The following is a 57671-nucleotide window of genomic DNA, read 5'->3' on the forward strand; positions in this document are numbered from 1 at the left end:
CGGGTATGCCGATGCAGCGCGCGAAGCAGACCTGAAAAGGCGTGGTTACCGCCCCGCGATCCAACATCAAGGGCATGCGCGCAAGCCCTTGAGCGAAGCAGCAAAGCGCCGGAACCGTCGCATTGCCAAGGATCGGGTGTTCGGCGAGCACCCGTTTGCGCGCTTGGCCCAACAAGGCGGCAAGTTCGTACGCTGCATCGGCTTGGCGCGGGCAAAGGTGGTGATCGGGCTGAAGGTCGCCAGCCATAACGTGATGCGGCTGGCACGGCTACAGGAGCGGGCCATGGTGCCAGCGTGATCGGCTGAGGTAGCCCAGCGGCCACCTCAGCCTCCCAACCACCACGATCAGGCGCTGCTCTGGTGCCGTTGCGACAGATGCTACCCCTGGCTCCAGGTCCTGGCAGGTTGTTCGAGGTGCCCTTCAGTCCCGACGAGGGAGGGTGTCAGTCGGCTTCCGGCTTCCCTTTTCGCGACTGCATGACCAGCTGACTCTCACAAGGGCCACCGCTGGCCGATGCAACTTGGACAACTCATCCCCGCAGAACTCCCAAGCACACCGCACGCACGCGCAGGACGCAAACGCGCGCTGCCGTCCTGACTGAACCAATCCCACCGCGCTCCCGCGCCCGGCCTGCCAAGCGCTTGCCGACCGCACAACTTCGATATATCGTTTTCGCATCAAATTCGACATATCGAAATGCGACGACCCCACGCCCCCGGCACGCCCCCCGCGCACCGCCTGTTCGAGGAGGACCGGGCCGGCCGCGGCCGTGGCGCACGCGGTCCCCGTCCGCTCGGCCATGGCGACCTGCGGCTGTTGCTGCTGGCGATGATCGAGACCCAGCCGCGCCACGGCTACGAGTTGATCCGCGCGGTCGCCGAGCTGTTCCATGGCCTGTACACGCCCAGCGCCGGCACGGTCTACCCGACCCTGGCGCAACTGGAAGCGCAGGGCCTGGTGCAGGCCGATGCCGACGCCACCCGCAAGCGCTATGCGATCACCGAAGCCGGCCAGGCCTTCGTGCGCAACGAGCGCGCGCAGGTGGACGCGGCGCTGCAGCGCACCCAGCACAGCGCGCGTGCGCTGGTGCGCGCCAACGTGCCCGCGCCCGTACGCGAGGCGATGCGCCGCATCAAGCACGGCCTGCTGGCGCGGCACGGGCGCTGGAGCCCGGACGAGATCGAGCGCGTCGCCGCGCTGTTGCATGCCGCCGCCGACGGCATGGATGGCAACGCACCCTGATTCCCCTTCCAGCCAGCACGCGGACATTAGCGCTTTCGGCGTCCGCGTCGCCTGCCAACCCTCTCCCCCACTTCCGAGGATTCCCATGGCGACCCACGAACACCGCCTGCTGCGCCACCCGCTGCGCCTGCGCCATCTGCAGGTGCTGCGCACGCAACCACTGACCCCGCACATGCGCCGCATCGTCGTCGGCGGCCCCGAACTGGACGGCTTCGTCAGCGCCGGGCCGGACGACCACGTCAAGCTGTTCTTCCCCAATCCCGAAGGCGCGTTCGTGCTGCCGACGATGACCGAGCACGGCCCGGTGTATCCGGCCGACGCGCTGCCCTCGCCTGCACGCGACTACACCCCGCGCCACTACGACGCCGACGCGCAGGAACTGACCCTGGACTTCGTGTTGCACGGCGACGGCCCGGCCTGCCGCTGGGCGGCGCAGGCCGACCCGGGCGATGCGCTGGTCGTCGGCGGGCCGCGCGGCTCGTTCGTCGCCGCCGACGATTTCGATGCGTACGTGCTGATCGGTGACGAGACCGCGCTGCCGGCGATCGGCCGCTGGCTGGAAACCCTGCCGGCCGACGCGGAAGTCGACGCGCTGATCGAGATCCCCGGCTACGCCGACCGGCAGGCGCTGGAGTGCGACGCCGAGCTGCGCATCACCTGGCTGGAGCGCAACGGCGTGGACGCGCGCAGCAGCCAGTTGCTGGAAGGCGCCCTGCGCGACTTCGACCCGCCCGACGGCGATGCGTTCTACTGGATCGCCTGCGAATCGGCCCGCGCGCGAATGATGCGCAAGTTCGTCGAAGGCCACCTGGGCGTGCCCAAGGAGTGGATCCGCGCGACGGGGTATTGGAAGGCGGGCGGGGACGCGGCCGAAGACTGAAAGCCGCGTCGAAAAAGCAAAAAGCACGCGCAGGACGGCAGGCACCGAACACACCGCAACCCGGCGCAACAGCCCCTCTCCCACCGGGAGAGGGGTTGGGGTGAGGGTAAGGACGCGCCTGGCGCTTCGGGCGCATGCGGGGCTTCGCCAAGAACCATCGCGGTAAGGCCATCGCGGCTGAAGCCGCCCCTACGGTGCGTCTTTCGCGCGCAGTTTCATTGCACTGCACACAGCGAGATCCCGAAAACACAAACGCCCGCCGAATGGCGGGCGTTTGCATTGCGGCAGACGGCAGCGCGCGAAGCGCCGCCGCCGCGACCACAGGCGGCCTTACTTGGCCGCTGCCTGCAGCGCTTCGGTGGTGATGCGGATCTTCACCTCGTCGCTGACGTTCGGCACGTAGGCGCCCAGGCCGAAGTCGCTGCGCTTGACCGTGGTGGTGGCGTCGAAGCCCAGCGCCGGCACCTTCTTCATCGGGTGCGGACCGGCACCGTTGAGGGTCACCGCCAGCACCACCGGCTTGGTCGTGCCCTTGATGGTCAGGTCGCCGGCGACGGTCAGCTTGTTGCCGCCGGCCGAGGTCACCTTGGTGCTCTTGAAGGTGGCAGTGGGGAACTTGGCGGCGTCGAAGAAGTCGGCGCTCTTCAGGTGCTCGTCGAACTTGGCGGTGAAGCTGTTGAGGCCGGACAGCGGCAGGGTCACGTTGACGCTGGACTTGCTCACGTCCTGGGCGTTGTAGACCAGGGTGCCGTCGACGTCGCCGAAGTGCGCGGACGGGTTGGAGAAGCCGAAGTGGCTCCACTGCACCAGCACGTCGGTGTGGGCCGGGTCGAGCGTGTAGGTGCCGGAGACGCCCTTGGCGGCGGCAGCGGCGGCGGCCGGGGCGGCGAAGGCGCTGGTGGCCGGCTGGGCGACGACGACGGCCAGGGCCATGGCGAGCGGGAGCAGCAGTTTGCGGGTCTTGGTCATGGTGGAACTCCTTGGAGGGGTGATGGGACGAAACTGCGGCAGGCGCGGGCCTGCGGTGGGACACGAAAGCGGAACGCGCGCGCTCACTCGATGCGCGCGGCCTCGTCGAAACTCAGCCGCGGCAGGCGCGGGAACAGGCCGCTGGGATCGCCGTAGCCGAGGTTGACCAGGAAGTTGGATTTGATCGCAGTGCCCGCGAAGAACGCGGCATCGACCTTGGCGTTGTCGAAGCCGGACATGGGACCGGCATCCAGGCCCAGCGCACGCGCGGCCAGGATCAGGTAGGCGCCCTGCAGCGAGCCGTTGCGGAACGCGCCTTCGCTGCGGCCTTCGCGCGGGCCGTCGAACCAGCTCTTGGCATCGGTGTGCGGGAACAGATACGGCAGCTTCTCGTGGAAGTCCTCGTCGTGGGCCACGATCACCGTGACCGGCGCGGCCAGGGTCTTGGCCAGGTTGCCCTCGGACAGCGCCGGCTTGAGCTTTTCCTTGGCCTGCGGCGAGGTGACGAAGACGAAGCGTGCCGGGCTGCCGTTGGCCGCGGTCGGGCCCCACTTCACCAGGTCGTACAGGGCACGCAGGGTGTCTTCGGCGACCGGCTTGTCCAGGAACGCGTTCTGGGTGCGCGCGGTGCGGAACAACTGGTCGAGGGCGGCGTCGTGCAAGGCGTCGGACATGGAGGAAGTTCCTTGATCGAGGGAAGCGCCAGGAGGCCGGTGGGGCCGTCCCGATGCGAGGCGGCCAGTGTAGAGTGGCACGATTGTCGCAACACCCGGCCGCGATGCAACGGATTACTACCAAACGTGAAACGATCGGACGCGACCTGGGCGATTAGCGATGGCCGCGCCGGCAACGCCCGCCAGGCCGAGGCGCTGGCTAGCGCGTTGGCGCTTCCGGCCGCGGCACCGATCCAGGCGCAGGTGTTGCAGCCGCACATGCCGTGGCGCTGGTTGGCGCCACGCTGGCTGCCCGGCGCGCAGCATGCGTACGGCGCGACATTCGCCGCAGCAGTGCAGCAGCCGCCGCCGCTCGCCGTGGGCTGCGGCCGCCAGGCGGCACTGGCGACGCGGCTGCTGCGCACGCGCGGCAGCCAGGTGGTGCAGATCCTGGATCCGCGGCTGGACCCGCGACACTGGGACGTAGTGGTGGTGCCGGAACACGATCGCCTGCGCGGCCCCAATGTGCTGACCCTGCTCGGCAGCCTGCATCCGATCGACGATGCCTGGCTGGCGGCCGGGCGCACGGCGTTTCCTGCGTTGGGCGCATTGCCCTCGCCGCGCATCGGTCTGTTGGTGGGCGGCCCCTCCGGGCTGGCGCCGTGGAGCGCAGCACAGGCACAGGCCGCCTTCGCCGACATCGCCGCACAGTTGCGCGCGCACGGCGGCAGCCTCCTCGCCAGCGCATCGCGGCGCACGCCGCCTGCGGTGGCCGCGGCCTTGCGCCGCACGTTTGCCGACGTGCCGGGCATGGTGTGGGGCGGCGCGGACGACGGCGCCAATCCCTATGCCGGCCTGCTCGGCTGGGCCGAGCGTCTCGTGTGCACGCCGGACTCGGTGAACCTGCTATCCGAAGCCTGCGCCACGCGCGTGCCGGTGCAGGTACTGATGCCGGAGACGGCGCGTGGCCGCGCCCTGGATTTCCATCGTGCTTTGCAGGCGCGTGGACGCCTACTTCCGGCGCAAGATCCCGGCGACGCGTACGCCGCCGGCATCGCACCGCTGCGCGAAACCGCGCGGGTGGCCGCGCTGATCCGCGACCGCCTGGCGCTGGCCTGATCGGCCGCCGTGCCGGCGTCGCTGCCACGACACCGACACGGCAACCGGGCCCAACGCGTCACATCACGCTATGTCAGGGGTTGCTCGGCGAACGCGGCACGCCGGCCGGCGCCGCATCCAGCGCGCCGATCAGCAGCCGCACCACCGGCGTGCCCACGCCGACCGTGTAGTTGTACTTGCCCTTGATCGGCTGGTTGTTGTCGACCACGCCGTTGTAGCCGGGGATGCCGCGATGCAGCGCCTCCGGCCCATTGGCGGCCAGGCGGTACAGGTAATCGTTGAGATTGCCCTGGCGGCCCTGCTTCTCCACCAGCAGCGCGACCGCGCTGGCGAATTCCGGCGCGGCGACGCTGGTGCCGATCATCGCCGAGATGCCGCCCTTGAAGTAGGTGGCCACCGAGCTGTCGCCCTCACGGCACGGCTGCGTCGCAATCCCCGGGCAGCCGCCGACCAGCATGCCGATGTCCGGCAGCGCGCGCATGGACGTGCGCGTCCCGCCGAGTGCACGCAACTGGTAGGCCGGACGCTGGAACAGGGCGCTGACGCCGCCACCGGCGCCCCAGTAGCCGCCGGCCAGGTTCGCGCCGACGCCGTAGTAGTCGGCGGTCTCCAGCGGATCGCCGTAGGCGCTTTCGCTCTTGTAGCCGGATTCCAGGCTGCCCTTCTTGTACGCAGTGAGCAGGTTGCCGCCGCCGACCGCGGTCACGTGCGGGCTGGCCGCCGGGTGTTCGACGCCGGCGACGAAGCGGCCGTCCTTGTGGTCGACCGCGTACTGCGTGTCGGCGCAGTCCAGGCCGGCGTTGTCGCCACTGGAGGCGACGAAGGTGATGCCCTGCGCGTTGCCCTGCTTGAACACCGCATCGTAGGGACGCAGCAGCGAGGTGAAATCCTTGCCGCCGTTGTAGGCCGCGGTGTAGTACAGCTCGCAGCCGCCGAACGAGGAGCTGACGACATCGGCCTGGTTGTCCTGCACGATCTGCCGGTAGCCGGCCAGCACCGAGGCGTCGCTCAGATCCGGGATCACGTACAGCAGCACGTGCGCGCCCGGCGCGCCGCCCAGCGCCATCTCCACGTCGAGCGCGGCCTCGCTCGCCGCGGCGTCGTTGCCGTCCTGCAGGCCCGGCGTGGCGCCGGCCACGTAGTGGCGCGCGTACAGGGTCGGGTCGGCGTGGTTGGCGGCGTAGCGGCTGAAGTTTTCGTGGTCGAACATCGCCTTGATGTCCGAATCCAGCACGTCGCTGCTGATCAGGATGGCGATGGTGCTGCCGGTGCCGTCGAGCCGGCGCTGCTGCCCGGCCGCGCCGGTGGTGGCCTGGTAGGACGGATAGCCGTAGGCCTGCTTGAGGTCGTTGTACCAATAGGTGGTGCCGCCGGCGCCGTAGCGGTTGGCGGGATTCTTGGTGGCTGCGCGCTGCCAGTTGACGTGCATCGGCGGCACACCGCGGGTCAGGCCGGTCACCGTCGCACCGCTGTCGCGCAGCGCAGCGGGCAGTTGCAGGGGCGCGGCGGCGGCGAGGTGGGCCTGACTGCCCTGCTGTACCTCGGCGGTCAGCGGCGCCGCGAACAAGCGCTCGACGTTGTTCGCGCTCGCACTGACATGCAGGGTGTTGCCCTGCTCGGTGACGTTCATGTGCGCGGCCTGCAGCGCGGCACGCACCTGCGCGACCTGCGCCGGTGCCGGCGCGAAGCGGCGCTGGAATTCGGCCGGCGTCAGCCAATGGTGATACTGCGGGGAGACCGGATCCTGGATGTCGGCCAGCAACGCGTCCAGGCCGGCCTGGTCGCGCAACGGCAAGTGCACGTCGAAGTTGACCGGCGCGGCGCGCAGCGTTGCGGTCATCGCCGCGATGGAGGCGTCGGGCACGGCATTGGCGGTGCCGAGCGCGCACAGCAGGGAAGCGGACAACACGGCAGCCAGCAAGGGCCGACGGCGGATGCGATCAAGCATGGGCGTCTCTCCGGGGGTAGAGCGGGTGGACGAGGCCGTGGCGGCCTCGCGGTGGGAAATCGATGGCCCCTCTTCCCTCGGGAGAGAGGTTGGAGTGAGGGTGGGAAGCACGAAGTGCGCGCGTGGTTCGTTGCGACGAGGCTGCGCCCGTACCCTCATCCGCCCCTGCGGGGCACCTTCTCCGGGGGGAGAAGGGAGACGCTGAGCCCCTCTCCCACCGGGAGAGGGGTTGGGGTGAGGGTACGGTGCGCGCAGCGCGTGCGTGGTTCGTTGCTGCGAGGCTTCGCCCGTACCCTCATCCGCCCCTTCGGGGCACCTTCTCCCGATGGGAGAAGGGAGACGCTGCGCCCCTCTCCCACCGGGAGAGGGGTTGGGGTGAGGGTGCGGCGCGCGCAGCGCACGCGTGGTTTGTTGCTGCGAGGCTGCGCCCGTACCCTCATCCGCCCCTGCGGGGCACCTTCTCCCGGGGGGAGAAGGGAGACGCTGAGCCCCTCTCCCACCGGGAGAGGGGTTGGGGTGAGGGTACGGCGCGCGAAGCGCACGCGTGGTTTGTTGCTGCGAGCCTGCGTCCGGACCCTCATCCGCCCCTGCGGGGCACCTTCTCCCGATGGGAGAAGGGAGACACTGAGCCCCTCTCCCATCGGGAGAGGGGTTGGGGTGAGGGTACGGCGCGCGCAGACCTGTCGAGGCGAGGGCCCAACAGCGCACGCGAACGACGCTCCGAGCGACGCGAGGGCACTGTGCTTCCTGCTCATGTCTGCACGCATCGGCACGTCGTCGGGCTTGGGCGAGGCGTGATCATTGAGGAGGAGCGCACTACAAAACTTTGACGGACGACGCCGTTTTCGACTTTGGAAACAGCATGTTTCGCCGGGTCTCCGACACACACGCCTACATGTGTTCACCACTCGTCATGCATGGCAATCGGCGACACTCTGTATCGCATTGATGTCTACACGCGCGCGCCACGCCGCTTCTTCCGCGATGTCGCACGATGGCGCGCCTGCGGTCATCGCGCGCCCGGCGGCTGCGACACGAACGCCATGCCGCAGGACCGCTGCATGACAACCGCAACGCCGATGACGCCAACCTGCAACGTCGCTGTCGCATCGTGTGCGCACTTCCTTTACGAATTCCCCTCGCGCATGCCTCTCCATTCCCTGCTGAGCACGGCGATCCTCGCCGCCCTGTTGTCGCCCTTCGCCGCCACTGCCGCAGAACCCACCGCCGATGGCGCCGCGGCCGACGTGCAGCAACTCGATGCGGTGTCGGTGATCGGCCAGGGCGAAACCCGCCAGGTGCAGCGCATCACCGCGCAGGACGTGGCGGTGCTGCCGCCGGGCACCAGCATCCAGAAGCTGCTCAACCGCATTCCCGGCGTCAACGTGCAGTCCAACGACGCCTTCGGCGCCAACGAGGAATCGCAGACCATCAGCCTGCGTGGCTTCAACGGCGTGCGCCTGGGCTACACCCTCGACGGCCTGCCGCTGGGCGACAACGCCTACGGCAACTACAACGGCCTGAACATCAGCCGCGCGCTGATCGCCGAGAATTTCGGCGGCGTGGAACTGGCCTCGGGCATCGGCAGCCTGGGCACGGCCTCCACCAGCAACCTCGGCGGCACGGTGCAGTACTACTCCGACGATCCGTCCACCGAGGTCGGCGTGCGCCTGGCGCAGACCATCGGCTCGGACAGCAACCGCCGCACCTACCTGCGCCTGGATACCGGCGAGCACAACGGCTTCTCCGCCTACCTGTCCGGCATCTACGCCGACGCCGACATGTGGGCCCCCCCGGGTTCGCCGACCCACACCGCGCAGTTCAATGGCAAGGGCGTGTACCAGTTCGAAGGCGGCAAGATCACCGCGTTCGTCGACACCTCGCGCACCTCGCAGGCCGACTACGCCTACCTGTCCAAGAGCGGTCTGCACCGCGGCCTGGGCTGGGACTGGAACCTGTATGCGCCGGACTGGCAGCGCGCACTGGCCGCGGCCTATTGCGCGCCGGCCACGCGCAACCCCAGCCGTTGCGGCTACAGCGGCGGCGTGGACAACATCGACGACGCCTATTACCAGAGCCGCGCGCTGCGCAACGACGACCTGTACTACCTGGCCGGCGACTTCCAGCCGTCCGATGCGGTGAGCGTGCACACCCAGGTCTACCACCACGAGAACGAAGGCCAGGGCCACTGGTGGTCGCCGGGCCAGCCGTCCTACCCGGGCACGCCGCAGGCGCTGCCGATCTCGATCCGCAGCACCAACTACACCATCAACCGCACCGGCGGCATCGCCTCGCTGGGCTGGGACATCGGCCCGCACCACCTGGAAGCGGGCGTGTGGTACGAGCGCAACAAGCACCACGTGGAGCGCAACTTCTACTGGATCGACGGCCCGATCGACGACGACATTTTCCTGAGCAACCCGAACCGCCGGCTGTTCTCGCAGGACTACGTCATCACCACCAAGCAGGCCTACGTGCAGGGCACCTTCAAGCTGCTCGACGAGCGCCTGACCCTCGACATCGGCGCCAAGAGCCCGCACACCACCATGACCGCGCGCGAGACCCCGGGGATCGCAGTGGAAGCGCCGGTGGCCAACGGCGAGCTGAAGGCCAGCAAGGCGCTGCTGCCGCAGGCCGGCCTGAGCTACCGCCTGGCCGAGGGCCAGGAAGTGTTCGCCTCCTACGCCGAGAACATCGCCGCGTTCCAGGGCGGCGGGGCCGGCGGCCCGCTGCTGGTGACCCAGGCCTCGTTCGACGCCAGCGTCGGCGCGCTGCAGCCGGAGAAGTCCAAGACCTTCGAAGCCGGCTACCGCCTGGTGCGCGACCAGTTCGAGGCCTCGCTGGTCGGCTACGACGTCACCTTCGACAACCGCCTGCTCTCGCTCAACCCGTGCCCGAGCATCCAGCAGGGCACCAGCCCGGCGTGCACCACGCGCTTCTTCAACGTCGGCTCGGTGAGCAGCCGCGGCGGCGAGCTGACCTTCATCTGGAAGCCGACCGCGCACCTGCAGTGGTACAACTCGGCCTCGATCAACCGCTCCACCTACGACGACAACTACGTGCAGAACGGCGCGGTCATCCCCACCGCCGGCAAGTCCACCGTGGACACGCCCAAGCGCATGTTCGCCAGCGAACTCAGCTGGACCTGGAACGGTTGGAACGCCAACCTGCGCGGCAAGTACACCGGCCAGCGCTACTACACCTACACCAACGACCAGGGCTTCGGCGGCTACACCTCCTTCGATGCAGGCGCCGGCTACGATTTCGGGGCGGTGTCGTTCCTGCGGGACCTGAAGCTGTCGTTGAACGTCACCAACCTCACCGACAAGCGCTACGCCTCCAACCTCACCGCCTTCAGCAACAGCGATCCGAACGGCCGCTCGCTGGCCTTCCACGCCAGCGCGCCGCGGCAGGCGTTCCTGACCCTGGACGCGCGCTTCTGAGCGCGTCCATCCTGTCCGCCTGCCCCCGAACCGGAACGCATGCGATGATCCGATCCACCTCCTGGTTGTTGGGATGCGCGATGGCCGTGTTGGCGACCACCGCGGCGGCCGCACCGGCCGCCGCCCCAGGCGAGCACAAGCCGCTGGTGATCGGCCACCGCGGCGCCAGCGCGCTGCGCCCCGAACACACCCTGGCGTCCTACGCCAAGGCCATCGCCGACGGCGCCGACTTCATCGAGCCGGACCTGGTCTCGACCAAGGACGGCGTGCTGGTGGCGCGCCACGAGAACGAGATCGGCGGCACCACCGACGTGGCCGCGCACCCGGAGTTCGCCGCGCGCAAGACCGTCAAGCAGATCGACGGACAGCGCGTGGAAGGCTGGTTCACCGAAGACTTCACCCTGGCCGAGCTGAAGACCCTGCGCGCACGCGAGCGCTTGCCGCAACTGCGCGGCACCGCCTTCGACGGGCAGTTCCAGGTGCCGACCATGGACGAGATCATCGACTTCACCGCGGCCGAGTCGGCCACGCGCGGGCGGCCGATCGGGCTGATTCCCGAGATCAAGCACGGCACCTACTTCCGCGGGCTCGGCCTGGCGATGGAAGACAAGCTGGTCGCCACCCTCGATGCGCATGCCTACACGCGCAAGGCGCCGGTGGTGATCCAGTCGTTCGAGATCGGCAACCTGGAATCGCTGCACGGCAAGTTGGGCAGCACCCATCCGAACGTGCGCCTGGTGCAGTTGCTGGGCGATCCCAAGGAACGCCCGGGCGACCAGTTGCGCAATGGCCCGACCTACGCGCAGATGGGCAGCGCACAGGGCCTGCGCGCGATCGCCAAGTACGCGCAGCTGGTCAGCCCCAACCTGCGCGCGATCGTGCCGGTGAGTGCCGACGGCGCCCTGGCTCCGCCCACCTCGTTCGTTGCCGATGCGCATGCGGCGGGCCTGCAGGTGATTCCGTACACGTTCCGGCCGGAGAACTATTTCCTGCCCAAGCAGTTGCAGGACGCGCGCGGCCCGGCGGCGGTGAATGCCGCCGGCAGCATGAAGGAAATGCGCGCGCTGATCGACGCCGGCATCGATGGCTTCTTCACCGACGACCCGGCGGTGGGCCGCGCGGCGGTGGATGGGATGGCGCTGCCGCGGTGAAGCCGAGAATGGGGAATGGGGAATGGGGAATGGGGAATCGCAACAGCGGTTCCCAGCGCGGAGTTCCATTTGCAGGAACGGCTTCAGCCGCGGTAGAGCCGGGAATAGGGAATAGGGAATAGGGAATCGCAACAGCGTTCCCCAGCGCGGAGTTCCATTTGCAGGAGCAGCTTCAGCCGCGACGCGTGGAGATCGGGGCGCACTGTGCGCAGCGGATGCGCCATCGGGTCGGGACTGAAGTCCCTCCCACAGTGCAGCCTCCCGGCAGTGCCGGTGCGGCGAAGTTGGAATTGGAGCATCGCAACAGCGGTTCTCATCGTGGGGTTTGCCACGATAGGAGCGGCTTCAGCCGCGACCACGCGAGATCGGGATACGCCCTGTCGCGGCTGAAGCCACTCCTACGCCGCACGGGGGCGTTGAGATCGTCCACATGCCCGGCATTGGTCATCGCGCGTCCAGGCCGCGATAATGCGCGCCCGCCGCCCCTGCCCCGATCGCCGTGCCGTCCGTTGCCGCTCCCTCGCCCACTTTCGCCGCGCTGACCCCGCGCGCGCTGCTGCTGTCCGTGCTGGCGATGGGCGCGGTGGTGTTGCTGTCGAACGTGCTGGTGCAGTTCCCGATCAACGACTGGTTGACCTGGGGCGCCTTCAGCTATCCGCTGGCGTTCCTGGTCAGCAACCTGATCAACCGCCGCTTCGGCCCGCGCGCGGCGCGGCGGGTGGCCTGGTGCGGTTTCGCGCTGGCGGTGCTGCTGTCGATCTGGATCGCCACCCCGCGCATCGCCGCGGCCTCGTGCCTGGCCTTCATCGCCGCGCAGTTGCTGGACATCACCGTGTTCGACCGGCTGCGCCGCGGCCGCTGGTGGCGCGCGCCGATCGTCGCCACCACCTGCAGCGCGACGCTGGACACCACGATCTTCTGGTCGATCGCCTTCGCCGGCTCGGCGCTGCCGTGGCTGAGCTGGGCCGCCGGCGACCTGGCAGTGAAGCTGGGCATCGGCGTGTGCCTGCTGGCGCCGTTCCGCGCGCTGCTGTGGCGGATGGCGCCGACGCGCTGACGGCTGCGCCGCGCTTTGCGCAAGCGCGGCTTCACAAGCGGCCACGGCAGACGTTGAACAGGCCATCGGCGGCGCACGTCCCGTGCGCCGCGCCTGCGACGAGACCACGCCCATGCCGCACGACGTCACCCCCGCCCTCGCGCTGAGTGCGCTCAACGCCACCCTGGCGCAACTGCAGCCGGCCGGCACAGCGCTGGCCACGCTGACCAGTCCCGCCGTTTCCAACCCAGCGTGGTCGTGCAATACCTTCGCCCCGCTGATGCTGGAAATGGTGCTGCTGCGCCGCGACCGGCCCTTGCGCAACACGCCGTACCTGGCGGACGCGGCGTTGCCGACCTTCGGCGACGGCGACTTCGTCAACATCGTGCTGCTGGGCGATCCGTCGCAGTTGATCCACAACGTCAACATCCTGGTGGACGGCGAGCGGGTCTACCTGTTCCAGGCCTACCTCGAGCAGGTCGTGGACGTGGTGCGAGTGTTCGAGTCAGTGACCTTCCATGCGCTGTGGCACGACCTGTGCGCCGGTCGCGCCGGCCTGTGGAAGCGCGCCTACCAGGCGCTGTTCGGCGTGGATCCCGACCAGGTGGTGGACACTGATCCCGACGCGGTCTGGTTCCAGTCTCAATACGTCAGCGTGTAGCAATCGCGCCACCGCGGCGCGGAACGGCATGCCGACGCCGATCGCCGCGATCAAGGCGGCGTGTTTGCGGATGTAGCGCGGCAGCGTGCACAGGCTCCCCGGGGATTGCAGACAGCGCAGGCGACGCGTTTTCTGCCGCGATTCGGCAAACGCACGCTGCCAGAAACGCGTGTCGCCGCCGCCATCGCACGTGCACACCTGCGCCTGGCGTCAGGATGGCAGGCGCGCTAGCGCGTCGCGTCGCCGTCCGCACGGCCCTCGACGAACACCAGCTCCAGCGCGACCGCGGCCTGTCGGATCGCCGCACGCGCCGCGGCGATCTCGGCCGTGGGCGCGGTCAGGCGCGGTCGCCGGTCCAGCGTGCAGGCCAGGCCGGCCTCGACCAGCGTGGCATGCGCGGCATGCAGGCTGGCAGCGATGGAAGGCGACAGCCAGCCGCTGTGCGCCAGCGCATCGAGCAGCGCCGGGGTGTCGCGCGGCGCCAGCAGCGCAGGCTGCTGCGCGGCGCCGAGCAGCACGCCGGCCTGCACCAGGAATTCCAGGTCGACCAGGCCGCCGGCGCCCTGCTTGAGGTCGAAGCGCGCGGCATCGCTGCGGTCGAGTTCGGCACGCATGCGCGCACGCATCTTGCGCACTTCCTCGCGCAGCGCTGCAGGCTCGCGCGGGCGCGCCAGGGTCTGCGCGCGCACCTGCTCGAACTGCTGCAGCAGCGGCGCATCGCCGGCCACGCCGCGCGCGCGCACCAGCGCCTGGTGTTCCCAAGTCCAGGCGCGCTCGCGCTGATACTCGCGGTAGCTGGCCAGCGACGACACCAGCGCGCCCTTTCCGCCGTCCGGGCGCAGGCGCACGTCGATGTCGTACAGGCGGCCGCCACCGGTGACCGCGCCGAGCAACGCGATCACCTTCTGCGCCAGCCGCGCGAACCAGCGCCCGCTCTCCAGCGGCCGCGGCCCGGCCGAGGCCTCCACGCCCGGCGGGTGGTCGTACAGGAACACCAGGTCCAGGTCCGAGCCGATGCCCAGTTCCACACCGCCGAGGCTGCCGTAACCGACGATGGCGAAACTGCCGCCAGGCACCTCGCCGTGCGCGGCGACCAGATCGGCACGCGCCAGGCGCAGCACCGTCACGACCACCGCCTCGGCCAGCTGCGCGAGCTGGCGGGCGCTGTCGAGCGCGGGCTGGCGCCGGTCCAGCGTGGCCAGGGCGATGCGGAAACTCAGCGCCTGGCGCGCTTCGTTGAGGCCGCGCAAGGCAGCTTCCGGATCGTCGTCAGCGGTGGCGACCGCGGCATCGCACAGCCGCTGCATCGCCGCCTGGTCCGGCATCGCGCCGTCCACGCGGCTGTCGAGCAGTTCGTCCAGCAGCAGCGGATGCGCGGCCAGCCGTTCGGACAGGAAGGCGCTGCGCGCCAGCACGTCGACCAGCCGCGCCAGCGCGCTGGGTTGTTCGTCGAGCAGGGCCAGGTAGCTGGCCCGGCGCAGGATCGCCTGCAGCAGGCCGAGCACGCGGTGCAGGGCGGCATCGGCCTGCGCCGAGCGCGCCGCGGCATGCAGCAGCGCCGGCAGCACCCGGTCCAGGCGCGCACGCGCGGCATCGGAGAGCGTGCGCACGCCCAGCGACTGCACGAAACCGCGCAAGGCCTGGTCGGCGCCGTCAGGGTCTGAGAAACCAGCCTCGCGCAGCACCTGCACCTGGCCAGCGTCGGGCAGGCTGCGCCAGTAGTCGGCCAGCGCATCGGGCGCCAGCGCGCGCTCGCGCGGCGCCAGCAGTTCGGCGAACTCGGCGGCGACGCGATCGCGCTGCACCTGCAGCGCCGCGTGCAGCGCGGCCCAGTCGGCATGGCCGAGGCCGAAGGCGATGCGCGCGCGGTCCAGCGGATCCTCGGGCAGCGCGTGGGTCTGCGCATCGCGCAGCATCTGCAGGCGGTTCTCCACCTGGCGCAGGACGCGATACGCCTGTGCGAGCGCTGCGCCGTCCTCGGCGGCGACCTGGCCGGCGGCGACCAGCGCGTGCAGCGCCGGCAACAGGCGGCGTTCGCGCAGTGCGGGTTCGCGGCCGCCGCGGATCAACTGCAGCGACTGCACCAGGAACTCGATCTCGCGGATGCCGCCGGCGCCGCGCTTGATGTCGTCCAGCCGGTCGTGGCGCGCCACTTCGGCGGTGATCGCCGCCTTCATCTCGCGCAGGCCGTCCAGCGCGGTGTAGTCGAGATAGCGCCGGTACACGAACGGGCGCAGCGCCTGCAGCCATTCCTCGCCGGCGGCGATGTCGCCGGCCACCGCGCGCGCCTTCAGCCAGGCGTAGCGCTCCCAGTCGCGGCCTTCGCGCTGGAAATACTGGTCCATGCCGGCGAACGACAGCGCCACCCGGCCCGCCGTGCCGAACGGACGCAGGCGCAGATCCACGCGGTGCGCGAAGCCGTCGGCGGTGGTCTCGTCGAGCAGCCGCGCCAGGCGCTGGCCGAGCCGCGCGAAGTATTCCTCGGCGGCCAGCGCCCGCGCGCCGTCGGACTCGCCGCCCTGCGGATAGGCGTAGACCAGATCCACGTCGGAGGAGAAATTCAGTTCGCCGCCGCCGAGCTTGCCCAGGCCGAATACCACCAGCCGCTGCACGCTGCCGTCGGCGGCACGCACCACCCCGTGGCGCGCGGCGAACTCGCCCTCCAGCGCCTGCAGCGCCAGCGCCAGGCAGTCCTCGGCCAAGCGCGTGCTGCCGGCCAGGGTCGCATCGACCTCGTCCAGGCCCAGCACGTCGCGCCACACCAGCCGCGCCGAGGCGGCCGCGCGGTAGCGGCGCAACTGCGCCGGCCATGCGGCGGGCTGCGCCGGATCCAGCTGCGGCAGCGGCAACGGCGGCGGATCCGGCTGCGTCAGGTGCGCGAGCAAGGACGGCTGCCGGCACAGAGTGTCGAGCAGGAAATCGCTGGCCAGCAGCGCGCGCGCCAGCGCGTCCTCGAAACCGGGATGAGACGGCCACGGCTGCGCGGCGACGGCGTGGCGCAGGCGCGCCAGGCTGCGTTCGAGCGTGGGTTGCAGGACGTCGGGAACGGCGAAGGGAGCAGAAGCCATCGGCCGATGATGGCATCCCGCGGCGACCGCGGACAGGACCGCAGCGTGGATGCAATCAAACGCGCGCCGTCGGACACGGCGAGCGCAAGGAAAGCGTCGTGATTGCAGCATCGGCCCCAGCCAGGGCGGAGCTGTCTGCGCTGCATACGAGGAACTTCATTCCGACGTGTCCGACGCTTGCTGGGTCTCCCACCACCGCGCGTCGCGGCTGAAGCCGCTCCCACAGGTGAAGCACCCACATTCTCGGCAACCCCACGGTGCAGCAATGCACTGTGGGAGGGACTTCAGTCCCGACCCGACGGCGCATCCGACGCCGCAAGGCCGTTCCACCGTCGCACGTTACGACTGAGACCATTCCCGCACGGCTCCAGAAATCCGCGCAGAACGCAGCTTTTCGGCACTTTTCGCAACGTTTCGCAGACCTTGTCGCCAGCCCCGTCACGACGATGGTGTATCATGGCCGTCTCGACGGAGCCCCTGTGCGCCCTGCGCCGCCCGCTCCGTTCTTCGATCCTGCAGCGCCGTGGTGTTGACGCGGCCGTCCGGGATCGCCCCCGCAGACCAGTGCGGCGCCGTTGCGCCCTGTCGTTCCGTCTTGCTTGCCTGACGCGTGCGGGCCGGGGGTCATCACCTCACCGTTCCAGGACAGGAGAAGACATGTCGGAGTTCCACGCCCATTTCGGATGGTTCAAGCGCCGCCGCCAGTTGCAGGTGGAAGAAGTCACCGTCGTCGACAAACCCATGCTCAAGCGGGCGGTCGGCGCGGCGGCGCTGGGCAACGCGATGGAATGGTTCGACTTCGGCGTGTACGGCTACCTGGCCGTGACCCTGGGCCACGTGTTCTTTCCCAGCACCAACCCCACCGCGCAGCTGATCGCCACGTTCGCGACCTTCACCGTGGCGTTCCTGGTGCGCCCGCTGGGCGGGCTGGTGTTCGGCCCGCTGGGCGACCGCTACGGCCGGCAGAAGGTGCTGGCCGCGACCATGATCCTGATGGCGCTGGGCACGTTCTCGATCGGCCTGATCCCCTCCTACGCGCGCATCGGCATCTGGGCGCCGATCCTGTTGCTGGTGGCGCGGCTGGTGCAGGGATTTTCCACCGGCGGCGAATACGGCGGCGCGGCGACCTTCATCGCCGAGTACTCCACCGACCGCAACCGCGGCTTCATGAGCAGCTGGCTGGAGTTCGGCACGTTGGGCGGCTACATCGCCGGCGCCGCCACGGTGACCGCGCTGCACTTCACGCTGAGCGATGCGCAGCTGCACGACTGGGGCTGGCGCGTGCCGTTCCTGATCGCCGGCCCGCTGGGCCTGCTCGGCCTGTACATGCGCATGAAACTGGAGGAAACCCCGGCGTTCCAGGCCTATGCCGAAGAGGCGGAAAAGCGCGAGCACGACGCGCCCGGCCTGGGCGCACTGTTCCGCATCCACTGGCCACAGTTGCTCAAGTGCGTGGGCCTGGTGCTGGTGTTCAACGTCACCGACTACATGCTGCTGACCTACATGCCCAGCTATCTCAGCGTCACCATGGGCTATGCCGAGAGCAAGGGCCTGCTGCTGATCATCATCGTGATGCTGGTGATGATGCCGCTCAACGTGCTCGGCGGATTGTTCAGCGATCGCCTGGGCCGCAAGCCGATGGTGATCGGCGCCTGCATCGCGCTGCTGGTGCTGGCGGTGCCGTGCCTGCGGCTGGTCGGCACCGGCAACGACTGGCTGATCTTCCTCGGCCTGATGCTGCTGGGCGTGGCGCTGGTGTGCTTCACCAGCTCGATGCCGTCGACCTTGCCGGCGCTGTTCTACACCCCGGTGCGCTACAGCGCGCTGTCGATCGCCTTCAACGTGTCGGTGTCGCTGTTCGGCGGCACCACGCCGCTGGTCACCGCGTGGCTGGTCGAGCGCACCGGCGATCCGCTGGTGCCGGCGTACTACCTGATGGGCGCGGCGGTGGTGGGCATCGCAACGATGGTCTTCGTGCGCGAAACCGCCGGCCTGCCGCTGCGCGGTTCGCCGCCGGCGGTGGCCAGCGAAGCCGAAGCGCATGCGCTGCTGCGCAGCGACGAGCCGCTGACCGTGGATCCGACCCGGCCGGAACTGCCGGCGTCGCCGGAACCGCCGTCGCAGGCCATGCCGACCTGACGCACACGCAACCGGCGCCGCGCACCCCGCATCGACGACGGTTCGCGGCAGTCGAGGCGCAGCGGCGCCGCCGGCGGCGCATGTGCACGCGCCGCCGCGGACAATCCACGGCCCAGCGCCCGGGCTTCGGGCGCAGCGCAGGACGCGGCGCTTCCGTCATGGGCAACCGGCCGAGCGCCTTCGCCTCGGTCGCGCGTCCATCAGGCGACCTCTTTCGACACGGCAGACCGATGTTCGGCGCCACGCCTTCCGAACACGATCACGCTGCAGAGCGCGAGGATCCAGGCACTGATGCCGCCATACAACATCACCCATTGCATGCCGTGGATCATGGCTGCCGCCGCGACGTCGGGCGGAACCGTCGGCGTGGAGAGGCCCTGCCCCGCCGCGTGTGCGGTTCCGCCGGAAAGCCGCTCAGCCAGCCCCCGCAGCAACGTGACGTCGACCGTCGGCAGCGTCCGGCGGAGAAAGGACAACACGCCCTCCACCAGGATGAATCCCATGACCGCGATATTGATCGCAAGGCTGATCAGGCGCGCACTGGTGTCCATGCCGGAGGCCATGCCGGTACGCGCGACGCAGACCGACGCGGTGATGGTATTGGTCACCGGGGTGTTGACGATCCCCAACCCGGTACCGGCCAGCAGGCACCCGGGGAGCATCGTCAACCAACTGGCCCGCACCGTGCCGCTGCCCCACGCCATCAGCAACAAGCCGGCTCCAATCGCAAACAGGCCGGCAGGAATCACGGTATGCGCGCGGTAGCGCAGCGCCAGCCGCTCGCCCAACGGCGGCAGCACCAGGGTCGGCAAGGTGTAAGCCAGCAGCGAAAGTCCGGTGGCCACGTTGCCGTAGCCCAGCCCATGCTGGAACAGCAGCGGCAGATAGATCATGAGCGGCCAGAAGCTGAAGTTCATGCCCATCGAGCCCAACAGGGCGCCGGAAAAGTCGCGGATGCGGAACACCGAGAAGTCGAACATGGGCGCGTCGGCGCGGCGCTCCGCCACAACGAACGCGACGCAGCTGCCGATGGCGATGATCAGACTCGCCAGCGACGAAACGCTGCCAAAGCCGGTTACCGGCCCTTGCGTGATGAACCACGCCAAGGCGAGCACCGCGACCGACAGCGAGACGATCCCGGCGACGTCCAAACGGCGCCGCTGCGGATCGCGCGACTCCTCGACACCGACAAGCGCCAGTCCCAGGGCGATCGCGGAAATGGGAACATGCACAAGGAAAACCCATTCCCAACTCCACAACGCGACGATGCCGGCACCGATGATCGGGCCGAAACCCAGGCCGATGCCGAAGACGATCCCCCAGATCCCAAACGCCTTGGCACGGGCCGTCGCGTCTCCGAATTGCTGCGAGAGCACGGCGAACTGGCACACCAGCATGGCGCCCCCGGCCATCCCCTGAAGGAAGCGACCAGCGATCAGCAGCGCCGTGCTCCCTGCCAGGCCGCATACCAAGGAGGTCACGCCGAACAGGAACACGCAGATCAGGAAGATCCGCTTGCGCCCGTAGCGGTCGGCCAGCGTGCCCGTCGCCATCAGCACGGTGGTGCAGGCGATGGTGTAGGCATTCATGATCCACTGCAGATCGCGGAAGCTGCCGTGCAGCGCCGCTTCGAGGAGGGGAAGGATCACCGGCACGCTGGAGATCTCCAGACCGAACATCAGCGAAGCCAGGCAGGCGGCCGCCAGCGTGAGGGTGTTCCTGCGCGCGGAAGGAAGGTGCGTCATGGGCTTTTCCTAGAGGGACATCCGCCCGCGGCGCCGAGCGGACCGACCGGTGCACGGCGGGTCGATTCGGGCTTGGGAGCGGCTGACTTCCAGTCTGGGAGCACACAATGGATGATGGAAATGATTTAATTTTCTTGAATTAATTAAAAAATGGACTGAATCGCATGGACTACGATCCGGATCTGTTACGCACCTTCGTTGCGGTGAACGAGACTGGCGGCTTCACGCGCGCAGGCGAACGGCTGCACCTCACCCAGTCGGCCATCAGCCATCACATTCGCAAACTGGAAGCGCAGGCCGGCACGGCACTGCTGAATCGCACAACCCGCCGGGTGAGCCTGACCGAAGACGGCGAAGACTTTCTTCGCCATGCGACGCAGGTGCTGCAGGCGCATGACGCGCTCGCACGGCGTTTCCGGCGTTCTCCGGTGTCCGGCACGGTGCGTTTCGGTGCCCCCGAAAGCTACGTCGGCGATCGCCTTCCGCCAATGCTGGCGCGGTTCGCACGGATGTTTCCGGCGGTGCGGCTGGACGTGACGGTGGATACCTATGCCGCGCTGCACGAGCAGATCGTTGCGGGCTCCCTCGACCTGGCGGTGACACTCGCACTGGAGGACGACCCGACAACGCCCCTGCTGCGCCGGACCCGCTTCGTGTGGGCGGCCGCGCCAGCGTTCGCGCCGGCCGCGAATGTGCCAGTCCCGCTCGCTTTTGCGCCCAAGCCCTGCCTGCACCGGCAGGTGGGAACCGCTGCACTGGAGCGCGCCGATCTCCCCTGGCGAGTGGCATTCACCTCGCCAAGTCAGCAGGGACTGCGTGCCGCCGTGAAGGCTGGCCTGGCCATCACCGCCCTGCCCCAGGAAGATCTGGAAGCGGGAATGGTCGCCGTGGACGAGCGCTTTGGATTGCCGCCGTTGCCTCACGCCAGCTTCCGGCTGCTGTGGAGCGAGGCCAACCGAACGCCGGCATCGGAGGCGCTAGCGCAACAACTATCGCAATCACCCGAGGCACTTTCCGGCAGCGACGCGATGCCCGCCGACTGAAATAAAAAAGCCCACTTGCAGCGAACTGCCAGCGGGCTTTGCTCCCTCCCCCACGTCGGGATGCAGGGCGATCTTGGGCGCTTTTTTTGGACATTGCACGCTGCACTGCAAAACGATACCGGGCAGTACATTCTGCGTGGGCGGGAATGGGGAGACGGGAATGGGGAATAGATAAAGCGGGGGATACGCGCGTTGCATGCTTTCGCATGCCGGCGTGGCGCGGCGCACAGCGCATCCACCCGCAGCCAGCGAAGCACGCCCAACGCGATCTCTGTGGCGCTAAGGCGATGCGGCCGGCGCCGGCGCCTCCGGCAGCCACGCCGGTTGCTTGTCGTACCACTCGCGCGCGCCGAGCAGATGCCATTGCCGTTGTTCGCCGCGCAAGGCCACGCCCACGCCGAGCACGCCCCAGCGCGCGTACAGATCGCCCTGGGTGCCGGCATCGCCCACGCGCAGGCGCGCGCGCAAGGCCACCCGTTCGTTCTCCGCCGCGACCCGATCCAGCCACAATGCGTCCTTGCGCCAGCGCAGCTGTCCGCTGGCCTGCAGTTGTCCGGCATCGGCCAGCTTCAGCAACCACGCCGGCGCATCGCTGTGCTGCGCGAACACCGCCAGCACCGGGCCGGCGTCGCGCATCTGCATCTGTACCTGCGCATCGGCCTGCACCGGCGCCGCCGCGGCGATGCGGCCCTGCGGAATGCGCAGCGTCGCCCACCAGTCGCCCTGCCTGGGCTGGGTGCCGTAGCGCACGCCCTGCAGGCGCAGGGTGCTGCCGCTCAGATCGAAGCGCTTGTCCTGCAGCTCAGCGCGGCGCAGCCGCGCGTCCAGGTCGAGATCGCCGGCCAGTTCCAGGCCCGCGGTCTGCAGCCGCGCCCGGCGACCGAGCACGCGCAAGGTGCCCTGGCCGACCTGGCCGGACGCATCCAGCTGCAGATCGCCGCTGAGCCGGCCATCGCCGCCGAGCACACGCACCTGCGCCGCCGGCAGGTAGCGGTTGTAGGCGCGCAGGTCCGGCACGCGCGCATCGGCGAAGCGCAGCCGCGCCTGCAACGAGTCGCGCAAGGTGGCCAGCGCGCCGTCGCCCTGCAAGTCCAGTTGCAGGTTCTCGCCTTCGACAAAGCTGGCCTTGGGCGCGTCCAGCGGCGCCAGCGCGAAGCGGCGCATGCGCACGTCCAGTTGCGTGCGCGGCTGTTCGGCGCTGCCGACGATGCGGCCGACCGCCTGCGCCTTGCCGCTCAGGCGCACGCGCATGATCTCCGCCACCGCCTGCACGTCGGGTACGTCGAGACGGCTGCCGGGCTGCAGCGCGCCCTGCCGCAACTGCAGATCGGCGGCGACGTCGCCGCCGCCGTCGAGCTGGAACCACGGCTTGCGCACCAGCAGGTCGCTGATCCAGTTCAACGATTCGAAATGCCAGCGTCCCTGCACGCGGCCGGAGGTGCGCGGCAGCAACGCCGCCAGGTCGTCGAACGGCACCTGGCGCCCGGCGATGCGCAGGTCGGCATCGAGCATGCTGCGCGGATCGACCTGGCCGGGCAGGCGCGCGCGGGCCCGGATGTCCTCGCCCTCCACGTCCAGCAGCAGCGTCAGCACACCGCGATCGGTGGCGCCCACGCCGGCATGCAGCGGCACCCGCCAGTTGAGCGTGCTGCCGGGCTGCAGCGCGCCGCGCAGCAGGTGCAGATCGGCCTGCACGTGGCCCAGGCCGGGTTCGGTACTGAGTTTGGTGGTGTCGCCGGCGGTGTCGATGCGCAGGGCCACGCTGCGGCCATGCATGCGCAGCGCCAGGTCGGTGATGCCCAACTTGCGCAGCCCCGGCGCCTGCGCGCGGTAGTGGCGCGGGAACGAGAAGCGCGCGTCCAGCGTGGCCTGGTCGGCGATCTGGCGCTTGCCGTAGCGCACGCTGGCGTCCTCGAACACGATCTGCGAGCGGAACAGTTCCGACGGGCCACCACGCAACTGCTTGAGGAAACCGACTGTGCCGTGGCCCTTGCCCTCGACCGCAAAATCGCCGAAGCGGGCGCGGCGCAGCGTGCCGCTGTGGATCGCGTCGAAGCGCAGCGTCCAGCCCTGGTCGCTGGGCGGTGGTGGCGGGATCATCTCCTCGACGCGGTCCATCTCGCCGATCACGTTCACCGCTTCCATCCACGGCAGGCGCACTTCGCGATGCAGCAGCGGCAGCAGCGCGATGCGCGCGCTGACGCGGTCGGCACGCACCTGCCAGACATTGCGCTGCACGTGGCCGCGCATGCGCACGTTCCAGGCGGTGATGAAGCCGGGCAGCACGGTGACGGCCGGCCCGGTGTGCATGCGGAACTTCTCCGGCTTGCGGTTGGTGGCCAAGTTGAACAGCGGCGTGTTGAGGAACACGTTGCCGGCCAGCAGATACAGCAGGTAGGCGACCAGCAGGCCGCGCAGGAGCAGGCGCCAGCCGCGCGGCAGACGCCGGTAGCGAGCATGGACGGCGGTCAGTGGGCGGGCGGAGAGCGGCACCGCCGCACTATCGCCGCGGTGCGGCGTGGAACGCGTGAAAGCGACGGTGGCGCATACCCGGCGTTGCGTGGCGGTGCACGCAGGGCCGCCAGGCCGCTCCATTGCACCGGCTGCATGCGCGCTGCGTCCTGCCATCGCAAACCAGACCCCACAAGGAGAGCGGAGAAACCAGCGCCCCTCTCCCACCGGGAGAGGGGTTGGGGTGAGGATCCGGCGCGCGAAGCGCCGCACACATCGCACACACCGTGGCGTACATCCTCATCGCTGCGTCCGTTGCGCCGCATGCGCCGCCACGCGACAGGCGCAAAAAGTGGGGACACACCCCAACGCGGGCCTCGGCCCGATCCGCGATAATTGCCCTCCCCTTCCCACGCCATGGTCGCCGCATGTCCGCCGAACGTATCCTCCATCCCCGCCTGCGCGAACGCATCGTCAGCGCCGAGGCCGCAGCGGCGTTGATCCAGCCCGGCGAGACGGTGGCGATGAGCGGCTTCACCGGCTCCGGCTATCCCAAGGCGGTGCCGATGGCGCTGGCGCAGCGTATCGAGGCGGCGCACCTGCAGGGGCAATCGTTCAAGATCCAGCTGATGACCGGCGCCTCCACCGCGCCGGAGCTGGACGGCGCGCTGGCCAAGGCCGACGGCATCGCCCTGCGCATGCCGTTCCAGTCCGACCCGGACGCGCGCCAGCGCATCAACGCCGGCACGCTGGACTACATCGACATCCACCTCAGCCACGTCGCCCAGCACGTCTGGTTCGGCTTCTACGGGCAAATCGACACCGCGGTGGTGGAAGTGGCCGGCATCCGCGAGGACGGCAGCCTGATCCCGTCGACCTCGGTCGGCAACAACAAGACCTGGCTGGACCTGGCGAAGAAGGTGATCGTCGAGGTCAACGACTGGCAGCCGGCCGGCATCGACGGCATGCACGACGTGTACTACGGCACGGCGCTGCCGCCGCAGCGCAAGCCGATCCCGCTGCTGCACGCCGACGACCGCATCGGCGAACCATCGCTGCGCTGCGACCCGGACAAGATCGTGGCGGTGGTGCGCACCCACGGCCCCGACCGCAACAGCCCGTTCACGCCCGCAGATGCCACCAGCCAACGCATCGCCGAGCACCTGATCGCGTTCTTCCAGCACGAGGTCGGCAAGGGCCGGCTGCCGCCGAACCTGCTGCCGCTGCAGTCCGGCGTGGGCAACATTCCCAACGCGGTGCTGGCCGGGCTGGCCAGCAGCGGCTTCCGCGACCTCAGCGCCTTCACCGAAGTGATCCAGGACGGCATGCTCGACCTGTTGCGCAGCGGCGTGCTCAAAGTCGCTTCGTGCACCGGCTTCGCGCTGAGCCCGGAGGCCAACGAGGAGTTCAAGCGCAACATCGACTTCTACCGCGAGCGCATCATCCTGCGCACGCAGGAGATCTCCAACCATCCGGAACTGGTGCGGCGGCTGGGCTGCATCGGCATGAACGGCATGATCGAAGCCGACCTGTACGGCAACGTCAATTCCACCCACGTGATGGGCAGCCGCATCATGAACGGCATCGGCGGCTCCGGCGACTTCGCGCGCAACGGCTTCCTGTCGATCTTCCTCAGCCCCAGCACGGCGAAGCACGGCAGCATCTCCTCGATCGTGCCGATGGTCAGCCACGTCGACCACACCGAGCACGACGTCTCCATCATCGTCACCGAGCACGGCCTGGCCGACCTGCGCGGCCTGCCGCCGCGGCAGCGCGCGCAACAGTTGCTCGCGCACTGCGTGGACCCGAGCTACCGCGCGCAACTGCAGGACTATTTCGATCGCGCCCTGCACGCCAGCTACGGCAAGCACACCCCGCACCTGCTGCCCGAGGCGCTGTCCTGGCACCAGCGCTGGCTGGATACAGGGACGATGCACGCGGGCGGCTGAGTCACCGATCGGCAGCGGGGCATGCAGCCCTTCCCACATTGCAGCCCTGCCATCCCGACATCTGCGCGAATGTCCGGCGCCCTTGTAGCAGCGGCTTCAGCCACGACGCGTTTTCCCGAGGTCGCGCTTGAAAGCGCTCCTACGACGGCTGCCGATGATTCTGTTGGAAGGTCGCCGAGTACTGCGGGACCGCGCGTCGGGACTGAAGTCCCTCCCACAGTGCGGTCCCGTGCCATCCCGACATCTGCGCGGGTGGTCGGCGCCCTGGTAGCAGCGGCTTCCACCCGCAACGCGTTTTCCCGAGGTCGCGCTTGAAGGCGCTCCTACGACGGCTGCCGATGATTCTGGAGTGCCGCTGAGCACTGCGGGACAGCACGTCGGGACTGAAGTCCCTCCCACAGTGCGGTCCTCTCGCATCCAGAATCTGCGCGAATGTGCGGCACCGTCGCGGGAGCGGCTGAAGCCACTCCTACGACACCGCTGCGGATTCGGCGGTCGCTTGCAGGTTGTCGGCGCCAGATGCGGTCTCGGGCGCGGTCAGGAACGCCAGCTTGCGGCCGCGCGGCAACTGCTTGAGCACGTACTCGGCGCGCGAGGCGGCGGCGCGGTCGGGATAGGCACGGCTTGCCAGCAGCCGCACCGGCGGGTTGGCGCGGGTGTACTTGGCACCGGCGCCGCGCAGGTGCGCCTGGAAGCGTGCCTGCAGGTCCGGGGTGATGCCGGCGTAGTAGCTGCCGTTGCGGCATTCGAGCAGGTACAGGAACCAGGGCGAGTCGGCGGCCATGCAGGCATTATCGACACGGTGGCCGGTTTCGCCAGCAGCGGCGTCCGCACATGCGCGCATGCGACTCGGGCAGCACCTATCGGTCAGACCCCGATGTCGGCCAACGCTGCGCTGGCGGCATCGGCCAGTTGTCGATCTTCGGCGGTCAACTTGATCCCACGCGCATGGCGCTGGAACAGCGTCGCGCCGAGCAGGGCCTGGTGCGTCCGGCAGGCGATCGCCGCTATGCCCCCGGCCCATCAATGCGCGGCTTGTACATCCCATCGCGCCACTTCCACGCCGTCGCGCTGAACCGGCGACAACAGGTCTTAACGCCTCGCCAACACCTTGCCAGCCGCTGCCACACACCGGCATACCGTGGTCACCGGATGGGCGGATAACGTCATCACCGGCACGCAGCCGTCGATACCGAAGCTCTCTCCCTTCGCATTCGGCGGCGCGTCCGGCCCCTCTTCCGGGCCTCCCCCGCCCCCCAACGCACGCAGCCGGTCAGGCTGCGTGCGTTTCTCCCACCACCGAGCTCAGGCCGCCTGCGCCACGCGCGCCTGGCGCCGTGCGCGTACCGCCTGCGCCAGCCGCTCAAGCACCTGCACCGAGGTATCCCAGTCGATGCAGCCGTCGGTGATGCTCTGGCCGTAGACCAGCGGCTGGCCCGCGACCAGGTCCTGGCGGCCGCCGCGCAGGTGGCTCTCGACCATGGCGCCGACGATGCGGGTCTGCCCAGCCTCGAGCTGGCGGGCGATGTCCTCGATTACCTTGGGCTGGTTGTCCGGGTTCTTGCCGCTGTTGGCGTGGCTGGCGTCGACCATCAGTCGCGCCGGCAGGCCGGCCTTCTCCAGCACCTGCGCCGCCGCGGCGACGCTGTCGGCGTCGTAGTTGGGCTGGGTGCCGCCGCGCAGGATCACGTGGCAGTCCGGGTTGCCGGCGGTGGCCGCCACCGCGGTCTGCCCGTCCTTGGTCACCGCCAGGAAATGGTGCGGATGCGAGGCCGCGCCGACCGCATCGACCGCGATCTTGACGTCGCCGCTGGTGCCGTTCTTGAAGCCCACCGGGCACGACAGGCCGGACGCCATCTCGCGGTGCACCTGGCTCTCGGTGGTGCGCGCGCCGATCGCGCCCCAGGCCACCAGGTCGGCGATGTACTGCGGCGAGATGATGTCGAGGAACTCCACGCCGGCCGGCAGACCCAGTCGGTTGATGTCGCGCAGCAGGCCGCGCGCCAGGCGCAGGCCCTTGTTGATGTCGAAGCTGCCGTCGAGGTTGGGGTCGTTGATCAGGCCCTTCCAGCCGACCGTGGTGCGCGGCTTTTCGAAGTACACCCGCATCACGATCTCCAGCGCATCGCCGTAGGTCTCGCGCAGCGGGCGCAGGCGCTGCGCGTACTCCATCGCCGCGACCGGGTCGTGGATCGAGCAAGGACCGATCACCACCGCCAGGCGGTCGTCGCGGCCGTGCAGGATCTCGTGCAGCGCCGCGCGCGCGGCGGCGACGGTCTGCGAGGCCTCCTCGTCGCAGGGCAGCAGCGCCTGCAGCTGGGAGGGCGGGGTCAGCGGTTCGATCTTGCGGATGCGCAGATCGTCGGTGTGCGGGGCCATGTGCGTGTCTCGTCGGGGGGCTGGGTGGGGGCCAGATCCGGCGGCATGAAAAAAGCCGCCAGGTTCGCTGGCGGCTTTCGGGATTGCGGCTGAAGTGTCCTTCAGGGTGAACGCGATCCTTCCTCCGCCAGCGGCATCGGAAAACCGTAATACCAAAAGTAAAAGCTGCGGCAGGAAGCGTTCATGGGAACTAGTGATAGCACAGGGTTTGCGGCAGCGCCACAGTTGCATCAGCAACTTGTGGAGCCGGGAAAGGGGAACCGGGAATGGGGAATCGGAAAAGCGGTTCAACGCGGCGGTAGGGCCATGATGTCGCCGTCATCGCGCAGGAGCCTTTGACGCGTGGGTTCTTACGTGGCGCTGCGCGCTCCGGACCCTCACCCCAACCCCTCTCCCGGAGGGAGAGGGGCTAGAGCGCATCCCGCATGCCGAATCCCCACTCCCGAATCCCGGCCCCTCAGAAATCCAGCACATATTCCATCGCCACCTCGCGGCCGATCGCGTCGTACAGGGTGGTGTTGTAGAACTGGTAGCCGTAGTAGCGCTCCTTGTTGTCGTAGCCGACGGTATCGAGCACGTTGTTGATGTACAGGTTGACCTTCATCTTCGGGGCGATGCGGTAGCCGGCGGTGAGGTTCCAGTACAGCGCCGGGCCGACGCGACCGAAGTAACGCGTGGTGCTCTCGCCGAAGTGGCGGTTGCCGCTGTCGGTGACGCGGCAGGCGTCGGAAGGGCTGGGCTGGTAGCCGTCGTCGAAGCGAGTGCAGGTGCCCCAGTTCACCGCCTGGGTGGAGCCGAAACGCTTGGCGTACACGGTCAGGTCCAGCGGGCCGCCGTTCTCCCAGTGCACGCTGCCGCGCAGCTTGCTGCGGATCTTCTGGTCGCGCAGGTTCTTGTCGTCGTCGGTGCGGTAGGTCTGCTCGTGGTAGCCGATCAGGTTGTTGTAATCCAGGGCGACACTGAAGTTGCCCCAGCGCGCGGTGTTGAGGCGGTACTTCAGCGAGGCGTCGACGCCGGACACGTGCATCTGCGCGATGTTGATCGGCCCCTGCTCGATGCCGGTGACGCGACCGTCGGCATCGCGCGCCACGCGCGAAAGGATGCGCGCGCAGTACTCGGCGCCGCCGGGATTGACCCACACGCCGCCGGCGGTGGTCAGGCCGGTGCGGCAGCCGGCTTCGGCGCTGAGCACCTCGTCGCGGTTGAGGTCCTTGATCATGTCCTGCAAGCGAATCCGGTAGTAGTCCGCGGTCAGCGACAGGCCCTCGGCGATGTCCCAGACGAAGCCGGCGGTGACCGAGCGGCCATGCTCCGATTCCAGGTCCGGGGTGCCGCGGCGATTGACCTGCATCAGGTAGAACACGTCGCTGTTCTCGGCACTGCAGCCGCCGGTGAGGTAGTAGCCCTTCTGGATGCAGCGGTACTGGTCGATCACGGTCTGCTGGGTGGAGCTGGGTTCGCCGAGCACGTAGTGCATGTCCGGGGCGCGGAAACTGGTGGCGACGCTGCCTCGCAGCAGCAGCGTGCTCAGCGGCCGCCATTCCAGGCCGGCGCTCCAGGTGGTGTCGCGCTGGGTGCCGATCGCCGCGCCGAGGTCGCTGCCGTAGGCGCGGTAGTCGCCGTAGCGGTCGTGGCGCGCCGCCAGGCTGGCGTTGAGCGTGGACAACAGCGGCACGTCGAACTCGATGCCGCCGGAGTAGCGCAGGCGCTCGCCGCCGCCGTAGTCGACCACGTCCAGCGGATAGCAGGTGTTGGCACAGGGATCGGGCGACAGCCGATAGCCCTGCTTGGCCACTTCGCCGACCGCGGCGAACTTGATCGGCCCGGCCCAGCCCTGCAGCAGCTCGCCGGTGATGTTGGCGCTGGCCTGGTTGACCCAGGAATCGGCGCGGTTGTGTGCCTTCACCGCCAGGTCGTTGTATTGCGCGCCGGTCAGCGGCTGGTACCAGCGCGACTCGTCGAGATCGTAGATCGGCGTGCCGTCGGCGGTGCTGCCCAGTTGCGGGCCGAGAAAGTAGGCGGTGGCCTTCTGCGTGTCCACGGTGCGCACGTATTCGTCGACGGTGTAGCGCGCGCGGCCCACCGCCACTTCCCAGTCGAAGCGATCGGCGAGGCGGCCCTTGAGGCCGGCACTCAGGTCCCAGGACAGTTCCCTGGTGGTGTTGGCCAGGTTCTTCCAGCCGCCGGATTCGTAGCGGGTGAGCTGGCGGATCGCGTACAGGTCGCGGTCGCTGCCGGTGTCGTGGAACGGGCCGAGGTAGACGTAGGGCGGGTCGTAGGTCCAGTAGCCGACGCTCTTGGTCGTGGACAGCGTGCTCCAGGCCTGCACGCCGTTGTCGAAGTCGAAGGTGCCGTACAGATACGCCGAGCCGCTGTCGCCGCCGCTGGCGGCCAGCCAGTCGGCGTAGTCGTGGGCCATGCCGCAGTAACCGCCGAGGTTGCGCACGGTGTCGCTGTTGTAGTCGTAGCTCAGCCGCTGCGCGTCGACGAACTGGCCGCCGAAGCGCGCACAGGTGCCGCTGGGCGGCGCCAGGCGCGTGTTGTTGCCGGCGTCGACCAGGCTCAGGCCGGTGAACGGATTGAAGCCGTACTTGCGCGCCTGCGCGGTCCAGTTGCTGTAGGACTCGTCGTCCTGGTCGTCCATCTTCGGCCGCTCGCCGACCGACAGCGGATCGCGCCGGGTCCACTGCAGCGCGTAGGTCAGGTTCCACGTGTCGCCGCTGCGCCCGCCGACCCAGGACAGGTCGACCACGTCGCGCCCGCCGGCGGTGGCGGTGCCGCCGCGCAGGCGCACCTGGTTGCCCTCGTAGCCTTGCTTGAGGATCACGTTGATGACGCCGGCGACCGCGTCCGAACCGTAGATGGCCGAGGCGCCGCCGGTGAGGATCTCGATGCGCTCCACCGCCGCGGAGGGGATGTTGGCGTAGTTGGCGAAGTTGCTCTCGCCGGCGTACGGCTGCGGGTAGTCGGCGACGCGGTGGCCGTTGACCAGCAGCAGGGTGCGTCCGGGGCCAAGGTCGCGCAGGCTCACCGGCGAGGCGTTGGGCGTGTGCGAGCCGTACTTGGTGTCGGCCTCGACGCTGCCCTGCTGGTTGAGCGTGCTGAGCACGTCGTAGACGGTGAGGAAGCCTTCCTGCTGGATCTGCTGCGCACTGATCGTCAGCACCGGTTCGGCCCCCTCCACTTCCGAGCGCTTGATCCGCGAGCCGGTGACCATGACCTGGCCAAGGTCGGTGGTGGCGGCCTTGGGCGTGGCGGTGTCGGCGTCCTGCGCGCGCGCCTCGGCAGCGCCGTACAGCGCCAGCACGATGCCGAACGCGAGGGTGGTGGATGAGCGAAGTGGCATGCGGTGTCCCCGGCAGCGGATGGAAGCAGCGCCGTGCGAACACGACCTGCGGCGCCCTCTTCGCTGCGCCGCGCCCACGACCGTGCTGCGCATGCCGCAGGCACGCGCCACCGTGCGCCGGCCGCGACGCAAACAAAAGGACGAACATGCGGGCGTGCAGATCCCCTGCGCCCGTGAGTTTCTAACCTGCATGGCGCTGACAACGCTGTCAACACGCGGCTACAGCGCACTTGTAGACGATTGCGCGTTGTGCGCGATTCGCCGCGCAGCGCGTCGATTCTCGCCGTATCGCCACCGCAGGCCGTGCCAGCCGCACCTCTGGCGGAGACGCTGCTGGGCAACGATGGGCTGCATGCGCATCGCGATCGCGTGCCCCTCTTCCGTTGAGAGAGGGGTTGGGGCAAGGGTCCGGCGCGCAGCGTCTCGTGGTGTTTGAGGCGCATGGAGCGAAGCCTGCACTCGCATCCGTCCGGTTGGGTCACTGCCGCCTGGCACGCCTGTGCCGCACCTCGGTCGGGGAGATCGCACAAGCCCGGCACAGGCAGCTTCCATGACCCGCTTCGCTGCTTACCGCAGCTCGGCGAGAAACGCCGTTGTCCTCGCGGGACCGGCTTCTGCCGCGACAGGCATTCCCGGCAGCGCCTCGTCGCGGCTGAAGCCGCTCCTGCAACATGGCTACGCCGTCTTTACCAAAGTGCCCTACAGACGCTCGGTAAAGCAGGTTCTGCCGCGGCGCGATCCGTGGATGCGCCGCGGCGTTGGCCAGGGCGCACGAACACGCAGACAAACGCATCGGCATGCCGCCATGCCGCCGACACAAAAAAAGAGCCCCGCATCGCTGCGGGGCTCCTTTCGACTGCGTGGAACAGGTCGGCCGAGGCCGGCTGGATCAGAAATCCATGCCGCCCATGCCGCCCATGCCGCCGCCCATGCCGCCCGGAGCGGCCGGCTCTTCCTTCTTCGGGGCCTCGGCCACCATCGCTTCGGTGGTGATCATCAGGCCGGCGATCGAGGCGGCGTTCTGCAGCGCCGAACGGGTCACCTTGGTCGGATCCAGGATGCCGAACTCGACCATGTCGCCGAACTCGCCGTTGGCGGCGTTGTAGCCGAAGTTGCCGCTGCCTTCCTTGACCTTGTTGAGGATCACGGACGGCTCTTCGCCGGCGTTGGTGACGATCTCGCGCAGCGGCGCTTCCATCGCGCGCAGCGCGATCTGGATACCGTGGGTCTGATCTTCATTGGCGCCCTTCAGCTCGCCGATCGCGCTCAGCGCGCGCACCAGCGCCACGCCGCCGCCCGGGACCACGCCTTCTTCCACCGCCGCACGGGTCGCGTGCAGGGCGTCTTCGACGCGCGCCTTCTTTTCCTTCATCTCGATCTCGGTCGAGGCACCGACCTTGATCACCGCCACGCCGCCGGCCAGCTTGGCCACGCGCTCCTGCAGCTTCTCGCGGTCGTAGTCCGAAGAGGTCTCCTCGATCTGCGCCTTGATCTGCTTGATGCGCGACTCGATCGCCGAGGTGTCGCCGGCGCCGTCGATGATGGTGGTGTTCTCCTTGGAGACCTGCACCTTCTTGGCGCGGCCCAGGTCCTTGATGGTCGCCTTCTCCAGCGCCAGGCCCACTTCCTCGGAGATCACGGTGCCGCCGGTCAGCACGGCCATGTCTTCCAGCATCGCCTTGCGACGGTCACCGAAGCCCGGGGCCTTGACCGCCACGACCTTGACGATGCCGCGGATGGTGTTGACCACCAGGGTCGCGAGCGCCTCGCCTTCCACTTCCTCGGCGACGATCAGCAGCGGCTTGCCGGCCTTGGCCACGCCTTCCAGCACCGGCAGCAGGTCACGCACGTTGGAGATCTTCTTGTCGTGCAGCAGCACGAACGGGTCGTCCAGGTCGGCCTGCTGGCTCTGCTGGTTGTTGATGAAGTACGGCGACAGGTAGCCGCGGTCGAACTGCATGCCCTCGACCACGTCCAGCTCGTTCTCCAGGCCCGAGCCTTCCTCGACCGTGATCACGCCTTCCTTGCCGACCTTCTTCATCGCGTCGGCGATGATGTTGCCGATCGACTCGTCGGAGTTGGCGGAGATGGTGCCGACCTGGGCGATGGCCTTGTCGTCGGCGGTGGGCTTGCTGATCTTCTTCAGCTCGGCCACGGCGGCCACGACGGCCTTGTCGATGCCGCGCTTGAGGTCCATCGGGTTCATGCCGGCGGCGACCGCCTTGGAACCTTCGCGGATCAGCGCCTGCGCCAGCACGGTGGCGGTGGTGGTGCCGTCGCCGGCGTTGTCGGAGGTCTTGGAGGCGACTTCCTTCACCATCTGCGCGCCCATGTTCTCGAACTTGTCGGCCAGTTCGATTTCCTTGGCGACGGAGACGCCGTCCTTGGTGATGGTCGGCGCGCCGAAGCTCTTCTCGAGCACGACGTTGCGGCCCTTCGGGCCCAGGGTGGCCTTGACGGCATTGGCGAGGATGTTGACGCCGCGCACCATGCGCGAACGGGCGTCTTCACCGAAACGGATATCTTTGGCAGCCATGTTGAGTTACCTCGGGAATAGGGAATGGAGAACAGGGAATAGGCAGATCAAGAGCGGGCGGTCGGGACGGGACGGAAATCGCGGGCGACGAAGGCGCCTGACCGATTCCCGATTCACCATTCCCGATTCCCGCGATCGGCGGCGCTCTTAGCCGACGATCGCCAGAACGTCGTCTTCGCGCAGCACCTTGTACTCGACGCCTTCGGCCTTGTAGCTGGAACCGGCGTACTGGCCGTAGATGACCTTGTCGCCGACCTTCAGGGCCGGGGCGCGCACGCTGCCGTTGTCCAGCGGCTTGCCGGCGCCGACGGCCACAACTTCACCCTTGGTGGACTTTTCCTTGGCCGAATCCGGGATCACGATGCCGCCGGCGGAGATTTCGTCGGCTTCGATCGGCTTGACTACGACGCGGTCGTGAAGCGGCTTGATGCTCATTGAGTGAGACCTCTTAAGTGATTGATTGGTCTAGGAAAGGCCGGCGATGTTAGCACTCGCCCATGACGACTGCCAGCAACGCTCGCGAAAAAACCCGGTAGCGCCGGGATGCGCCTGATGTAGTGCCGCGGCCGGGGCTTTCAAGGGCGGGAGGCAAAAAATTTTTGCCAGGAACGTGCATTCGGTGGCAAGCAGTGACCGAATCCCGTCACAGTGTCACAGAGGCAGGCTAGGCTGAGCGCGGACCCATGGGGGGATCCGTCACCAAAAGGAGTTGTCGATGAAGCCATCCGCCGTTGCGCTGCCGCTGGCCTGCCTGCTCGCCCTTGCCGGGCCGGCCCAGGCCGCCGTATTCATCAATGAATTGCATTACGACGATGCCACCGCCGCCGGCGACACCGGCGAAGGCGTGGAGATCGTCGCCACCGCCGGGGAGAGCCTGAGCGGCTACCGCGTCTACCTGTACAACGGCAGCAACCCGGGGTCGGCCGCCGTCTACGCCAACAGCGCGGTGCCGGCCGGCAACCTGGTCAGCTGCGGCGGGCAGGTGCGCATCGCCACCGTCAGCTACGCCAGCAACGGCATCCAGAACGGGCCCAACGACGGCCTGGCGCTGGTCGACGGCAACGGCAAGGTGGTGCAGTTCCTCAGCTACGAGGGAGCCATCACCGGCGGCGGCGGCCCCGCCGCGGGCATGACCAGCCAGAACCTGCCGGTCAGCGAGAGCAACAGCACCCCGGCCGGCACCTCGCTGCAGCTGCGCGGCAACGGCAGCGCCGCGGCCGACTTCAGCTGGAGCGACAGCGCCACCAGCACCTTCGGCGCCTGCAACAACGGCCAGACCTTCGCCGGCGGCGGCGGCAGCAACGCCGCGCCGACCGTGACCGCCACCACCCCGACCCAGGGCGCCACCGACTTCCCCGCCGCCGGCGACCTGGCGGTGACCTTCAGCGAGGCGGTGAGCCTGGCCAGCGGTGCGTTCGGCCTGAGCTGCCAGCAGTCCGGCAGCGTGGCGCTGACCTACCCCAGCAGCGGCACCCAGTTCGCGCTGTCCACCAACACCGCGCTGAAGGCCGGCGAGAGCTGCACCCTGAGCATCGTCGCCGCACGCGTGAGCGATGCCGACGGCGCGCATCCGGCGCAGGATCGCAGCGTCGCCTTCAACGTCGCCAGCGGCTCGGGCGGCGGCGGCAATGGCGCCGGCAGCTACTACTCGCGGGTCAACACCTCCAGCCCCAGCCAGCTGCGCTGCTCGCTGCACGAGACGATCAAGGGCCACACCGTCTATCCGTACAGCAGCAGCTCCGGCACCGACACCTGGGCCATCCTGGAGATCGCCGACGAGGATCCGAACAACAGCCAGCGCGTCCTCGACGCCTACCGCAACCGCAGCTATGCCAAGGGCACCGACCGTGCCGGCAGCGGCAGCGGCCTGAAGTACAACCGCGAGCACAGCTGGCCGAACTCGCTGGGCTTCGGCACCGCCACCGGCAACAAGGGCCTACCCTACGCGCCGTACACCGACACCCACATGCTGTACCTGACCGACGCCACCTGGAACGCCGACCGCGGCAACAAGCCCTACGCCAAGTGCGACAGCAACTGCGGCGAGCGCGCCACCGAGGCCAACGCCGGCTTCGGCGGCGGCAGCGGCCGCTACCCGGGCAATTCCAACTGGGTGCGCACCCCGGACGGCAACAGCGGCACCTTCGAGGTGTGGGACCACCGCAAGGGCGACATGGCGCGTGCGGTGATGTACATGGCGATCCGCTATGAGGGTGGCGTGGATGCCAAGACCGGGCAGTCCGAGCCGGACCTGGAGCTGACCGACGACCGCAGCAAGATCGTCAAGACCTCGTCCTCGCCGGCCTACATGGGCCTGCTGTCGACCCTGATCGCGTGGAGCCAGCAGGATCCGCCGGACGACGCCGAGCGCGCCCGCAACGAGGTGATCTACAGCTTCCAGGGCAACCGCAACCCGTTCATCGACCACCCGGAGTGGGCGACCTCGTCGCTGTTCACTTCCGCCAAGCCGGCCAGTTGCCAGTTGCTCAACTGAGCCGTGGTGCCTCGCCCGCTGCATTTGCAGCGGGCGGGGATGATCAGCCATCTAGCTGCTTAAAAAGCCGGGGATTGTGGATGCGCGGCCGCCGGCCACCGGCCGGCGCCGCCAAAGCGCGGCCGGCATCCCTATACTGTCGGCCGCATGTCCGCGCCCGCCCTCCGCTTGCTGCTCAGCACCTGCCCCGATCCGGCCAGCGCCGCGCGGGTCGCCCAGGCGCTGGTCGACGAACGCCTGGCCGCCTGCGTCAGCCGCCTGCCCGGCGTGCAGTCCACCTACCGCTGGCAAGGCGAGGTGGAACAGGGCGAGGAGGTGCTGCTGCTGATCAAGACCGCCGCCGACCGCCTGCCCGCGTTGCGGCAGCGGCTGTGCGCGTTGCACCCGTACGAGGTCCCCGAACTGGTCGAACTCGAGGTCGCCGGCGGCCTGCCGGCCTACCTGCAGTGGGTGCATGCCGAAACCCGTGAGGAACCGTAAGCCGATGACCCTGCTGCACCGCCTCGCCGCCCTGTGCCTGCTGGCCGTGGCCGCCTTCCCCGCCCTGGCGATCAGCGAAAAGGACCTGCTGCCGGTGGACCAGGCCTTCGCGCTGAGCGCGCAGGCGCCCGAACGCGGCCGCATCGCGCTGCACTGGGACATCGCCAAGGGCTACTACCTGTACCGGCACCGCATCGCGGTGAAGGTGATCGGCGGCTTCAAGCCCAACCCGACCCTGCAGTTGCCGGCCGGCCACAAGAAGACCGACCCGTACTTCGGCGAGGTGGAGACCTACCGCGACGAACTGAACGCGGTGCAGAGCGGCATCGCCGATCCCGGCACCAGCCGCGTGCAGCTGGAGGTGCGCTACCAGGGCTGCGCCGATGCAGGCGTGTGCTATCCGCCGCAGAAGCGCCTGCTCGAGGTGACCCTGCCGGCCGCCACGGCCGCCACCGATCCCGCACCGGCACTGCCGCCGGCCGCGACGGGCGGGCTGCCGGGCAGCGGCCCGGGCGCGGGCAACGGGGCCAAGCCGCTGTTCGGTCCCGGCCCCGGCACCGCGGCGGTGCAGGGCCTGCCGCTGCCCTCGGACCAGGCGTTCCAGTTCGAAGCCATCGTCGGCGACGGCAATACCCTGCTGCTGCGCTTCACCCCGGCGCCCGGCTATTACCTGTATCGCGACCGCACCGCGCTGGCGCTGGAGGGCGCGCCCGGCATCCGCACCGGCATGCCGCGCTGGCCCAAGGGTAGCTCGCACCAGGACGAACACTTCGGCAACGTGGTGGTGTACTTCGACCAGACCGAGGTCACCGTGCCGCTGCAGCGCCAGCGCGCCGACGCCACCGCCGCGACCCTGGTGGCGACCTTCCAGGGCTGCCAGACCGACGGCATCTGCTACCCGCCGATGACCCGGCGGGTGAAGCTGGCGCTGCCCAAGGGCACCGTCACCCCGGCCGACCAGGCCGAGGTCAGCCCGCTGCTGGTGACGCCGCTGGACAGCCGCCAGGCCGACGCCAACGACGCGGCCGCGGCCACGGCCGCCGATGCGCTGCCGGCGACGCCGGACGCCTCGGCGCACAACGCCGCGCGCAGCGCCGCACCGCCGCCGGCCACGCAGAACCTGCTGTGGATCCTGCTGCTGGCGCTCGGCGGCGGCCTGCTGCTGAACCTGCTGCCGTGCGTGCTGCCGATCCTGTCGCTGAAGGTGCTGGGCCTGGCGCAGAGCGGCGAGAGCCGCGGCCGCGCCCGCAGCCATGCGCTGTGGTACACGCTGGGCGTGCTCGCCTCCTTCGCCGTGGTCGGCGGCATCGCCGTGGCCGCGCGGCTGCTGTGGGGCTTCCAGTTGCAGCGCCCGGGCTTCGTCGCGGTGCTGGTGTACCTGATGTTCGTGGTCGGGCTGAGCCTGTCGGGCGTGTTCACCCTCAGCGCCAACCTCGGTGGCGTCGGCCAGTCGCTGTCCACGCGCAGCGGCCCGGTCGGCGACTTCTTCACCGGCGTGCTGGCCTGCGTGGTGTCCAGCGCCTGCATCGGCCCGTTCATGGGCCCGGCGCTGGGCTATGCGCTGACCGCGCCGGCGGCGGCGGCGATGCTGGTGTTCCTGACCCTGGGCCTGGGCCTGGCGCTGCCGTTCCTGCTGATCGGCTTCGTGCCGTCGCTGGCCAGGCGTCTGCCCAAGCCGGGCGCGTGGATGGAAACGCTCAAGCAGGTGCTGGCGTTCCCGATGTACCTGAGCGCGATCTGGCTGCTGTGGGTGCTGGGCAAGCAGCGCGGCGTGGACGCGGTGGCGCTGCTGCTGATCGGCGCCACCCTGCTGGCGCTGGGCCTGTGGTGGTTCGAGCGCGCGCGCTGGCGCGACCACAAGACCGGCATGCGCCTGGCCGCCCTGCTGCTGCTGGCCGCGCTGGTGCCGGCCTGGGGCGTGACCCGGCTGCCGCCGCCCAGCGCCAGCGTCGAGCGCAACACCGTGGCCTATTCGCCGCAGATGCTCGACCGCCTGCGCACCGACAACCGCGTGGTGTTCGTCAACATGACCGCCGACTGGTGCGTCACCTGCAAGGCCAACGAACGCAACGTGTTCGACAGCGACGCGTTCCGCGACACCATCAAGCGGGTGGACGCGGTGTACATGAAGGGCGACTGGACCAACGAGGATCCGCGCATCAGCGCCTTCCTCGCCGAGCACAAGGCGGTGGGCGTGCCGCTGTACGTGGTCTACGGCCCCGGCGCGCCGCCGACGGTACTGCCGCCGGTGCTGAGCCAGGCGGTGGTCGAGGACGCCCTGCTGCGCGCGGCGCGATGACCCCCGCCAGCGCGCGCCTGCTGGCGGTCGCCGCGGTGGCGGCGGTGCTCGGCGTGGCGGCGGCGCACTGGTGGGAACGGCGGACGCCGGCGCTGGCCCCGGCAACGTCCGCCACGGCCAGCGGCCATGCGGCCGCGCCGCCGGTCGCCGCGGCGCGCCCGGGCGATCCCGCCCCGGCGCTGCGCCTGCCCACGCTCGACGGCGGCCACCTGACCCTGGCGCAGTTCCGCGGCCGGCCGCTGCTGGTCAACGTGTGGGCGAGCTGGTGCGAACCCTGCGTGCGCGAGATGCCGGAACTGGACCGGCTGGCGCGCGCGCAACCCAGCGACGGCCTGCAGGTGCTGGGCATCGCCCTGGACCGTGCCGAAGACGTGCGCGCCTTCCTGCAGCGAGTGCCGATCGGCTACCCGATCGCGCTGGAGACGCCCGGCCCGGCCGACGCCAGCGTGCGCCTGGGCGACACCCAGGGCCTGCTGCCGTACAGCGTGCTGATCGACGCCGACGGCCGCATCGTCAGGCAGAAGCTCGGCCCGTTCGCGCCGGGCGAAGTGGAGGGCTGGGTGGGCGGCGGCGCGCAGCCGACGCAGTAGCCGGCGAGCCAGCCGCCGATGCGCGCCCTTGTGGGAGCGACGTCCGCGTCGGCGACGCATTGCCGATAGCGCTGTCGCGACTCACCTCGCGCCTCCCAAGCGGCTTGCGGCGAGCCTGCCGGGTGCACTGTGGGAGGGACGTCAGTCCCGACGCATTGCATTATCGGGAAAGCGCACTGCAGCGTCGTGAGAGTTGCCTCCCACGCCACGTCCACGCCGCACCGGATCAGTCCGCTAGAACGCCTGCCGCTGGCGTGCTTCGCCAACACTGCCATTCCCGGTCCGCACCTGCGCCAGCGTCGCCAGCTCCTCGGCCAGGCGCTGCGCGGCGGTGCGCAGTTCCGGCACCGCGGTGATCTCCCACAGCACGCCACGCAGCAGCGGCCCGATGCAGTACAGCCCGGCGACCGGATGGCCGCTGCCGTCGCGCACCCGCAGGCGCTCGTCCACCTGCAGCCCCAGGCCCAGCGGATCGGCCTGCAGCAGGCCGGCGTCGCGCATCGTGGCGACCAGCGGATGGCTGGTGCGGGCGACGTCGGTGTCCAGCCCGGTGGCGCGGATCAGCACGTCGAAGTCCTCGGTGCGCGCGTTGCTGCTGGCGCGATCGCGGATCACCGCTTCCACCGCGGTTTCGCCCAGCCGCGCGCGCAGCAGGCGCCCGGCGCGGATGCGCAGCTGGCCCTGCGCCTGCAGTTGCGCCAGCGCGGCCGCCGCGGCCGGCGCCAGCCGATGCCGCGCCGCTTCCCAATACGGCCGCAGGTGGCGCAGGAAGCGGGCGCGCGCCGCCGGCGCCAAGCCTTGCCAGAACGGCTGCAGGTGCGGACGCAGCGCATCCACCACGCAGCGCCAGTCCTCCACCACCGTGGTCAGTTGGCGCAGGCTGCGCACCAGACCGCGCAGGTCGTGGCTGCGCAGCGCCTGCACGACGCTGGGCGGCAGGCTCACCGGCGCGCCCGGCACCGCCAGGTGCGCCTGCGGCGCCAGGCCGCGCCGCGACAGCGCGGTGATCGGGCCGCGGTGTCCGCGCCGACGCAGGGTCAAGGCCACATCGGCCATGGTCAGGCCGGTGCCGACCAGCAACAGCCGCGCCTGCGGCGGCACCTCGTCCAGCACGCCGTCCTGCCACGGCCAACCGATGTAGCGGCGATGCACCGCCAGGCGCGGGCCGATGCCCGGCAGCGCCGCCGGCGGCAGCGCGCCGATCGCCAGCACCACCACGTCGGCGACCACGGCCTCGCCATTGGCCAGGAACAGGCGGAAGCCGTCGGGATCGCGCTCCACCGCCACCGCCTCCTCGCTCACCCGCGCCACCTCGACCGGCGACGCCGCCAGCGCATCGTCCAGGTGCTGCTGCAGGTAGCGGCCGTACAGCAGCCGCGGCAGGAACTGCAGGCGTTGCGCGGCATCCAGCTGCAGGGCGTCGGCGAAGCCGCCCGGCTCCTGCGGATCCACGCCCAGGTCCTTGGCGCGCACGTTCAACACGTGTTCCGGCCGCGCCGCACCGTAGGCGATGCCGCGGCCGTAGGTGTCGGCCACGCCGACCAGGGTGATGTGGCGGGCGGCGCCCTGCCTGGCCAGCGTTGCGGCCAGCGCGTTGCCGCAGAATCCTGCGCCGATGATCGCAATTCGCATGGCTCGCACCTTGGCCGGTCGGGCGTTCTTTGTGCCCGGGATGTCCGCCGGAGGTGTAAACCCTCGGTTAATGCGTGCGCAGATCGCCATGGCAATGCGGCATCAGCACATGGGCGATGTCCATGAGCCAGGCTGCACGGCGATCGGCAAGGCCGAGCCGAAGGCCGCTGACGCCGCGGCAGACACAGAAGCGCTGGGCCGGCACGTACCGACGCCGCCACCCTCGCGGCTCGCGGCTGCGGCCTCCTCGCGCGGCGTCGCCACGGGGCCGATCAAGCTCCGCGCGTTCTCGCCGGCAACGACGCCGTCCGCCGCCTCGTGTCGGACACTGCGCGGGCCGCATCGGCAAGGTGCCGCGCCGGACCCGGCGTGTGCCACGCAACAGGTGAGCCGTCGGCAAGGAGCGCCGTGGTGCGCCGATCCGGGCGCTAACGCGCCGGCGGACGCTGCACCAGGCCGGGCGCGTCGGCGACGAAGGTGTCGAGCACGCCGTCGGCGACCTTGACCGGGCCGCCGAAACGGGTCGCGCCGGGAATGGAGGGAATCGCCGCGGCCTGCGCGGCGAGTTGCCCGGCGGTGGCGAAGGCTTGCTGGGCCGCCGGATCGCCGGCCAGCGCCTGGTTCAGCCCGTCCACGCTCAGGCGCAGCGCGCGGCCCCACAGCGCGGTCGCGTCCAGCCACGGCGCCGCCTCGGCCACGAACGCGCCGGTGGTGGCGCCGGCACGGATGCGCTGCGGTGCCGCGGCCAGGTCGTCGGCCGCCCGGCCGAGCGCGGCCAGCGCCGCACTGCGGGCGGCCGGATCGCCATCGGCCAGCGCGTCGCGGGCGGCGTCGATCAGCCCCTTGAGCCGCGGCGCCTGCGGCTGCCAGGGCAGATGGCCGAAGGTCGGCGCCAGGTGCTGGGTGTCGAAGAAGGTCAGCAGCGCGTCGGCCACCTGCACATCGCCGCCGGCCAGGTCGCGCGCGGCCGCGCGCCAGGTGCGCGGCGCGTCGTAGCCGCGGTCGTTCCAGGCGAAGGCCAGCAGCCCGGCCACTGCCGGCCGGCTGGCCACTTCCTGGTTCATCGGGTTGGACACGATGCCGCTCAGCTCCGCCGACAGCCCGGCCTGGCGGCGGTCGTACGGCGCCAGCAGCAGGCGCCCGGCGGTCTCGGCGAAGTCGTTGACTGGATAGTTGTCCCACAGCAGGGTCTTGCGCCCGAACGCCTTGGTCGCGTTCTTCGCATCGCTGACCGAGATCGACGCGGGGACCACGTCGGTGCCGGTCCACTGCACCACCACGCGCGGATCCAGCGCCTTGCGTAGCGTCGCCTTGTACGGCGACTCGGTGACGTTGAAGTACTCGGTCGGCACCATGATCAGCGCGCCGTGGCCGGCCGCGGCGATGTCCGCCTGCACCGCGTTGAGCAGCCGCGCCTGCGCGGTGGCCGCGGCCTGCTCGCCGGCCGCGCCGAATGCGGTGGCGTCGCCGGGGCAGTTCCACTTGGTGTATTCGATGTCGTCGAAGGCGATGTAGAAGCTGCGCACCCCGCGCGCGCGCAGCGCGGCGAACTTGCGCCGGATCGCCTGCAGGTCGGCCGCATCGCTGTAGCAGATCGACGGCCCCGGCGAGAGCGCGTAGACGAAGTTGATGTGCTCGCGATTGGCCACCGCGGCCAGCTTGCCCAGCGCCGCCAGCGTGGCCGCCGGGTACGGCGCGCGCCAGCGATCGCGCGCGAAGGCGTCGTCCTTCGGACTGTAGATGTAGGTGTTGGCCTTGAACCGCGCCAGGAACGCCAGGTGCGCGGCGCGCTCGGCCATGCTCCAGGGTTTGCCGTAGAAACCCTCGATCGTGCCGCGCACCGGCATCGCCGGCGCGTCGGTCACCGCCACCGAGGCGATGCGTCCGTGCGCGACCAGTTGCCGGAAGGTCTGCGCCGCGTGGTACAGGCCGGCGTCGTCGCGGCCGGCCAGCACGATCAACGTGCCACCGCCGCTGGCCACGCTGCCCAGCGCATAGCCTTCCGCGCGTTCCGGCACGTCCAGGTCGACGGCGGCCAGCGCATCGCGCACCGGCGCCGCGTCGACGGTGCCGAGCACCACCGACACCGCCTGCGGGTCGTGCGGCAGCGTGCCGGCGCGGCGGATGCGGGAAACCCCGGCCTCGCGCAACACCGCGCGCACCAGCGCGTCGGTGGCCGGGTCGGTCTTGCCGGCCTGCACCAGCACCACCGACGGCCCCAGCGGCAGCTCCGGCCCGAGCAGGCGCAGCGCGGTCGGCGTCGGGTACACCGCCGGCAGGGTGGCCGGCGCCGCCGCCAGCGCGGGCGCGGTCGCCCCGGCCAGCAGCGCGAACGCCAGGATGTGGCGGCCAAGGCCACAACGGCCAATACGCTCGGTTCGCATGCGCCTACCCTCGACTGGTATTTCAGTGATTTTGAAATGGTATATACCACTTCCGCCGACGCGTCGACGCGCGGTGGCGATGGCGCTGCAATGTGGCCGTCCCATGCTGCGGCGACACTTGCATGGCCCGCACAAGATGCGACATAACCGCAGGCAGTGGCGCGGCCCGTTGCCCGCCCGCCATGCCTGCGCTGACGCGACGCAGACCGGCGAAAAATCAAACATTTGTTTAAAACACCCGCAACTTCGCCGAACTGGACAGCAATGCCGGCTTCGCGCAGACTGCCGCCCTTTCCGCTGCTTTGTTCCCCATGGCGCGACTGCTGCTGCTGCATGGCCCCAACCTCAACCTGCTCGGCACCCGCGAGCCGGGCGTGTACGGCCATGCCACCCTGGCGCAGATCGATGCCGCGCTGCTGGCCCAGGCCAGCGCCGCCGGCCACGCGCTGGAGAGCCTGCAGTCCAACGCCGAGCACGTGCTGGTGGACCGGGTGCAGGCCGCGCGCGGCGACGGCACCGCCTTCATCCTGATCAACCCGGCGGCCTTCACCCATACCTCGGTGGCGCTGCGCGACGCGCTGGCGGCGGTGGCGATCCCGTTCATCGAGATCCACCTGTCCAACCCGCACAGCCGCGAGCCGTTCCGCCACCACAGCTATTTCAGCGACCACGCGGTCGGCGTGGTCTGCGGCTTCGGCGCCGACAGCTACCGCTACGCGATGGACGCGGCGCTGACCCGCCTGGGAGCGGCCGCATGAGCCGCGCCCACGCCCAACCGGCACCGCACACCCCCGTCTGAGTCCCCGGGCCGCGCGCCCGGTCTTTTTCAAAGTCACCTCACGAGGCCGTTATGGATCTCCGCAAAATCAAGAAACTGATCGACCTGCTGGAAGAATCGAATCTCGCCGAGATCGAGATCAAGGAAGGCGAGGAAAGCGTGCGCCTGGCGCGCACCCCCAAGGGCATGACCGCCAGCGCGCCGCAGTACGTGGCCGCCGCCCCCGCGGCCGCACCGGCCGCCGCCGCGCCGATGCCGATGAGCTCGCCCACCGAGGCCTCCACCGGCGGCAGCGCCAAGCCCGGCAACGCCCTGCCCGAGGGCCACGTGCTGCGCGCGCCGATGGTCGGCACCTTCTACACCTCGCCGGCCCCGGACAAGCCGGCCTTCGTCAGCGTCGGCCAGGCGGTCAAGGCCGGCGAGACCCTGGCGATCATCGAGGCGATGAAGATGTTCAACCCGATCGAAGCCGACGTCTCCGGCACCATCGTCGCGATCCTGGGCGAAAGCGGCCAGCCGGTGGAGTTCGATCAGCCGTTGTTTGTGATTGGCTGAGACGCCGGGAATCGGGAGTGGAGAATGGGGAATCGTCAAAGCGACCGCACGAGCGGCTCGACGTCTGGCGTGACTCCATGGATCTGGTGGAAATGATCTACCGCCTCTCCGAGACGTTTCCGGCGACGGAACGTTTCGGGCTGACGGCGCAGCTGCGCCGCGCAGCGGTCAGCATTCCCGCCAACATCGCCGAAGGCGCGGCACGCCGCTCCACTCCCGAATACCTGCGTTTTCTGTCGATCGCACGTGGCTCGCTGTCCGAGGCCAGCACGCACCTGCAGATCGCGCGCCGGCTCGACTACACCTCCGACATCGCGGCACTCGACGGATTGATCGATACGATCTTCGCCAAACTGACCGCATTGATGAATGTTCTGAGCAAGCGCGGAGATTGACGATGCACGCCGTCCTCCATTCCCGATTCTCCATTCCCAATTCCCGGCCTTCCCATGCTCGATAAAGTCGTCATCGCCAATCGCGGCGAAATCGCGCTGCGCATCCTGCGCGCGTGCCATACGCTCGGCATCCGCACGGTCGCGGTGCATTCCACCGTGGACCGCAACCTCAAGCACGTGGCCATGGCCGACGAGTCGGTGTGCATCGGCCCGGCGCCCTCCTCGGAGAGCTACCTCAACATCCCGGCGCTGATCGCCGCGGCCGAGGTCACCGATGCCCAGGCCATCCACCCCGGCTACGGCTTCCTGTCGGAGAACGCCGACTTCGCCGAGCGCGTGGAGCAGTCCGGCTTCATCTTCATCGGGCCCAAGGCCGACACCATCCGCCTGATGGGCGACAAGGTCGAGGCGATCCGCGCGATGAAGGCCGCCGGCGTGCCGTGCGTGCCCGGCTCCGGCGGCCCGCTGGGCGAGGACATCGTCGCCAACACCAAGATCGCCCGCGAGATCGGCTACCCGGTGATCATCAAGGCCGCCGGCGGCGGCGGCGGCCGCGGCATGCGCGTGGTGCATTCGGAGGCCGCGCTGAAGGCCGCGATCGAGACCACCAAGTCCGAGGCCAAGGCCGCCTTCAGCAACGACCAGGTGTACATGGAGAAGTTCCTGGAGAACCCGCGCCATGTGGAGATCCAGGTGCTGGCCGATGGCCAGGGCGGCGCCATCCACCTGGGCGAGCGCGACTGCTCGATGCAGCGCCGCCACCAGAAGGTGGTGGAGGAAGCGCCGGCGCCGGGCATCACCGAGGAACTGCGCAACGAGATCGGCAAGGTCTGCGTGGACGCCTGCATCCGCATCGGCTACCGCGGCGCCGGCACCTTCGAGTTCCTGTTCGAGAACGGGCGCTTCTACTTCATCGAAATGAACACGCGCATCCAGGTGGAGCATCCGGTCACCGAGCGCATCACCGGCATCGACCTGGTCTGCGAGCAGCTGCGCATCGCCGCCGGGCACAAGCTCAGCATCAAGCAGAAGGACATCGTCCTGCGCGGCCATGCGATCGAGTGCCGCATCAACGCCGAGGACCCGGAAACCTTCATGCCCAACCCGGGCCTGATCACCGGCTTCCACCCGCCCGGCGGCCCCGGCGTGCGCGTGGACACGCACATCTACAGCGGCTACAAGGTGCCGCCGAACTACGACTCGATGATCGGCAAGCTGATCGTGCACGGCCCCGACCGCGAGACCGCGATCGCGCGCATGCGCGTGGCGCTGAGCGAGATGGTGGTGGACGGCATCAAGACCAACATCCCGCTGCAGCAGCGGATCATGCGCGACAAGGGCTTCCAGGCCGGCGGCCAGAACATCCACTACCTGGAAAAGCGTCTGGCCGAGCGCAAGAACAAGTCGATTGCGTTGGTTTGACAGCCGGGAATGGGGAAACGGGAATCGGGAATCGGCAGTGCCGGCTCCCGATGATTTTCGACGGTGAAGGCCGCGACCTCGCTAGCGCGCTCGCCTAAGCACCACGGGATCGGGGCGGAACGAATAGGCCCCGGGAGCGAATGGCCTCGACGTAGCGCGTCGGCGCCCGTCGCCGACATCGTTGCGACAACCACCGCGCAGTGCAATGAGGGGCCGGGAACCCGCTCTTGCGATTCCCCATTCCCGGTTCCCCACTCCCGGCTACTTCCCCTGCTGGGTTCCCGCCACCGGCTCCACGCCCAGGCTCGAGGTCGGGCTGACGATCATCACCGTCTCGGTGGAGCCGTCCGGCCAGACGATCTGGAAGGTGCTGCCCGGGGCCAGGGTGGAGAAGGGCATGCCGCTGTTGGCGCGGTAGATCGCCGCCACCTGCGCGGCGCCGGCGCGGCGCACGTCCGGCGCGGCGTGCGCGGTGGTCAGTTCGACCTTGGACAGGCCGCGGTAGCGCTGCTCGGCGGTGTCGATCAGCAACAGGCCCGCCGCCGCCGCCGAATAGGCGACGAAGGCCAGGACCCAGAACCAGAATTTGGCGCCGTGCAGCCATCGCCGGTAATTCATGAGCCTGCTCCCTTGCTGTCCACCAGTCGATTGACCATGTCGTTCATCGTGTCCGTGCCTTGCCGCGGCACCGCGGCGTCGTAAACAAAACTGCTGAAGTCCTGCGTGGGGTCGCGCGAGCAGATCCCGCCGTTGGCGCAATAGCGGGTCATCAACTCGCTGTCCGGGCCGCAATCCAATCCCAGCCTGCAGGCGGCCAACTGCCAGGCCAATTCGGAAAACTGGGTGCCGGCCACGCGCCCGTCCAGGCTGTCGTCGCCGCTGGCGGCCAAGCCCATCGCCGGCGACAACGCCACGTAGGCATCGGGATCGCCGGAGGCGCGCACCCGCGCGACCAGATCGCGCTTGTACTCGGCGCCGGCATGCAACGGCTGGCCCAGCGCCAGCAGCGCCGCTTCGGCGGCCAGGTTGCCGCCGCGCGCGGCCTGCACGCGCTGGGCGACGATGGCCTGGCGGGTCAGGCCGTCGCCGGGCGCGAAGCCGGCGCAGCGGCGGCCGACGCGGGCGCGCGCCTGCACCATCTGCGCCGAGGTCGGCAGGCGCGCATCGGCGATGGCGCGGGTATCGGCCCCGTAGCCGACCGGGTCCATCGCATAGCCGGCGCAGTAGTCGTAGATGCGGCTGAGCCGCCAGGACGCCTCGGGGTCGCCGTGCGCGGCGGCGATCGACAGTTGCTGCGCGGCGCGGTAGAGGTCGGCACTGTGTTCGCCCTCCTTCTCCTCACGCAGGCGCGCAGGCGCCGACGCCTGGCGCGACGCCGTGGCCGGCGCGGCGGATGCGGGGTAGGCAGCGGCCGCCACCGCGGTCGCCGGCACGGACGCCGCCGGTGCAGCCGGCAGCGACAGCACGCGATAGGCGACCACGCCCAGCAACAGCGCGGCGGGCGCCAGCAACAGCCAGGTTGGACGGGACACGACGGGCATGCGCGAAAGAGCCGGACCACGGGCAGAAGCGCAGCCGGACCCCCTGTCGCCCGGCCGCTGCGAGCCGGCAGTCTACCCCAGGCCACGGCCGCGGCATGCGCCAAATGCATGCCGCGATCCCGGCGCATGGACGTGCGGACCGGCGGCACGGACGAACGGCACGGCGTCACGGGCGGCGCGGTGCAGATCGCAGTGCCGGTGCTGGCCCGGCAGCGTCCGAACGCATTGCTGGGCCTGTTCGGCCCGGTGCGGCCAGCGCGACGCCGCGTACCGCCGTCGCGTGTCGCATTCCGAACGGCGCCGGCTGGAGGTGGTTCGCAACCGGCCGAAATGCGTGCCGTACCCCGCTCCGCCGCAAGACAGCCTCCAGCGCGACGCCCGCCGCCCGTCTAAGATGCGCGCTTCCCATGATTGCCCCATCGACCGATGCCGTTCCTCGAACTGACCCTGCGCTGCACCGACGCCACCCAGCCCCGCTACGAGACCGCGCTGGAGGATGTCGGCGCGCTGGCGGTGACCCTGCTCGATGCCGACGCCGACACCAGCAACGAACGCGCGATCCTGGAACCGGGCGTGGGCGAGACCCCGCTGTGGGGCACGCTGGTGCTCACCGCGCTGTTCCCCGAGGAGCAGGACGCGCTGGTGCTGCTGGCCGCGCTGGAGGCGTTCGACCCCGGGCTGGACTGGACCCAGGCCACCTTCCGCAAGGTCGACGACCAGGACTGGGAACGGGCCTGGCTGGACCAGTTCCAGCCGATGCGCTTCGGCGCGCGCACCTTCATCGTGCCGTGGAACCATGAACTGCCCGAAGACGCCAGCGGCGCCGATGCCGCCGTGGTGCGCCTGGACCCGGGCCTGGCGTTCGGCTCCGGCACCCACCCGACCACCGCGCTGTGCCTGCGCTGGCTGGATGCGCTGGCCACCGACGGCGTCCTGGCGCAGGCGCGCGTGCTCGATTTCGGCTGCGGCTCGGGCATCCTGGCGCTGGCCGCGCTGAAGCTGGGCGCCGCCGCCGCGGTGGGCGTGGACAACGACCCGCAGGCGCTGCTGGCCAGCCACGACAACGCCGAGCGCAATGCGGTGGGCGAGCGCCTGGCCGTGTACCTGCCGGCCGACGAACCGGCGGCCACCTATCCGGTGGTGGTGGCCAACATCCTCGCCTCGGCGCTGGATGCGCTGGCGCCGACCCTGGCCGCGCGCGTGGCGCCGGGCGGGCGCATCGCCCTGTCCGGCATCCTGCATGGCCAGGAACAGGAGCTGCTGCAGCGCTACGCCCCGTGGTTCGCCCAACTGCGCACCGAACAGGACGGCGACTGGATGCGCATCGACGGCGTGCGCCGGGATTGAACCGGGGCACGGCCATGCCGCGGCGTGGCCCACCTCAAGGCCAGCCGGCCCATTGCGCCAAGGACAGTATCGCTAACATTTCACTAATGGACAGCGCTGCGAACCAAGCGCATTGGCCGGCGCGGCTATATCTCGCCTCCCCTGCGGAGGTGCGTGTGAACAGCAAGCTGTACGAACGGGTGCGCGAAGCGCGCAAGCTCACCGGCCTCACCCAGGAGGCCCTGGCGCTGGACCTGGGCGTGACCCGCAGCGCCGTGGCGCAGTGGGAAATGGCCGAAGGCACCGCGCCGGCGCTGGAGCACCTGATCGCCCTGGCCCGCCGCAGCGGGCTGCATTTCGAGTACCTGGCCACCGGCCGTGGCGAGCGCGTGTTCGGCGAACCGATGGCGGCGGACGCCGCGGCCATCGGCGAGCTGCCCAACCACTACCAGTTCACCGACCAGCAACTGCGCCTGCTGGAGCGCTTCGACAGCCTGAGTCCGCGTCAGCGCGCCGGCTTGCTGGACCTGCTCGACACCCGCAAGTCGCGCTGAGCACGCCGCGGGACCCTCGCTCCGTAGAGCGTCCAGCGCTGACAAAGGCCGCGATCCGCCGGCAGCGCAATGCAGATCCCGCCGGCGCGTGCTTGAATACGGCTCTCGCCGTCGTCGCCCGCGCGCATGCCCGATCGCACTCCGCCCCGTCCCAGCCTCGCCACCTTGCTGCGTCAGCCCGATCCGTCCGCCACACAGGGCGAGACTCCGGTCGCGCCGGCGGCGGGCGGTGATGCGTCGGCACCCGCGACGCCGCTGACCGACACTGCAGCGCCGCCCGTGGCGTCGAGCGTCTCGCCAGCGTCTGCGAACGTGAAGCCGGCCGAGGACGAGGCCGACGCACGCGACGACACACGTGACGCGGGCGACCTGAAAGCGCTGCCGCCCGCGTCGGCGACGGACCCCGCATTGGCACCGGCCACGGTCGCGTCCCCCGCGACCGCCCCTACCTCGCCAGTGTCCGCCGCCGCCGCGCCCAGCTTCCTGCATGGCCCGCGCGAACGCCGCCCGGTGCTGCGTGCCGCGCCCTGGCAGTGGATCGCACTGGCCGGGCTGGGCCTGCTGCTGGCGCTGCAGATCCTGATCGCCGATCGCCAGCGCCTGGGCGCCGACCCGCGCTGGCGGCCGTGGGTGGCCGGGGTCTGCCAGGTCCTGCGCTGCAGCGTGCCGGCCTGGCGCGAGCCGGCCGCCTTCACCATGCTCAGCCGCGAGGTGCGGCCGCTGCCCGGCCATGCCGGCACCCTGCAGGTGCAGGCGACCTTCCGCAACGACGCGCGCTGGGCGCAGGCCTGGCCGCTGCTGCAACTGTCGCTAGCCGACGCCGACGGCCGCACCATCGGCAGCCGCGTGCTGCGCCCGCAGGAGTACCTGGGGCGCGCACGGCCGGACAGCGCCACGCTGGCGCCGGGACAGAGCGCACAGATCGCGTTCCAGGTGCGCGAACCGGCCGCCGAGACGGCGGCATTCAGTTTCGATTTCCACTGAGAACGCTGCGTTCGGGCACTACGCCATGGCAGCGGCGCAGGCCACGCGCTAGACTCGTCCCCCCGCGCCGGCCCTCCTGCCGTCCGGCGCCGCTGTCATCCGGGGATCCGTCGAACTTGAACGCCGCCACCACTCGTCCTGACTCCAGTCGCGGCGCGCCGAAGCCGCCGCTGCGCGAACACGTGGCGCAATCGGTCCGCCGCTACCTGCGCGACCTCGACGGCTGCGACGCCGACGACGTATACGAGATCGTGCTGCGCGAGATGGAGATCCCGTTGTTCGTGGAAGTGCTCAACCATTGCGAAGGCAACCAGAGCCGCGCCGCCGCGCTGCTGGGCATCCACCGTGCCACCTTGCGTAAGAAGCTCAAGGAATACGGGTTGGCCTGAGGGAGGCCGGGATTGGGGATTCGGGATTGGGGATGACCAGCCTGCGGCTGGTGAAAAGTCGGGAATCGGGAATCCAGCGTGCTGTCCTGCATGACTTGACTGTCAAGCGATCCGACACACATCGCGACCCAGCGTGTAGTGCCTGCACATCGCCCTCATAGGTGCGGCTTCAGCCGCGACGCCTGAAACCCACCCAGGCGAGAGCAAACGTGCTACCGCGGCGAAGAAACCACAGAACGCCGAACGCGGCGCCTCGCCATTGTGGGAGGGGCTTCAGCCCCGACGCGACATCGTCCGAAGATGCGGGTGCGGAAGCCATGCTGTGCTCCTGCGCGATCAGCCGTTACGCGCTCTCGGTAAAGCATCGCGGCTGAAGCCGCTCCCACGTAGGCGCAACACTCGCACCGCGCGACACTCCAACCAATCCCACAATCCCCACTCCCCGCGCCTCACACCCATCCATAGCGGATCAGGTGGAAGAACACCGGCGCCGCAAAACACACCGAGTCCAATCGGTCGAGCACGCCACCGTGGCCTTCGATCATGTGGCCCCAGTCCTTGATGCCGCGGTCGCGCTTGATCGCCGACATCACCAGGCCGCCGAAGAAGCCCATCAGGTTGGCGACCAGCGCCAGCGCGAACGCCTGCAGCGGCGAGAACGGGGTGATCCACCACAGCGCCGCGCCGAGCAGGCTGGCCGAGAGGATGCCGCCGACGAAACCTTCCACGGTCTTGGACGGCGACAGCCTGGGCGCGATCAGGTGCCGGCCCAGCAGCTTGCCCCACACGTACTGCAGCACGTCGGAGGACTGCACCACGATCACCAGGAACGCGAACAGCAGCAGGTTGCGGTCCTCGTAGCCGGGAATGCGCAGGTTGAGCAGCGCCGGCACGTGCGAGATGCAGAACACGCTGATCATCAGCCCCCACTGCACCTTGGCGGTGCGCTCCAGGTAGCGCGTGGTGTCGCCGCCGATGGTGGACAGGATCGGCAGCACCAGGAACGCGTAGACCGGGATCAGCAGCGTGTACAGGCCGTACCAGTCGCTCCACACCAGCCAGTACTGCCATGGCAGCACCACGTAGAACGCGGCCAGCAGCGCGTAGTAGTCGCCGCGCCGGGTGGGAGTGAGGGTGATGAACTCGCGCAGCGCGAACAGCGACACCAGCGCGAACAGCACGATCACGCCGAGCCGGCCGAAGGCGAACGCCAGCGCCACCACCGTCGCCATCACCCACCAGGCGCGGATCCGCGCCACCAGGTTGTCCAGCACCGCACTGGGCCGTTCGCGCGCGCGCCAGCGCAGGGTCTCGGCGATCAGCGTGGCCACCACCAGCACCGTGGCGATGCCCAGGAACAGCCATACCGTCTGTTGCCGCAGCGAGGATTGCTGCAGGTGTTCGCTCAGCGCGATCGGATTCATCGGGCGGCCTCCGCCTGCTCCGGCGCCAACGCCAACAAGGCCGCGCGCGCGCGATCGAGAAAGGCCTGCTTGTCCTCGCCGGCGCCCAGCCGCAGCGGTTCGCCGAAGGTGGTGGTGCACAGCAACGGCAACGGCAGCCACTTGCCCTTGGGCATCACACGCTTGAGGTTGTCGATCCACACCGGCACGAACTCCAGTTCCGGACGCTGCCGCGCCAGGTGATAGAGACCGCTCTTGAACGGCAGCAGCCCTTCCTCGGTATTGCGCGTGCCTTCCGGAAACAGGATCAGCGAGCCGCCGCCGTCGACCGCCTCGCACAGGCAGGCGATCGGATCGCGCTGGCGCTGCTGCGGATCGCGCTCGATCAGCACGCCGTTGAACACCGCGTGGATCAGGTAGCGGCGCAACGCGTCGCGCTGCCAGTAGTCGGCCGCCGCCACCGGCCGCACCTCGCGTCGCAGCGCTGCCGGCAACGACGACCAGATCAGCACGAAATCGCCGTGGCTGGCGTGGTTGCCGTAGTACACGCGGCGCTCGCTGGACGGCATGCAGCCGCGCCACAGCGCACGTGCGCCGGTGAGCAGACGGATCGCGGCACTGCAGCCGCGGGCGATCAGACGGGCGATCATTTCCACTCCAGTTCGCGCACGATGGCGCGCACGCGAATCACGATGGTCAGGGCGGCGGCGGCGATCAGCAGCGCCAGCGCCACGGCAAGCAGCATGTAGGCCAGTGTGGCGTGTTGCAGCAGCAATGCAGCGGCCGCCGCCAACGCGGCCAGCGACAGCCAATGCATGCGCTGCACGCGCGCCATCGGCCCCTGCAACGGTTCGCGCACCGCGCAGGCCAGGCCGAGCATGCGCACGTAGGCGGTGCCCACGCACACCAGCGCAGCGGCCCAGCCCAGTTCCGCGCCGATGCCCAGCACCGGTTGCAGGCCATAGCCCACGCCCAGGCACACCGCCACGTCCGACAACCGGTCCGGCGCCTCGTTGTAGACCGCCCCGGCACGGCCGATCATCTGCGCCTGCTGCGCCAGCAACCCGTCCAGGCGGTTGCACAGCAGCCGCGCCTGCAGCGCCAGCGCCGCCAGCACCAGCAGCGCGGCGGCATTGGCCGGCGGCTCGCGCCAGGCCAGGGCGAACATCAGCGCCGCCAGCACCGCGCACGCCAGTCCGGTCCAGGACACGCCATTCGGCGTGGCCCCACGCGCGCGCAACGCCAGCGCCAGCCGCGCGCGCCACTGCGCCCGCCGCGCCTGCCAGGTCGAAGCGGCCATCAGTCGCCGCCTCCACAGCCGCCGCAGCCACCACCGCCGCAACTGCTGCCGCCGTCGCTGCTGCCACCTCCCCCACCGCAGTTGCTGGTCGAACAGCTGCCGCCGCGGCCGTTGGCTGCGGGCGCACGCAAGGCGTGATAGTCGGCCCAGGGCGTGGTCATCAGCACGCTGGTACCGGCCAGGGCCAGCGGCAGCGCCAGGTGCGAACCGGGCGCCAGCGATGGCGCGGCCACGCCATCGCGCCAGGCCGCATCGCGCTCGGCCAGCAGCGCGTCGCCGGCGACGCTGCGCCGTGGCGGCGTGAGCAGGAAGCCGAGCGCAACGACCGCGACCACCACCATCGCCGCCACCAGAAAGCCGATCGGGCGCTGCAACTGCAGGCCGATCCGCACCTTCATCACGCCCAGGGTCCACAGCGCCAGCAACGGCGCGGCGCCGAACAGGCGGGCGCACAGCGCCTGCCCGTGGCCCAGCCACAGCCCCTTGGCGACCAGTGACCGGCGCAGCGGCGCGGCGTCGCGCCGCAACGCGGCCAGCGCCTGCTGCAACTGCGGGTGCGCGCGCACGATCGCCAGCGCGCGCTGCAGCGTCGGCGGTACCGCGACCGTGGTGGACTGCAGCCGCGCCTGGCGGCGCACGTGCGGCTCCGCCTGCAGGCGCACCGCGCCGGCCGCCAGCAGCAGGGCCAGCTGCTGGTCGGCGACGCGTTCGCTGCCGCCGGCCAGATAGGCCAGTTCGGTGGCATCGAGCGGCGTGTCGAGCGCGGCGCGGCGCAGTCCGCGCACCACCAGGCGCAGGCGCGCGCCCAGGCTCCAGGCCAGGCCGATGCAGGCCAAGAACAGCAGCAGGAACGGCGGTCCCGGCCAGTGCAGCGGCGACAGCGGGCCGTGGCGCTGCCAGAGCACCGCGAACAGCAGGGCAACGCCCAGCATCCAGCCCCACAGGGCGATGCCGCCGCGCGTGGACGCGGTGCGGCGCGTGCGTGCCTGGCGCGGTGCCGGCGCGGGCGGCCGCGTGCCGGCCGGGGCCGGCCAGCACGCCGTTGGCGGTTCGCCGAAGTAGTGCCGGTAATGCGCCAGGGTGGCCGCGTACTGGGCCTGGAAGCGCGCGGCGTCGGCCGGTTCGCCGCGCCCGGGTTGATGGTGCAGGGTGATCTGCAGCACCTGCGGACAGAACCGTTGCCAGTACTCGCGGGTGTCGGTGAGGTGGGTGTGCCAGACCTGGTCGACCAGGGCGCTGGGCGTCACCTCTTCGCCGGCCACGCAGGCCAGGAAACAGAAGCGCCGGTATTCCTCGACCGCCCGCGCGGCCAGCGCCTGCGACACATTGGCCTCCTTGGCGACGCGGCGCACGAATGCCGACAACGCCGCTTCGCCCTCGCCGAAGCGATAGGCCTGCAGGCGCTGCCACAGCGCGTGCCGCGCCGCATCCACGTCGGAGCGCAAGGTCGCTGCGGGTTCGTCGGTCATGGCGTCTGCGTCCTCATGCAAACTGCGCCGTGCATAGCGCCAGCAGCAATGCCAGCAGCTGCGCCGCGAGCGCGATCAACTGCCGCCGCAACAGGCGGCGCATGCCCTGCCAGCGCGCCAGCCAATCGCGCGGCGGCGGCAGCGTGCGCAGCAGGCCCAATCTGTGCAGGACCGCATCCAGGTCGACACCGGCGCGCGCTGGTTCCGCTTCGGCGAGCACCGCCTCGAGCAGATCCACATCCAACCCGACCCGTGCCGCCCAGTAGCGCTGCAGCAGGCCGGCCAGCGCCGAGGCTGCGCACAACGCCGCGGCGAGCAGGGCGCCGGTGCCGGCATACCAGGCGACCAGCAACAGGGCCGTGGCCAGCAACACCAGTGACAACCGATCCAGCGGCGCACCCTGGCGCAGCACCGCCGCCATCGTGCGCAGTTCCAGCGGCGTGCTCATGCCGGCAGTTCCTGCGCCTGCAGCGGCGCCGGCGGCGCGGTGCAGGCGGCGGCGATGGCGGCACGCTGCGCCGGTCCCAGCACGATCCGTGGCGCGCGCGCCCGCAACAGCGCCAGCGCGTCGTCCAGCGTGGCGGCACGGCCGCTGCGCAGCAGCCAGGTGGCGACCGCGGCCGCACTGCGCGAATAGCCCAGCGCGCAACAGGCCAGCACCGCGCCGTGCGTGCGCGCCGCCGCGATCGCGTCGGCGGCCGCGCGCAAGGCCGCGGCCGGCGGCGCCACCAAGTCCAGCATCGGCACCACGCGGTCGTGCGCCTGCGCCTCGCGCAACGACAGTTCGGCACTGACATCGACCACCGTGGCGAAGCGCGTGCGCTCGCCGCGGCCGGGCAGGCGCCCGAGCCAGACGCCGTCGGCGACCTCGCGCGGCGCCGGATCGCGCCAGGTCCAGGCACGCGAGTTGAGCCAGGCGGCGGCCAGGTACGGCGCGTAGAGCCAGCGCGCGGCCAGGCTCAAGCGGCCGTCGACGCGCTTCTGCAGGCCCAGCGGGCCGAGCAGCGCATAACTGAGCGCGACCAGCAGCAGCGACAGCGCCGGCCACAGCAGCCACCAGCCGGCGCCACCGAGCGCGCCTGCGGCGGCCACGCAGGCCGCGCTGCCGAGCAGGTACAGCCCGGCCAGGCGCCAGCGCCGCGGATCGCGCGCCGGTGCCGCGGCGCGCCACGGCGCGGCGATGCGCTCCGGCCACAGCCACACGCACAGCCAGCCGGCGGCCAGGCCGGTGGGCACGTCGAGGAAATGATGCTGGTAGGTGGTCAGCACCGACAGGCCGATCAGCGCGAACCAGCCGTGCAGGGCCAGCCGCGCCAGCCCGTGCAGGTGCTGCGCATAGCGCACCCAAAGCACCACCAGCAGCACGATGTGCAGCGACGGCGCCTGGTTGAACGGCTTGTCGAAGCCGAGCAGCACCGCGAACAGCCAGCCGAACACGCCCTCGGTCGGCGGCCGCTCGAAACTGAAGCGCAACGGCCACAGCAGGAAGCAGCCCACCGCCAGCAGTTGCGCGGTGAGCAGACGCCGCGCATGCGTGTCCAGTTCGACACGCGTGCGGCACACGAAGAACGAGATCACGTAGAACAGGTCGATCGACCAGTACGGGACGATGGTCCACGGCCAGAACGGGATCTGGGTTTCCCAGGCGAACGGCAGCGACGGTACGGCGGCGCGACGCGCGGCCAGCGTGTTGGCCAGGCCGTAGCTGAGGAAGAAGAACGGCCCCAGCAGCGCCAGCCAGGCCAGCGCACGCCGCCACGGCCGCGCGGCCGCCATGCTCATGGCGCGATCCGCTGCGCCAGCGACACGGTGAAGATGCCCCATTCGTCGATGCGCTGCTCCAGCTTGCGGAAGCCGGCCGTGCGCACCAGTTCGTCCATCTCCTGCTGGGTGCGCCGGCGCATCACCCAGGCCGTG

44 protein-coding genes and 2 pseudogenes (1 of these 46 running past the window's edge) are annotated in these 57671 nt (G+C 70.0%); 23 read left to right on the forward strand and 23 right to left on the reverse strand.

The features are described 5' to 3' along the window. The 3 genes and pseudogenes from CEK68_RS17315 to CEK68_RS17325 form a co-directional block, all read left to right on the forward strand. Positions 1-298: pseudogene (locus CEK68_RS17315) on the forward strand (IS5/IS1182 family transposase); the annotation flags it as partial. A 399-nt stretch (positions 299-697) separates the two neighbouring features. Next, a complete protein-coding gene (locus CEK68_RS17320; RefSeq protein ID WP_152240135.1) occupies positions 698-1243 on the forward strand; it encodes a PadR family transcriptional regulator in 546 nt (181 codons plus the stop codon). A gap of 85 nt (positions 1244-1328) precedes the next feature. Next, positions 1329-2123, forward strand: coding sequence for a siderophore-interacting protein (locus tag CEK68_RS17325; protein WP_152240136.1), 795 nt, complete (start codon positions 1329-1331; stop codon positions 2121-2123). Between the two features lie 330 nt (positions 2124-2453). Here CEK68_RS17325 and CEK68_RS17330 read toward each other — a convergent pair whose 3' ends face one another. After that, entirely contained in the window at positions 2454-3092 is a 639-nt protein-coding gene (locus CEK68_RS17330) for a YceI family protein (RefSeq protein ID WP_017910034.1), read from the reverse strand. A gap of 83 nt (positions 3093-3175) precedes the next feature. After that, the gene (locus CEK68_RS17335) at positions 3176-3766 is read right to left on the reverse strand and encodes a malonic semialdehyde reductase (RefSeq protein WP_017915369.1); all 591 of its coding nucleotides are present in this window, start codon (positions 3764-3766) and stop codon (positions 3176-3178) included. A 126-nt stretch (positions 3767-3892) separates the two neighbouring features. Here CEK68_RS17335 and CEK68_RS17340 point away from each other — a divergent pair, with 126 nt between their 5' ends. Then, positions 3893-4864 carry a mitochondrial fission ELM1 family protein gene (locus tag CEK68_RS17340; RefSeq protein ID WP_152240137.1) on the forward strand — a complete coding sequence of 324 codons (972 nt, stop codon included), beginning with the start codon at positions 3893-3895 and terminating at the stop codon, positions 4862-4864. A gap of 73 nt (positions 4865-4937) precedes the next feature. On the opposite strand, the gene CEK68_RS17345 is transcribed toward CEK68_RS17340, so the two are convergent. Continuing rightward, the gene (locus tag CEK68_RS17345) at positions 4938-6812 is read right to left on the reverse strand and encodes a S53 family peptidase (protein ID WP_193314240.1); all 1875 of its coding nucleotides are present in this window, start codon (positions 6810-6812) and stop codon (positions 4938-4940) included. 1145 nt (positions 6813-7957) lie between these two features. Between CEK68_RS17345 and CEK68_RS17350 the strand changes: the two genes are divergently transcribed. The 4 genes from CEK68_RS17350 (at position 7958) to CEK68_RS17365 (ending at position 13103) form a co-directional block, all read left to right on the forward strand. Then, positions 7958-10255: a TonB-dependent receptor gene (locus CEK68_RS17350; RefSeq protein ID WP_152240138.1), complete on the forward strand. Its 2298-nt coding sequence runs from the start codon at positions 7958-7960 to the stop codon at positions 10253-10255. Positions 10256-10335: 80 nt separating this feature from the next. Next, on the forward strand, positions 10336-11406 hold the full coding sequence (locus CEK68_RS17355; RefSeq protein ID WP_152240168.1) for a glycerophosphodiester phosphodiesterase: 1071 nt from the start codon (positions 10336-10338) through the stop codon (positions 11404-11406). 499 nt (positions 11407-11905) lie between these two features. Then, the gene (locus CEK68_RS17360) at positions 11906-12463 is read left to right on the forward strand and encodes a queuosine precursor transporter (protein ID WP_017914641.1); all 558 of its coding nucleotides are present in this window, start codon (positions 11906-11908) and stop codon (positions 12461-12463) included. A gap of 112 nt (positions 12464-12575) precedes the next feature. Continuing rightward, positions 12576-13103, forward strand: a complete 528-nt coding sequence (locus tag CEK68_RS17365) for a hypothetical protein (protein WP_152240139.1) — start codon at positions 12576-12578, stop codon at positions 13101-13103. Positions 13104-13330: 227 nt separating this feature from the next. Here CEK68_RS17365 and glnE read toward each other — a convergent pair whose 3' ends face one another. Next, positions 13331-16171, reverse strand: coding sequence for a bifunctional [glutamate--ammonia ligase]-adenylyl-L-tyrosine phosphorylase/[glutamate--ammonia-ligase] adenylyltransferase (gene glnE / locus CEK68_RS17370; RefSeq protein ID WP_152240140.1), 2841 nt, complete (start codon positions 16169-16171; stop codon positions 13331-13333). Between the two features lie 657 nt (positions 16172-16828). Here glnE and proP point away from each other — a divergent pair. After that, entirely contained in the window at positions 16829-18310 is a 1482-nt protein-coding gene (proP, locus tag CEK68_RS17375) for a glycine betaine/L-proline transporter ProP (RefSeq protein ID WP_152240141.1), read from the forward strand. A 200-nt stretch (positions 18311-18510) separates the two neighbouring features. On the opposite strand, the gene CEK68_RS17380 is transcribed toward proP, so the two are convergent. Next, on the reverse strand, positions 18511-20055 hold the full coding sequence (locus tag CEK68_RS17380) for an MFS transporter (protein ID WP_152240142.1): 1545 nt from the start codon (positions 20053-20055) through the stop codon (positions 18511-18513). A 164-nt stretch (positions 20056-20219) separates the two neighbouring features. Here CEK68_RS17380 and CEK68_RS17385 point away from each other — a divergent pair, with 164 nt between their 5' ends. After that, positions 20220-21098, forward strand: a complete 879-nt coding sequence (locus CEK68_RS17385; protein ID WP_152240143.1) for a LysR substrate-binding domain-containing protein — start codon at positions 20220-20222, stop codon at positions 21096-21098. Between the two features lie 279 nt (positions 21099-21377). On the opposite strand, the gene CEK68_RS17390 is transcribed toward CEK68_RS17385, so the two are convergent. Continuing rightward, entirely contained in the window at positions 21378-23693 is a 2316-nt protein-coding gene (locus tag CEK68_RS17390; protein ID WP_226977944.1) for a hypothetical protein, read from the reverse strand. Positions 23694-23977: 284 nt separating this feature from the next. Here CEK68_RS17390 and CEK68_RS17395 point away from each other — a divergent pair, with 284 nt between their 5' ends. Further along, positions 23978-25498: an acetyl-CoA hydrolase/transferase family protein gene (locus CEK68_RS17395; protein WP_150409733.1), complete on the forward strand. Its 1521-nt coding sequence runs from the start codon at positions 23978-23980 to the stop codon at positions 25496-25498. Positions 25499-25967: 469 nt separating this feature from the next. Here the strand turns inward: CEK68_RS17395 and CEK68_RS17400 are convergent, their stop codons facing one another. The 6 genes and pseudogenes from CEK68_RS17400 to CEK68_RS17425 form a co-directional block, all read right to left on the reverse strand. Then, positions 25968-26282 carry a GIY-YIG nuclease family protein gene (locus CEK68_RS17400; RefSeq protein ID WP_152182756.1) on the reverse strand — a complete coding sequence of 105 codons (315 nt, stop codon included), beginning with the start codon at positions 26280-26282 and terminating at the stop codon, positions 25968-25970. A 92-nt stretch (positions 26283-26374) separates the two neighbouring features. Continuing rightward, a pseudogene (locus tag CEK68_RS17405) lies at positions 26375-26482 on the reverse strand (LysR family transcriptional regulator); the annotation flags it as partial. Between the two features lie 321 nt (positions 26483-26803). Continuing rightward, positions 26804-27877: a 3-deoxy-7-phosphoheptulonate synthase gene (locus CEK68_RS17410; protein WP_150409731.1), complete on the reverse strand. Its 1074-nt coding sequence runs from the start codon at positions 27875-27877 to the stop codon at positions 26804-26806. A gap of 457 nt (positions 27878-28334) precedes the next feature. Then, positions 28335-31094, reverse strand: a complete 2760-nt coding sequence (locus tag CEK68_RS17415) for a TonB-dependent receptor (protein ID WP_193314242.1) — start codon at positions 31092-31094, stop codon at positions 28335-28337. 1018 nt (positions 31095-32112) lie between these two features. Then, on the reverse strand, positions 32113-33759 hold the full coding sequence (gene groL, locus CEK68_RS17420) for a chaperonin GroEL (protein ID WP_010340980.1): 1647 nt from the start codon (positions 33757-33759) through the stop codon (positions 32113-32115). 147 nt (positions 33760-33906) lie between these two features. After that, entirely contained in the window at positions 33907-34194 is a 288-nt protein-coding gene (locus CEK68_RS17425) for a co-chaperone GroES (protein ID WP_010340979.1), read from the reverse strand. Between the two features lie 280 nt (positions 34195-34474). Here CEK68_RS17425 and CEK68_RS17430 point away from each other — a divergent pair, with 280 nt between their 5' ends. The 4 genes from CEK68_RS17430 to CEK68_RS17445 all read left to right on the forward strand — a co-directional run bounded on the left by CEK68_RS17430 (position 34475) and on the right by CEK68_RS17445 (position 39622). Next, positions 34475-36253, forward strand: a complete 1779-nt coding sequence (locus CEK68_RS17430; RefSeq protein WP_152240146.1) for an endonuclease — start codon at positions 34475-34477, stop codon at positions 36251-36253. A 147-nt stretch (positions 36254-36400) separates the two neighbouring features. Continuing rightward, positions 36401-36733 carry a divalent-cation tolerance protein CutA gene (cutA, locus tag CEK68_RS17435; RefSeq protein WP_017907317.1) on the forward strand — a complete coding sequence of 111 codons (333 nt, stop codon included), beginning with the start codon at positions 36401-36403 and terminating at the stop codon, positions 36731-36733. A gap of 4 nt (positions 36734-36737) precedes the next feature. Continuing rightward, positions 36738-39032, forward strand: a complete 2295-nt coding sequence (locus CEK68_RS17440) for a protein-disulfide reductase DsbD (protein WP_152240147.1) — start codon at positions 36738-36740, stop codon at positions 39030-39032. Next, on the forward strand, positions 39029-39622 hold the full coding sequence (locus CEK68_RS17445; protein ID WP_148827983.1) for a TlpA disulfide reductase family protein: 594 nt from the start codon (positions 39029-39031) through the stop codon (positions 39620-39622). The genes CEK68_RS17440 and CEK68_RS17445 overlap by 4 nt, the downstream gene beginning before the upstream one ends. Positions 39623-39856: 234 nt before the next feature. Here the strand turns inward: CEK68_RS17445 and CEK68_RS17450 are convergent, their stop codons facing one another. Further along, positions 39857-41254 carry an FAD/NAD(P)-binding protein gene (locus tag CEK68_RS17450; RefSeq protein WP_152240148.1) on the reverse strand — a complete coding sequence of 466 codons (1398 nt, stop codon included), beginning with the start codon at positions 41252-41254 and terminating at the stop codon, positions 39857-39859. Positions 41255-41682: 428 nt separating this feature from the next. Next, positions 41683-43638 carry a beta-N-acetylglucosaminidase domain-containing protein gene (locus CEK68_RS17455; RefSeq protein WP_152240149.1) on the reverse strand — a complete coding sequence of 652 codons (1956 nt, stop codon included), beginning with the start codon at positions 43636-43638 and terminating at the stop codon, positions 41683-41685. A 311-nt stretch (positions 43639-43949) separates the two neighbouring features. Here CEK68_RS17455 and aroQ point away from each other — a divergent pair, with 311 nt between their 5' ends. From aroQ to accC, 4 genes are all read left to right on the forward strand, one after another. Further along, positions 43950-44396, forward strand: a complete 447-nt coding sequence (gene aroQ, locus CEK68_RS17460) for a type II 3-dehydroquinate dehydratase (protein ID WP_019801847.1) — start codon at positions 43950-43952, stop codon at positions 44394-44396. A 92-nt stretch (positions 44397-44488) separates the two neighbouring features. Continuing rightward, positions 44489-44971, forward strand: coding sequence for an acetyl-CoA carboxylase biotin carboxyl carrier protein (gene accB, locus CEK68_RS17465; RefSeq protein ID WP_148827977.1), 483 nt, complete (start codon positions 44489-44491; stop codon positions 44969-44971). A gap of 17 nt (positions 44972-44988) precedes the next feature. Beyond that, the gene (locus tag CEK68_RS17470) at positions 44989-45366 is read left to right on the forward strand and encodes a four helix bundle protein (protein ID WP_026143397.1); all 378 of its coding nucleotides are present in this window, start codon (positions 44989-44991) and stop codon (positions 45364-45366) included. A 54-nt stretch (positions 45367-45420) separates the two neighbouring features. Continuing rightward, positions 45421-46788, forward strand: coding sequence for an acetyl-CoA carboxylase biotin carboxylase subunit (gene accC / locus CEK68_RS17475; protein ID WP_017911501.1), 1368 nt, complete (start codon positions 45421-45423; stop codon positions 46786-46788). Between the two features lie 261 nt (positions 46789-47049). Here the strand turns inward: accC and CEK68_RS17480 are convergent, their stop codons facing one another. Both CEK68_RS17480 and CEK68_RS17485 read right to left on the reverse strand, forming a co-directional pair. Continuing rightward, entirely contained in the window at positions 47050-47406 is a 357-nt protein-coding gene (locus CEK68_RS17480; RefSeq protein ID WP_017911500.1) for a hypothetical protein, read from the reverse strand. Beyond that, positions 47403-48329, reverse strand: a complete 927-nt coding sequence (locus CEK68_RS17485) for a hypothetical protein (protein WP_152240150.1) — start codon at positions 48327-48329, stop codon at positions 47403-47405. The genes CEK68_RS17480 and CEK68_RS17485 overlap by 4 nt, the downstream gene beginning before the upstream one ends. A gap of 426 nt (positions 48330-48755) precedes the next feature. Between CEK68_RS17485 and prmA the strand changes: the two genes are divergently transcribed. The 4 genes from prmA (at position 48756) to fis (ending at position 51582) form a co-directional block, all read left to right on the forward strand. Further along, the gene (gene prmA, locus CEK68_RS17490) at positions 48756-49676 is read left to right on the forward strand and encodes a 50S ribosomal protein L11 methyltransferase (RefSeq protein ID WP_017908171.1); all 921 of its coding nucleotides are present in this window, start codon (positions 48756-48758) and stop codon (positions 49674-49676) included. An 86-nt stretch (positions 49677-49762) separates the two neighbouring features. Beyond that, a complete protein-coding gene (locus CEK68_RS17495; protein WP_152240151.1) occupies positions 49763-50209 on the forward strand; it encodes a helix-turn-helix domain-containing protein in 447 nt (148 codons plus the stop codon). 456 nt (positions 50210-50665) lie between these two features. Further along, positions 50666-51193, forward strand: a complete 528-nt coding sequence (locus CEK68_RS21305; RefSeq protein WP_017916453.1) for a DUF3426 domain-containing protein — start codon at positions 50666-50668, stop codon at positions 51191-51193. 116 nt (positions 51194-51309) lie between these two features. Beyond that, positions 51310-51582, forward strand: a complete 273-nt coding sequence (gene fis / locus CEK68_RS17505; protein WP_010343856.1) for a DNA-binding transcriptional regulator Fis — start codon at positions 51310-51312, stop codon at positions 51580-51582. Positions 51583-52031: 449 nt separating this feature from the next. On the opposite strand, the gene CEK68_RS17510 is transcribed toward fis, so the two are convergent. The 7 genes in view from CEK68_RS17510 to CEK68_RS17540 are tightly spaced (at most 13 nt apart) and all read right to left on the reverse strand, a layout consistent with a single transcriptional unit that may run on beyond the window. Then, positions 52032-53006: a phosphatidate cytidylyltransferase gene (locus CEK68_RS17510; RefSeq protein WP_017916454.1), complete on the reverse strand. Its 975-nt coding sequence runs from the start codon at positions 53004-53006 to the stop codon at positions 52032-52034. Continuing rightward, the gene (locus CEK68_RS17515) at positions 53003-53635 is read right to left on the reverse strand and encodes a lysophospholipid acyltransferase family protein (protein WP_017909397.1); all 633 of its coding nucleotides are present in this window, start codon (positions 53633-53635) and stop codon (positions 53003-53005) included. Before CEK68_RS17515 ends, CEK68_RS17510 begins: the two co-directional genes overlap by 4 nt. Then, positions 53632-54285, reverse strand: a complete 654-nt coding sequence (locus CEK68_RS17520) for a CDP-alcohol phosphatidyltransferase family protein (protein WP_152240152.1) — start codon at positions 54283-54285, stop codon at positions 53632-53634. The genes CEK68_RS17515 and CEK68_RS17520 overlap by 4 nt, the downstream gene beginning before the upstream one ends. Continuing rightward, positions 54285-55754 carry a TIGR04222 domain-containing membrane protein gene (locus tag CEK68_RS17525; RefSeq protein WP_152240153.1) on the reverse strand — a complete coding sequence of 490 codons (1470 nt, stop codon included), beginning with the start codon at positions 55752-55754 and terminating at the stop codon, positions 54285-54287. The genes CEK68_RS17520 and CEK68_RS17525 overlap by 1 nt, the downstream gene beginning before the upstream one ends. 13 nt (positions 55755-55767) lie before the next feature. Then, complete coding sequence (locus tag CEK68_RS17530; RefSeq protein WP_152240154.1) at positions 55768-56202, reverse strand: hypothetical protein; 435 nt, start codon at positions 56200-56202, stop codon at positions 55768-55770. Then, positions 56199-57536 carry a phosphatase PAP2/dual specificity phosphatase family protein gene (locus CEK68_RS17535; RefSeq protein ID WP_152240155.1) on the reverse strand — a complete coding sequence of 446 codons (1338 nt, stop codon included), beginning with the start codon at positions 57534-57536 and terminating at the stop codon, positions 56199-56201. The genes CEK68_RS17530 and CEK68_RS17535 overlap by 4 nt, the downstream gene beginning before the upstream one ends. After that, positions 57533-57671 carry the final stretch of a bifunctional alpha/beta hydrolase/class I SAM-dependent methyltransferase gene (locus CEK68_RS17540; protein WP_152240156.1) on the reverse strand. It continues 1616 nt past the right edge of the window, so 139 of the gene's 1755 nt are visible here — the last part of the coding sequence; the start codon falls outside the window, past its right edge; the stop codon is at positions 57533-57535. The genes CEK68_RS17535 and CEK68_RS17540 overlap by 4 nt, the downstream gene beginning before the upstream one ends.

The organism is Xanthomonas sp. LMG 12461 (assembly GCF_009192935.1).
In the GTDB taxonomy this organism is placed as follows: Bacteria; Pseudomonadota; Gammaproteobacteria; order Xanthomonadales; family Xanthomonadaceae; genus Xanthomonas_A; species Xanthomonas_A sontii.

Excerpts from the sequence above, each read along its gene's own strand:
- CEK68_RS17320 (WP_152240135.1), top strand. The coding sequence starts at position 698 with ATGCGACGACCCCACGCCCCCGGCACGCCCCCCGCGCACCGCCTGTTC.
- CEK68_RS17325 (WP_152240136.1), top strand. The coding sequence starts at position 1,329 with ATGGCGACCCACGAACACCGCCTGCTGCGCCACCCGCTGCGCCTGCGC.
- CEK68_RS17330 (WP_017910034.1), bottom strand. The coding sequence starts at position 3,092 with ATGACCAAGACCCGCAAACTGCTGCTCCCGCTCGCCATGGCCCTGGCC.
- CEK68_RS17335 (WP_017915369.1), bottom strand. The coding sequence starts at position 3,766 with ATGTCCGACGCCTTGCACGACGCCGCCCTCGACCAGTTGTTCCGCACC.
- CEK68_RS17345 (WP_193314240.1), bottom strand. The coding sequence starts at position 6,812 with ATGCTTGATCGCATCCGCCGTCGGCCCTTGCTGGCTGCCGTGTTGTCC.
- CEK68_RS17350 (WP_152240138.1), top strand. The coding sequence starts at position 7,958 with ATGCCTCTCCATTCCCTGCTGAGCACGGCGATCCTCGCCGCCCTGTTG.
- CEK68_RS17355 (WP_152240168.1), top strand. The coding sequence starts at position 10,336 with ATGGCCGTGTTGGCGACCACCGCGGCGGCCGCACCGGCCGCCGCCCCA.
- CEK68_RS17365 (WP_152240139.1), top strand. The coding sequence starts at position 12,576 with ATGCCGCACGACGTCACCCCCGCCCTCGCGCTGAGTGCGCTCAACGCC.
- glnE (WP_152240140.1), bottom strand. The coding sequence starts at position 16,171 with ATGGCTTCTGCTCCCTTCGCCGTTCCCGACGTCCTGCAACCCACGCTC.
- proP (WP_152240141.1), top strand. The coding sequence starts at position 16,829 with ATGTCGGAGTTCCACGCCCATTTCGGATGGTTCAAGCGCCGCCGCCAG.
- CEK68_RS17380 (WP_152240142.1), bottom strand. The coding sequence starts at position 20,055 with ATGACGCACCTTCCTTCCGCGCGCAGGAACACCCTCACGCTGGCGGCC.
- CEK68_RS17385 (WP_152240143.1), top strand. The coding sequence starts at position 20,220 with ATGGACTACGATCCGGATCTGTTACGCACCTTCGTTGCGGTGAACGAG.
- CEK68_RS17390 (WP_226977944.1), bottom strand. The coding sequence starts at position 23,693 with ATGGAGCGGCCTGGCGGCCCTGCGTGCACCGCCACGCAACGCCGGGTA.
- CEK68_RS17395 (WP_150409733.1), top strand. The coding sequence starts at position 23,978 with ATGTCCGCCGAACGTATCCTCCATCCCCGCCTGCGCGAACGCATCGTC.
- CEK68_RS17400 (WP_152182756.1), bottom strand. The coding sequence starts at position 26,282 with ATGGCCGCCGACTCGCCCTGGTTCCTGTACCTGCTCGAATGCCGCAAC.
- CEK68_RS17410 (WP_150409731.1), bottom strand. The coding sequence starts at position 27,877 with ATGGCCCCGCACACCGACGATCTGCGCATCCGCAAGATCGAACCGCTG.
- CEK68_RS17415 (WP_193314242.1), bottom strand. The coding sequence starts at position 31,094 with ATGGTCACCGGCTCGCGGATCAAGCGCTCGGAAGTGGAGGGGGCCGAA.
- groL (WP_010340980.1), bottom strand. The coding sequence starts at position 33,759 with ATGGCTGCCAAAGATATCCGTTTCGGTGAAGACGCCCGTTCGCGCATG.
- CEK68_RS17425 (WP_010340979.1), bottom strand. The coding sequence starts at position 34,194 with ATGAGCATCAAGCCGCTTCACGACCGCGTCGTAGTCAAGCCGATCGAA.
- CEK68_RS17430 (WP_152240146.1), top strand. The coding sequence starts at position 34,475 with ATGAAGCCATCCGCCGTTGCGCTGCCGCTGGCCTGCCTGCTCGCCCTT.
- cutA (WP_017907317.1), top strand. The coding sequence starts at position 36,401 with ATGTCCGCGCCCGCCCTCCGCTTGCTGCTCAGCACCTGCCCCGATCCG.
- CEK68_RS17440 (WP_152240147.1), top strand. The coding sequence starts at position 36,738 with ATGACCCTGCTGCACCGCCTCGCCGCCCTGTGCCTGCTGGCCGTGGCC.
- CEK68_RS17445 (WP_148827983.1), top strand. The coding sequence starts at position 39,029 with ATGACCCCCGCCAGCGCGCGCCTGCTGGCGGTCGCCGCGGTGGCGGCG.
- CEK68_RS17450 (WP_152240148.1), bottom strand. The coding sequence starts at position 41,254 with ATGCGAATTGCGATCATCGGCGCAGGATTCTGCGGCAACGCGCTGGCC.
- CEK68_RS17455 (WP_152240149.1), bottom strand. The coding sequence starts at position 43,638 with ATGCGAACCGAGCGTATTGGCCGTTGTGGCCTTGGCCGCCACATCCTG.
- aroQ (WP_019801847.1), top strand. The coding sequence starts at position 43,950 with ATGGCGCGACTGCTGCTGCTGCATGGCCCCAACCTCAACCTGCTCGGC.
- accB (WP_148827977.1), top strand. The coding sequence starts at position 44,489 with ATGGATCTCCGCAAAATCAAGAAACTGATCGACCTGCTGGAAGAATCG.
- accC (WP_017911501.1), top strand. The coding sequence starts at position 45,421 with ATGCTCGATAAAGTCGTCATCGCCAATCGCGGCGAAATCGCGCTGCGC.
- CEK68_RS17480 (WP_017911500.1), bottom strand. The coding sequence starts at position 47,406 with ATGAATTACCGGCGATGGCTGCACGGCGCCAAATTCTGGTTCTGGGTC.
- CEK68_RS17485 (WP_152240150.1), bottom strand. The coding sequence starts at position 48,329 with ATGCCCGTCGTGTCCCGTCCAACCTGGCTGTTGCTGGCGCCCGCCGCG.
- prmA (WP_017908171.1), top strand. The coding sequence starts at position 48,756 with ATGCCGTTCCTCGAACTGACCCTGCGCTGCACCGACGCCACCCAGCCC.
- CEK68_RS17495 (WP_152240151.1), top strand. The coding sequence starts at position 49,763 with ATGGACAGCGCTGCGAACCAAGCGCATTGGCCGGCGCGGCTATATCTC.
- CEK68_RS17510 (WP_017916454.1), bottom strand. The coding sequence starts at position 53,006 with ATGAATCCGATCGCGCTGAGCGAACACCTGCAGCAATCCTCGCTGCGG.
- CEK68_RS17515 (WP_017909397.1), bottom strand. The coding sequence starts at position 53,635 with ATGATCGCCCGTCTGATCGCCCGCGGCTGCAGTGCCGCGATCCGTCTG.
- CEK68_RS17520 (WP_152240152.1), bottom strand. The coding sequence starts at position 54,285 with ATGGCCGCTTCGACCTGGCAGGCGCGGCGGGCGCAGTGGCGCGCGCGG.
- CEK68_RS17525 (WP_152240153.1), bottom strand. The coding sequence starts at position 55,754 with ATGACCGACGAACCCGCAGCGACCTTGCGCTCCGACGTGGATGCGGCG.
- CEK68_RS17530 (WP_152240154.1), bottom strand. The coding sequence starts at position 56,202 with ATGAGCACGCCGCTGGAACTGCGCACGATGGCGGCGGTGCTGCGCCAG.
- CEK68_RS17535 (WP_152240155.1), bottom strand. The coding sequence starts at position 57,536 with ATGAGCATGGCGGCCGCGCGGCCGTGGCGGCGTGCGCTGGCCTGGCTG.